The sequence below is a fragment of the Mycobacterium scrofulaceum genome (assembly GCF_002086735.1).
GTDB lineage: Bacteria > Actinomycetota > Actinomycetes > Mycobacteriales > Mycobacteriaceae > Mycobacterium > Mycobacterium scrofulaceum.
Genome location: NZ_MVIJ01000004.1, coordinates 112,533 through 161,430, shown reverse-complemented (window position 1 = coordinate 161,430; position 48,898 = coordinate 112,533). Strand labels below are relative to the sequence as shown.

52 protein-coding genes and 2 pseudogenes (1 of these 54 running past the window's edge) are annotated in these 48,898 nt (G+C 67.5%); 18 read left to right on the top strand and 36 right to left on the bottom strand.

Going from position 1 to position 48,898, the window contains the following annotated elements; genetic code table 11:
• A pseudogene (locus BST44_RS05085) lies at nt 1-217 on the top strand (hypothetical protein); the annotation flags it as partial.
• Between the two features lie 77 nt (nt 218-294).
• Here the strand turns inward: BST44_RS05085 and BST44_RS05080 are convergent.
• The 4 genes from BST44_RS05080 to BST44_RS05065 are packed head-to-tail and all read right to left on the bottom strand — an operon-like array spanning nt 295 to nt 1,935.
• Entirely contained in the window at nt 295-720 is a 426-nt protein-coding gene (locus tag BST44_RS05080; RefSeq protein ID WP_083175390.1) for a molybdenum cofactor biosynthesis protein MoaE, read from the bottom strand.
• Entirely contained in the window at nt 717-1,199 is a 483-nt protein-coding gene (locus tag BST44_RS05075; protein ID WP_083175431.1) for a MogA/MoaB family molybdenum cofactor biosynthesis protein, read from the bottom strand. Before BST44_RS05075 ends, BST44_RS05080 begins: the two co-directional genes overlap by 4 nt.
• A complete protein-coding gene (gene moaC, locus BST44_RS05070; protein ID WP_083175389.1) occupies nt 1,199-1,726 on the bottom strand; it encodes a cyclic pyranopterin monophosphate synthase MoaC in 528 nt (175 codons plus the stop codon). Before moaC ends, BST44_RS05075 begins: the two co-directional genes overlap by 1 nt.
• Before the next feature lie 8 nt (nt 1,727-1,734).
• A complete protein-coding gene (locus tag BST44_RS05065; protein ID WP_208619725.1) occupies nt 1,735-1,935 on the bottom strand; it encodes a hypothetical protein in 201 nt (66 codons plus the stop codon).
• Nucleotides 1,936-2,053: 118 nt separating this feature from the next.
• Here BST44_RS05065 and BST44_RS05060 point away from each other — a divergent pair, with 118 nt between their 5' ends.
• Together BST44_RS05060 and BST44_RS05055 are read left to right on the top strand one after the other, a co-directional pair.
• Nucleotides 2,054-4,312, top strand: a complete 2,259-nt coding sequence (locus BST44_RS05060) for a helicase-associated domain-containing protein (RefSeq protein ID WP_083175386.1) — start codon at nt 2,054-2,056, stop codon at nt 4,310-4,312.
• Nucleotides 4,313-4,359: 47 nt separating this feature from the next.
• Nucleotides 4,360-6,009, top strand: a complete 1,650-nt coding sequence (locus tag BST44_RS05055; protein ID WP_083175384.1) for a DNA repair helicase XPB — start codon at nt 4,360-4,362, stop codon at nt 6,007-6,009.
• A gap of 70 nt (nt 6,010-6,079) precedes the next feature.
• Here the strand turns inward: BST44_RS05055 and BST44_RS05050 are convergent, their stop codons facing one another.
• Nucleotides 6,080-7,225, bottom strand: a complete 1,146-nt coding sequence (locus BST44_RS05050; protein WP_083175383.1) for a thiolase family protein — start codon at nt 7,223-7,225, stop codon at nt 6,080-6,082.
• A 28-nt stretch (nt 7,226-7,253) separates the two neighbouring features.
• Nucleotides 7,254-7,667 carry a Zn-ribbon domain-containing OB-fold protein gene (locus BST44_RS05045; RefSeq protein WP_083175381.1) on the bottom strand — a complete coding sequence of 138 codons (414 nt, stop codon included), beginning with the start codon at nt 7,665-7,667 and terminating at the stop codon, nt 7,254-7,256.
• A 158-nt stretch (nt 7,668-7,825) separates the two neighbouring features.
• Between BST44_RS05045 and BST44_RS05040 the strand changes: the two genes are divergently transcribed.
• Nucleotides 7,826-8,119 carry a putative quinol monooxygenase gene (locus BST44_RS05040; protein ID WP_083175379.1) on the top strand — a complete coding sequence of 98 codons (294 nt, stop codon included), beginning with the start codon at nt 7,826-7,828 and terminating at the stop codon, nt 8,117-8,119.
• A 4-nt stretch (nt 8,120-8,123) separates the two neighbouring features.
• Here BST44_RS05040 and BST44_RS05035 read toward each other — a convergent pair whose 3' ends face one another.
• On the bottom strand, nt 8,124-9,113 hold the full coding sequence (locus BST44_RS05035) for an LLM class F420-dependent oxidoreductase (RefSeq protein ID WP_083175378.1): 990 nt from the start codon (nt 9,111-9,113) through the stop codon (nt 8,124-8,126).
• A gap of 76 nt (nt 9,114-9,189) precedes the next feature.
• Here BST44_RS05035 and BST44_RS05030 point away from each other — a divergent pair, with 76 nt between their 5' ends.
• From BST44_RS05030 to BST44_RS05020, 3 genes are read left to right on the top strand one after another with little or no spacing between them, the layout of a single operon-like run.
• A complete protein-coding gene (locus BST44_RS05030; protein WP_083175376.1) occupies nt 9,190-10,431 on the top strand; it encodes an FAD-dependent monooxygenase in 1,242 nt (413 codons plus the stop codon).
• Entirely contained in the window at nt 10,422-11,288 is an 867-nt protein-coding gene (locus BST44_RS05025) for an LLM class F420-dependent oxidoreductase (RefSeq protein WP_083175375.1), read from the top strand. The genes BST44_RS05030 and BST44_RS05025 overlap by 10 nt, the downstream gene beginning before the upstream one ends.
• Before the next feature lie 15 nt (nt 11,289-11,303).
• Nucleotides 11,304-11,909 carry a class I SAM-dependent methyltransferase gene (locus BST44_RS05020; protein WP_083175373.1) on the top strand — a complete coding sequence of 202 codons (606 nt, stop codon included), beginning with the start codon at nt 11,304-11,306 and terminating at the stop codon, nt 11,907-11,909.
• Between the two features lie 84 nt (nt 11,910-11,993).
• Here BST44_RS05020 and BST44_RS05015 read toward each other — a convergent pair whose 3' ends face one another.
• Nucleotides 11,994-14,138 (bottom strand): 3-hydroxyacyl-CoA dehydrogenase NAD-binding domain-containing protein, encoded by a 2,145-nt coding sequence (locus BST44_RS05015; RefSeq protein WP_083175372.1) that lies wholly within the window; start codon nt 14,136-14,138, stop codon nt 11,994-11,996.
• A 4-nt stretch (nt 14,139-14,142) separates the two neighbouring features.
• Nucleotides 14,143-15,354, bottom strand: coding sequence for an acetyl-CoA C-acetyltransferase (locus BST44_RS05010; RefSeq protein ID WP_083175370.1), 1,212 nt, complete (start codon nt 15,352-15,354; stop codon nt 14,143-14,145).
• Between the two features lie 237 nt (nt 15,355-15,591).
• On the opposite strand from BST44_RS05010, the pseudogene BST44_RS05005 reads away from it, so the two are divergent.
• Nucleotides 15,592-16,864 (top strand): annotated as a pseudogene (locus BST44_RS05005) (pyridoxal phosphate-dependent aminotransferase).
• On the opposite strand, the gene BST44_RS05000 reads toward BST44_RS05005, so the two are convergent.
• The 4 genes from BST44_RS05000 to BST44_RS04985 are packed head-to-tail and all read right to left on the bottom strand — an operon-like array spanning nt 16,779 to nt 19,322.
• On the bottom strand, nt 16,779-17,228 hold the full coding sequence (locus tag BST44_RS05000; protein ID WP_083175367.1) for an SRPBCC family protein: 450 nt from the start codon (nt 17,226-17,228) through the stop codon (nt 16,779-16,781). The pseudogene BST44_RS05005 and the gene BST44_RS05000 sit on opposite strands and share 86 nt — an antisense overlap.
• A gap of 52 nt (nt 17,229-17,280) precedes the next feature.
• Nucleotides 17,281-17,736 (bottom strand): SRPBCC family protein, encoded by a 456-nt coding sequence (locus tag BST44_RS04995; RefSeq protein WP_083175365.1) that lies wholly within the window; start codon nt 17,734-17,736, stop codon nt 17,281-17,283.
• Nucleotides 17,737-17,793: 57 nt separating this feature from the next.
• Nucleotides 17,794-18,873 carry a CaiB/BaiF CoA transferase family protein gene (locus BST44_RS04990; RefSeq protein WP_083175364.1) on the bottom strand — a complete coding sequence of 360 codons (1,080 nt, stop codon included), beginning with the start codon at nt 18,871-18,873 and terminating at the stop codon, nt 17,794-17,796.
• A gap of 5 nt (nt 18,874-18,878) precedes the next feature.
• Nucleotides 18,879-19,322 (bottom strand): SRPBCC family protein, encoded by a 444-nt coding sequence (locus tag BST44_RS04985; protein WP_083175430.1) that lies wholly within the window; start codon nt 19,320-19,322, stop codon nt 18,879-18,881.
• A 64-nt stretch (nt 19,323-19,386) separates the two neighbouring features.
• Between BST44_RS04985 and BST44_RS04980 the strand changes: the two genes are divergently transcribed.
• Nucleotides 19,387-21,072 (top strand): alpha-keto acid decarboxylase family protein, encoded by a 1,686-nt coding sequence (locus BST44_RS04980; RefSeq protein ID WP_083175428.1) that lies wholly within the window; start codon nt 19,387-19,389, stop codon nt 21,070-21,072.
• A gap of 11 nt (nt 21,073-21,083) precedes the next feature.
• Here the strand turns inward: BST44_RS04980 and BST44_RS04975 are convergent, their stop codons facing one another.
• The 5 genes from BST44_RS04975 to BST44_RS04955 form a co-directional block, all read right to left on the bottom strand.
• On the bottom strand, nt 21,084-21,269 hold the full coding sequence (locus BST44_RS04975) for a (2Fe-2S)-binding protein (protein ID WP_083175362.1): 186 nt from the start codon (nt 21,267-21,269) through the stop codon (nt 21,084-21,086).
• A gap of 11 nt (nt 21,270-21,280) precedes the next feature.
• Nucleotides 21,281-21,907, bottom strand: a complete 627-nt coding sequence (locus BST44_RS04970) for a fatty-acid--CoA ligase (protein ID WP_208619724.1) — start codon at nt 21,905-21,907, stop codon at nt 21,281-21,283.
• 393 nt (nt 21,908-22,300) lie between these two features.
• The gene (locus BST44_RS04965; protein ID WP_083175359.1) at nt 22,301-22,693 is read right to left on the bottom strand and encodes an alpha/beta fold hydrolase; all 393 of its coding nucleotides are present in this window, start codon (nt 22,691-22,693) and stop codon (nt 22,301-22,303) included.
• Nucleotides 22,690-23,697: a hypothetical protein gene (locus BST44_RS04960; protein WP_083175357.1), complete on the bottom strand. Its 1,008-nt coding sequence runs from the start codon at nt 23,695-23,697 to the stop codon at nt 22,690-22,692. Before BST44_RS04960 ends, BST44_RS04965 begins: the two co-directional genes overlap by 4 nt.
• 173 nt (nt 23,698-23,870) lie before the next feature.
• Nucleotides 23,871-24,440, bottom strand: a complete 570-nt coding sequence (locus BST44_RS04955) for a carboxymuconolactone decarboxylase family protein (RefSeq protein ID WP_083175356.1) — start codon at nt 24,438-24,440, stop codon at nt 23,871-23,873.
• 126 nt (nt 24,441-24,566) lie between these two features.
• Between BST44_RS04955 and BST44_RS04950 the strand changes: the two genes are divergently transcribed.
• Both BST44_RS04950 and BST44_RS04945 read left to right on the top strand, forming a co-directional pair.
• Entirely contained in the window at nt 24,567-25,160 is a 594-nt protein-coding gene (locus BST44_RS04950; RefSeq protein ID WP_083175354.1) for a TetR/AcrR family transcriptional regulator, read from the top strand.
• Nucleotides 25,161-25,337: 177 nt separating this feature from the next.
• Complete coding sequence (locus BST44_RS04945; RefSeq protein WP_167380152.1) at nt 25,338-26,297, top strand: NADP-dependent oxidoreductase; 960 nt, start codon at nt 25,338-25,340, stop codon at nt 26,295-26,297.
• A gap of 203 nt (nt 26,298-26,500) precedes the next feature.
• Here BST44_RS04945 and BST44_RS04940 read toward each other — a convergent pair whose 3' ends face one another.
• The 3 genes from BST44_RS04940 to BST44_RS04930 all read right to left on the bottom strand — a co-directional run bounded on the left by BST44_RS04940 (nt 26,501) and on the right by BST44_RS04930 (nt 29,635).
• The gene (locus tag BST44_RS04940; RefSeq protein ID WP_083175353.1) at nt 26,501-27,940 is read right to left on the bottom strand and encodes a FadD3 family acyl-CoA ligase; all 1,440 of its coding nucleotides are present in this window, start codon (nt 27,938-27,940) and stop codon (nt 26,501-26,503) included.
• Complete coding sequence (locus BST44_RS04935) at nt 27,937-29,127, bottom strand: amidohydrolase family protein (RefSeq protein ID WP_083175351.1); 1,191 nt, start codon at nt 29,125-29,127, stop codon at nt 27,937-27,939. Before BST44_RS04935 ends, BST44_RS04940 begins: the two co-directional genes overlap by 4 nt.
• 85 nt (nt 29,128-29,212) lie before the next feature.
• Nucleotides 29,213-29,635, bottom strand: coding sequence for a lipoprotein LpqH (locus tag BST44_RS04930; protein ID WP_083175425.1), 423 nt, complete (start codon nt 29,633-29,635; stop codon nt 29,213-29,215).
• 103 nt (nt 29,636-29,738) lie between these two features.
• On the opposite strand from BST44_RS04930, the gene BST44_RS04925 reads away from it, so the two are divergent.
• The gene (locus BST44_RS04925; RefSeq protein WP_083175350.1) at nt 29,739-30,485 is read left to right on the top strand and encodes an enoyl-CoA hydratase/isomerase family protein; all 747 of its coding nucleotides are present in this window, start codon (nt 29,739-29,741) and stop codon (nt 30,483-30,485) included.
• The gene (locus BST44_RS04920; RefSeq protein WP_439330692.1) at nt 30,482-30,904 is read left to right on the top strand and encodes an Rv2576c family protein; all 423 of its coding nucleotides are present in this window, start codon (nt 30,482-30,484) and stop codon (nt 30,902-30,904) included. The genes BST44_RS04925 and BST44_RS04920 overlap by 4 nt, the downstream gene beginning before the upstream one ends.
• On the opposite strand, the gene BST44_RS04915 is transcribed toward BST44_RS04920, so the two are convergent.
• Nucleotides 30,820-31,530 carry a TetR/AcrR family transcriptional regulator gene (locus BST44_RS04915; RefSeq protein ID WP_083175348.1) on the bottom strand — a complete coding sequence of 237 codons (711 nt, stop codon included), beginning with the start codon at nt 31,528-31,530 and terminating at the stop codon, nt 30,820-30,822. The genes BST44_RS04920 and BST44_RS04915 overlap by 85 nt on opposite strands.
• Before the next feature lie 216 nt (nt 31,531-31,746).
• On the opposite strand from BST44_RS04915, the gene BST44_RS04910 reads away from it, so the two are divergent.
• On the top strand, nt 31,747-33,042 hold the full coding sequence (locus BST44_RS04910) for a cytochrome P450 (RefSeq protein ID WP_083175347.1): 1,296 nt from the start codon (nt 31,747-31,749) through the stop codon (nt 33,040-33,042).
• Between the two features lies 1 nt (nt 33,043).
• Here the strand turns inward: BST44_RS04910 and BST44_RS04905 are convergent, their stop codons facing one another.
• From BST44_RS04905 to BST44_RS04890, 4 genes are read right to left on the bottom strand one after another with little or no spacing between them, the layout of a single operon-like run.
• Nucleotides 33,044-33,322, bottom strand: coding sequence for a cytochrome C oxidase subunit IV family protein (locus BST44_RS04905; RefSeq protein ID WP_083175345.1), 279 nt, complete (start codon nt 33,320-33,322; stop codon nt 33,044-33,046).
• Between the two features lie 6 nt (nt 33,323-33,328).
• Nucleotides 33,329-33,925 carry a cytochrome c oxidase subunit 3 gene (locus BST44_RS04900; RefSeq protein WP_083175344.1) on the bottom strand — a complete coding sequence of 199 codons (597 nt, stop codon included), beginning with the start codon at nt 33,923-33,925 and terminating at the stop codon, nt 33,329-33,331.
• Entirely contained in the window at nt 33,922-34,734 is an 813-nt protein-coding gene (locus BST44_RS04895) for a hypothetical protein (protein WP_083175342.1), read from the bottom strand. The genes BST44_RS04900 and BST44_RS04895 overlap by 4 nt, the downstream gene beginning before the upstream one ends.
• A complete protein-coding gene (locus tag BST44_RS04890; protein ID WP_083175422.1) occupies nt 34,731-35,516 on the bottom strand; it encodes a hypothetical protein in 786 nt (261 codons plus the stop codon). Before BST44_RS04890 ends, BST44_RS04895 begins: the two co-directional genes overlap by 4 nt.
• A 101-nt stretch (nt 35,517-35,617) precedes the next feature.
• Here BST44_RS04890 and BST44_RS04885 point away from each other — a divergent pair, with 101 nt between their 5' ends.
• Nucleotides 35,618-36,220, top strand: a complete 603-nt coding sequence (locus tag BST44_RS04885; protein ID WP_083175340.1) for a TetR/AcrR family transcriptional regulator — start codon at nt 35,618-35,620, stop codon at nt 36,218-36,220.
• Between the two features lie 5 nt (nt 36,221-36,225).
• Here the strand turns inward: BST44_RS04885 and BST44_RS04880 are convergent, their stop codons facing one another.
• Nucleotides 36,226-36,609 (bottom strand): hypothetical protein, encoded by a 384-nt coding sequence (locus tag BST44_RS04880; protein ID WP_208619727.1) that lies wholly within the window; start codon nt 36,607-36,609, stop codon nt 36,226-36,228.
• A gap of 217 nt (nt 36,610-36,826) precedes the next feature.
• Here BST44_RS04880 and BST44_RS04875 point away from each other — a divergent pair, with 217 nt between their 5' ends.
• The 3 genes from BST44_RS04875 (at nt 36,827) to BST44_RS04865 (ending at nt 38,874) form a co-directional block, all read left to right on the top strand.
• Nucleotides 36,827-37,603 carry an Rv1363c family protein gene (locus tag BST44_RS04875; RefSeq protein ID WP_083175339.1) on the top strand — a complete coding sequence of 259 codons (777 nt, stop codon included), beginning with the start codon at nt 36,827-36,829 and terminating at the stop codon, nt 37,601-37,603.
• Complete coding sequence (locus BST44_RS04870) at nt 37,600-38,217, top strand: Rv1363c family protein (protein ID WP_083175337.1); 618 nt, start codon at nt 37,600-37,602, stop codon at nt 38,215-38,217. The genes BST44_RS04875 and BST44_RS04870 overlap by 4 nt, the downstream gene beginning before the upstream one ends.
• 135 nt (nt 38,218-38,352) lie before the next feature.
• Complete coding sequence (locus BST44_RS04865) at nt 38,353-38,874, top strand: Rv2253/PknI dimerization domain-containing protein (protein WP_083175419.1); 522 nt, start codon at nt 38,353-38,355, stop codon at nt 38,872-38,874.
• Nucleotides 38,875-38,921: 47 nt separating this feature from the next.
• Here the strand turns inward: BST44_RS04865 and BST44_RS04860 are convergent, their stop codons facing one another.
• The 9 genes from BST44_RS04860 to BST44_RS04820 all read right to left on the bottom strand — a co-directional run.
• Nucleotides 38,922-40,661: an MCE family protein gene (locus tag BST44_RS04860; protein WP_083175336.1), complete on the bottom strand. Its 1,740-nt coding sequence runs from the start codon at nt 40,659-40,661 to the stop codon at nt 38,922-38,924.
• Nucleotides 40,662-41,921, bottom strand: coding sequence for an MCE family protein (locus tag BST44_RS04855; RefSeq protein ID WP_083175334.1), 1,260 nt, complete (start codon nt 41,919-41,921; stop codon nt 40,662-40,664). It lies immediately after the preceding gene.
• The gene (locus BST44_RS04850) at nt 41,918-43,345 is read right to left on the bottom strand and encodes an MCE family protein (protein ID WP_142274352.1); all 1,428 of its coding nucleotides are present in this window, start codon (nt 43,343-43,345) and stop codon (nt 41,918-41,920) included. Before BST44_RS04850 ends, BST44_RS04855 begins: the two co-directional genes overlap by 4 nt.
• Nucleotides 43,342-44,460 (bottom strand): MCE family protein, encoded by a 1,119-nt coding sequence (locus BST44_RS04845; protein WP_083175416.1) that lies wholly within the window; start codon nt 44,458-44,460, stop codon nt 43,342-43,344. Before BST44_RS04845 ends, BST44_RS04850 begins: the two co-directional genes overlap by 4 nt.
• Complete coding sequence (locus BST44_RS04840) at nt 44,460-45,482, bottom strand: MCE family protein (RefSeq protein WP_083175333.1); 1,023 nt, start codon at nt 45,480-45,482, stop codon at nt 44,460-44,462. Before BST44_RS04840 ends, BST44_RS04845 begins: the two co-directional genes overlap by 1 nt.
• Nucleotides 45,479-46,741, bottom strand: a complete 1,263-nt coding sequence (locus BST44_RS04835; protein WP_083175331.1) for an MCE family protein — start codon at nt 46,739-46,741, stop codon at nt 45,479-45,481. Before BST44_RS04835 ends, BST44_RS04840 begins: the two co-directional genes overlap by 4 nt.
• A gap of 21 nt (nt 46,742-46,762) precedes the next feature.
• Nucleotides 46,763-47,608: an ABC transporter permease gene (locus BST44_RS04830; protein ID WP_083175329.1), complete on the bottom strand. Its 846-nt coding sequence runs from the start codon at nt 47,606-47,608 to the stop codon at nt 46,763-46,765.
• A gap of 8 nt (nt 47,609-47,616) precedes the next feature.
• Entirely contained in the window at nt 47,617-48,435 is an 819-nt protein-coding gene (locus BST44_RS04825) for an MlaE family ABC transporter permease (protein WP_083175328.1), read from the bottom strand.
• A gap of 384 nt (nt 48,436-48,819) precedes the next feature.
• On the bottom strand, nt 48,820-48,898 hold the final stretch of the coding sequence (locus BST44_RS04820; protein ID WP_083175326.1) for a CaiB/BaiF CoA transferase family protein. 1,127 nt of this gene lie beyond the right edge of the window; only the last 79 of its 1,206 coding nucleotides appear in the window; its start codon lies off the right edge, out of view; its stop codon occupies nt 48,820-48,822.

Genomic DNA, 48,898 nt, shown 5'->3' with positions numbered 1-48,898 from the left:
GCACGAAGCCGTGGAAGTCGTCGCCGACCTGCCGCCCGCACCCCCCGCGGACGCGCCCGTGGCCGGCGACGACTTCCACGGCTTCGTGCCGGCCAACATGCCGCAGGAGGTTTCCACGGTCGGGTACACCAAACAGCTCTGGGACGCCATCCGGGCTCAGGACATTCAGGGCAACGACGCGCTGGACGCGATCGCCCAGCCGGCCCCGGCCACCTGAGTTCCGCCCGTCAGACTGCCCGGCACGCCTCGAACGTTTCCGCTTCGGGGCGTGCCGGCATTCCAATCGCTACGGCGTCAGGCCGAGCCCACCCATTCTTCGGTTCCGTCGTCGAAGAACTGGTGCTTCCACACCGGTAGCCGCGCCTTGATGGTGTCGACCAGCAGCGCGCAGGTGGTGAACGCGGCTTGACGATGGTCGGCGGCGACCGCCGCCACCAGCGCCGCCTCCCCGATGTGCAGCACCCCGACCCGGTGGCTCGCCGCGACGGCGCGCACCCCGCTCGACTCCTCCGCGATATCGGCGACGACCTCGGCCAAGACCTGCTCAGCCGTCGGATGCGCGGTGTATTCGAGGCGCACCACCCGCCGTCCGCCGTCGTGGTCGCGAATCATGCCGACGAAGCCGACGATCGCCCCGGCCGACTGATGGCCGACGAGTTCCTCGTGCTCGGCCAGGAAGATCGGGTGATCGGTCATGGCCGCGCGGATGACGAGCGTCATCGCTGATGGTCTCCACCGGCGAGCTGGTCGAGCGCGTGATCGAGCACGTCGGCGAGCACCCCCAGGCCGTCGCGCACCCCGCCGGGAGAACCCGGCAGATTGACGATCAAGGTCCGCCCCGCCACCCCGCACACCCCGCGTGACAACACCGACGTCGGCACCTTCGGCAGCCCCGACCGGCGGATGGCGTCGGCCAGCCCCGGGATCATGTAGTCCAGCACCGCCACCGTCTGGTCGGGCGTGCTGTCGCTGGGCGAGATGCCGGTGCCGCCCGAGGTGATGACGACGTCGACTCCGTCGCCGACCGCCTTGCGCAGGGCCTCGCCTACCGGCTCACCGTCGGCGACCACCGCCGGCTCATCGAACGAAAACCCGCGCTCGCCAAGCCATTCGGCGATGATGGGCCCGCACCGGTCCTCGTACACTCCGGCCGAGGCCCGGGTCGAGGCGATGATGACGCGGGCGGTTCGGGCGCCCATCACCGCACCCACGTTCCGGTCTTGCCGCCTTCCTTGCGCAGCACCCGAATGTCATCGAGGCGCGCGGCGGGGTCAACCGCTTTGATCATGTCGTACAGCGTCAGACCGGCCACACTGACCGCGGTCAGCGCCTCCATCTCCACGCCCGTGCGGTCGGTGCTGCGCACCGTCGCGGTGATCTCGATGGCGGCCTCCCCCACGGTGAACTCCACGTCGACCCCGGAGAGTGCCAACTGGTGGCAGAGCGGGATGAGATCGCTGGTGCGCTTGGCGGCCAGAATCCCCGCCACCCGGGCGGTGGCCAGCGCGTCGCCCTTGGGCAGGCCGCCGGCCGAGATGAGCTCCACGACGCGCGGTGACGTACGTAAGGCGCCCGCGGCGACGGCGGTCCGCTTGGTGGCCCCCTTGGCGGTGACGTCGACCATGTGCGCCGCCCCACGGTCGTCCAGGTGCGACAGAGCGGCCGGGGGAGGTTCTCCCGACGCCCACTGCGCCGGGGGCTTGGCGGCCTCAGAGGCCCTGGCCATGCTGGCGCCTACCGGTTAACGACGGTGACCGGGTGCAGGTAGGGCAGCTCAGTGGAGGGCAGCGGGAACACCAGCTCGCCGAAGGGCGACAACGCGCCCGTCCGGTCGGTCGCGAGTTCGCTCACCGCGTGGTCGTCGTGGTCCGTGGTCGGCCACCCGTTGTCGACATACCTGGTTTTGCGGGCCTTGCCCTCAGCAGTGTCAGCCACGCCGTCCATTCTGACAGGTCGCTCCTGCGCGCGTAGTGCAAGACCGTCAGTTCGGCCGACGAGCTGGTGGCAATCGTTGCGCGCTCGGCACCCGCCGACTGTTTTACGCTGGTCAGCAATGACCGACAACACCCCGGACATCCCGCTGGGGTCGTGGCTGGCCGACTTGCCCGACGAGCGGCTGATCCGACTGCTGGAGCTGCGGCCGGACCTCGCCCAGCCGCCGCCCGGCAGCATCGCCGCGCTCGCGGCGCGGGCGCAGGCCCGCCAGTCGGTCAAAGCCGCCACCGACGAGCTCGACTTCCTGCGGTTGGCGGTGCTCGACGCGCTGCTGGTGCTGCAGGCCGATTCCATGCCGGTGCCGACGGCGAAATTGCTGGCTTTGATCGGTGCGCGCGCTCCCGAGGCCGACGTGTTCGGCGCGTTGGACGATCTTCGCGAGCGCGCGCTGGCGTGGGGCGACGCCGCGCTCCGGGTCGCACCCGACGCCGGCACGGCGTTGCCGTGGTACCCGGGCCAAGTGACGCTCGAGGACGCCTCCCGCACCGGCGAGGAGATCGCCGGCCTCATCGACGACCTCAACCAGGCGCAGCTCGACGTGCTGGACAAGCTCCTCGAGGGCTCGCCGATGGGCCGCACCCGAGACGCCGCCCCCGGCGCCCCGGCGGACCGCCCGGTGCCCCAGCTGCTGGCGATGGGCCTGCTGCGACGCGTTGACGCCGAAACCGTGATCCTCCCCCGCCACGTCGGGCAGGTGTTGCGGGGCGAACAGCCGGGGCCCAGGCAACTGACGGCACCGGACCCGGTGGTCTCGACCACCACCACCGACGACGTCGACGCCGCGGCGGCCGGGGCCACCATCGACCTGCTGCGGGAGCTCGACGTCCTGATCGAAACGCTCGCCGCCGCACCGGTTTCCGAGCTGCGCAGCGGCGGACTGGGGATTCGTGACGTCAAGCGGTTGAGCAAAACGACCGGCATCGACGAGTCCCGGCTGGGACTGATCCTCGAGGTGGCGGCCGCGGCGGGCCTGATCGCCAGCGGCATGCCGGACCCGGAACCGGCCACCGGTGACGGACCGTACTGGGCCCCGACGGTGGCCACCGACCGGTACGCGGTGCTGTCGACCGCCGAACGCTGGCGGCTGCTGGCCAGCAGCTGGCTCGACCTGCCCAGCCGGCCGGCCCTGATCGGGACCCGCGGCCCGGACGCCAAACCCTATGGCGCCCTGACCGATGCGCTGTATTCAACCGCCGCGCCGCTGGATCGCCGGCTGCTGCTTGGCATGCTGGCCCAGTTGCCGCCCGGCGCGGGGGTCGACGCCGTCGAGGCGTCGGCGGCGCTCATCTGGCGCCGGCCCCGCTGGGCCAAACGGCTGCAGCCCGGACCGGTCGCCGATCTGCTGGCCGAGAGCCACGCGCTGGGCCTGGTGGGCCGGGGGGCGCTCAGCGGCCCCGGCCGCGCCCTGCTCGACGACGGCGACGACACGCAGGCCGCGATCGACGCCATGGCGCGGGCCCTGCCCAAACCGATCGATCACTTCCTGGTCCAGGCCGACCTGACCGTGGTGGTGCCGGGCCCACTGCAACGCGACCTCGCCGAGCAACTGGCCGCGGTGGCCACAGTCGAATCGGCCGGCACCGCGATGGTGTATCGCGTCAGCGAGCAGACGATCCGGCACGCGCTCGACGTCGGGAAGACCCGCGACTGGATGCATGCCCTATTTGCCAAGCACTCCAAAACACCCGTCCCGCAGGGCCTTACCTACCTCATCGACGATGTCGCGCGCCGGCACGGCCAGCTGCGGATCGGCATGGCGGCGTCGTTCGTACGGTGCGAGGACCCGGCGCTGCTGGCCCAGGCCGTGGCCGCACCCGCGGCCGAAGGGGTGCAACTGCGCGCCCTGGCCCCGACGGTCGCGGTGTCGCCGGCGCCGATCGGCGAAGTGCTGGTCGCGCTGCGCGCGGCGGGCTTCGCGCCGGCGGCCGAGGACTCTACGGGCGCCATCGTCGACGTCCGTCCCCGGGGCGCCCGGGTGCCCACGCCGCAGCAGCGGCGACCCTACCGCCCGATGCCGCGGCCCAACAGCGAGAGCCTGAACGCGGTGGTGGCGGTGCTGCGGAAGGTGACCGCCGCCCCGTTCGGCAACATTCGGGTCGATCCCGCGGTCACCATGTCGTTGCTGCAGCGGGCGGCCAAGGAACAAGACACGCTGGTGATCGGTTATTTGGATGCCGCGGGCGTCGCCACCCAGCGGGTGGTGTCGCCCATCACCGTCCGGGGCGGGCAGCTGACCGCCTTCGACTCGGCGTCCGGGCGGCTGCGCGACTTCGCCATCCATCGCATCACGTCGGTGGTGTCGGCCAACGTCCGATAATGGGTGGCGATGAGCCGCGCGCGACACGAACAGAAGGAGTTGGGCCATTGACTGACGGCCCGTTGATTGTGCAGTCCGATAAGACGGTGCTGCTCGAGGTCGACCACGAGCAGGCCGGCGCGGCGCGTGCCGCGATCGCGCCGTTCGCGGAGCTGGAACGCGCACCCGAGCACGTGCACACCTACCGCATCACGCCGTTGGCGCTGTGGAACGCCCGCGCCGCCGGCCACGACGCCGAGCAGGTCGTCGATGCGCTGGTCAGCCACTCCCGCTACGCGGTGCCCCAGCCGCTGCTGGTCGACATCGTCGACACCATGGCCCGCTACGGCCGGCTGCAGCTGGTCAAACACCCGGCGCACGGCCTGACGCTGGTGAGCCTGGACCGCGCGGTGCTCGAGGAGGTGCTGCGCAACAAGAAGATCGCCCCCATGCTGGGCGCACGGATCGACGACGACACGGTCGTCGTCCACCCCAGCGAGCGCGGTCGGGTCAAGCAGATGCTGCTCAAGATCGGTTGGCCCGCCGAGGATCTGGCGGGCTACGTCGACGGCGAGGCGCACCCGATCAGCCTGGCCCAGGACGGTTGGCACCTGCGCGACTACCAGCAGATGGCCACGGATTCGTTCTGGTCGGGTGGATCCGGGGTGGTGGTCCTTCCCTGTGGGGCCGGCAAGACCCTGGTCGGCGCCGCGGCCATGGCCAAGGCCAGCGCGACGACGTTGATCCTGGTCACCAACGTCGTCGCGGCCCGGCAATGGAAACGTGAGCTGGTCGCGCGCACGTCGCTCACCGAGGACGAGGTCGGTGAATACTCCGGTGAGCGCAAGGAGATCCGGCCCGTCACCATCTCGACGTATCAGATGGTCACCCGGCGGACCAAGGGCGAGTACCGGCACCTGGAGCTCTTCGACAGCCGCGACTGGGGGCTGATCATCTACGACGAGGTCCACCTGTTGCCCGCGCCGGTGTTCCGGATGACCGCCGACCTGCAGTCCAAGCGGCGCCTCGGGCTCACCGCCACGTTGGTCCGCGAGGACGGCCGCGAAGGCGACGTGTTCTCCCTGATCGGCCCCAAACGCTACGACGCGCCATGGAAGGACATCGAGGCCCAGGGCTGGATCGCGCCGGCCGAGTGCGTCGAAGTGCGGGTCACCATGACCGACAACGAGCGCATGATGTACGCGACCGCGGAACCCGAAGAGCGCTACAAGCTCTGCTCGACGGCGCATTCGAAGGTCGCCGTGGTCAAGTCGGTGCTGAGCCGGCACCCCGGCGAGCAGACGCTGGTGATCGGCGCCTACCTCGACCAGCTCGACGAGCTGGGTGCCGAACTGGACGCCCCGGTGATCCAGGGGTCGACCCGGACCAAGGAGCGCGAGGAGCTGTTCGACGCGTTCCGCCGCGGCGAGGTGTCCACGCTGGTGGTGTCCAAGGTCGCCAACTTCTCCATCGACTTGCCGGAAGCCTCGGTGGCGGTTCAGGTTTCGGGGACCTTCGGGTCACGCCAGGAGGAAGCGCAGCGGCTGGGGCGGCTGCTGCGACCCAAGGCCGACGGCGGCGGCGCGATCTTCTACTCGGTGGTGGCGCGCGACAGCCTGGACGCCGAGTACGCGGCGCATCGGCAGCGCTTCCTCGCCGAGCAGGGCTACGGCTACATCATCCGCGACGCGGACGACCTGCTGGGCCCCGCCATCTAACCGCGAGCAGTCGCAAAATCGCACGGAAAGCGCTGTGCTGGCACGACTTTGTGTCTGTTCGCGCCCCTGACTAGAGCGACAGGATGGTCGCGGACGCGGTACCCGGTGCGCCGTACACCTGGGCCAGGCCGACGCGTGGGCTGCCGGGCACCTGACGCTCGCCCGCCTCGCCGCGCAGCTGACGCACCAGTTCGTGCATCTGCCGCAGACCCGACGCGCCGATGGGCTCGCCGTTGGCGATCAACCCGCCGTCGGTGTTGACCGGCAGCGAGCCGTGGATCTCGGTGGCGCCGTCGGCCACCAGCTTCTCCTGCTCCCCGTCGGCGCACAGGCCCGTCTCGGCCATGTGGATGACCTCGTTGCCGGCGTCGGTGTCCTGGAGTTGGGCGACGTCGACGTCCTCGGGACCGATCCCGGCGGCCTCATAGGCCGCCCTGGACGCGTACACCGTCGGGGAAACGTCCTCGTCGAGCGGCGCGAAGGTGGCATGCACCTCGTAGGCACCGTAGCGACGGGTGCGGATTTCGCAGGCGCGCACATACACCGGCTTGTCGGTGTACTTGTGCGCCATGTCCGCGCGGCACATGATCACCGCGGCGGCGCCCTCGTCGGGCGCGCAGAACATGTACTGGGTCAGCGGGTAGTTGAGCACGGCCGAGTTGAGGATTTCGTCCTCGGGAATCGGCTTGCGCCGGAAGGCGTTCGGGTTGAGTGCGCCGTTGCGGAAGTTCTTCGCCGCGACCTTGGCCAGCGTGGCCTGGGAGATGTTGTGATCGTGGAGGTACTTGTTGGCCTTCATGCCGAAGAACTTGGTGGTGACGAACTGCCCGTTCTGCGCATACCACTGCGGCAGCGCCAGCTTGGCCGGGTCGTCGGTGAACGCGCCACGCGGGTGCTTGTCCAGCCCGATGGCGATGCCGATGTCGTACTTGCCCAGCCGGATGGTGTCGGCGGTCTGCTGAATGGCGCTCGCGGCAGTGGCGCAGGCGTTGAACACGTTGGTGAACGTGATCCCGGTGAGCCCCACCAACCGGGTGACCGCGTCTGGGTTGGACACCTCGTGGCTGCCGCCGAAACCGAACTGAATGTCCTTCCACGCCACGCCGGCGTCCTGCAATGCGGCCTGGACGGCCTCGGCGCCCATCTGCATCGCGGTCTTGTCGAACCGGCCGAACGGGTGCAGGCCCACGCCGATGATGGCGACGTCGTTGGTCATCTCGGTCTCCTCCTTCTCGCGATCGCCACTAGACCGGCCGGAACGCGAACGTCATGATTTCGGTGCCCTCGTCGTCGGCGGTGAGCGGGACCATCGTGAGCTCGACCTCCTGACCGAACTGCAGCTTGGCCGGGTCGTTTTCGGTCAACCGGCCCTCGACTCGGATGACGTCGTCGAGTTGGACCAGGCCCACCCCGAACGGGACGAAGTCCTTGCCGGCGGGGCCGGCGTACGGAGCGCCGGGCGGGAAGCCCTGGGTGGTCCACGCGATCAGCGTTCCGCGGCGCGGCAGCAACACGTCGGTCATTTCCCCGAGGCTGCAGCGCGGGCACCACTGCTGCACCGGGAATGTGGTGGCTCCGCAACTGCCGCACCGGCTGCCGATCAGCTGGGGGCTCTCGTCGGGCCAGGTCGAGATCTCGGGGGCGAGTGCCTTCTGCATCGGGGGATCCTCCAAAGCCTTCCGCGGCGCAACAGAACGTGGCTCACTGAACCGTATAACAGCTTTCCGAAAAGTGGAAACCCCATTCTCATACGTGGCGGCGGGCCCGGCTGGCCGCCAGATATCTTGAGAGCGCCGCCGCAACCGAGGAGAAGACCATGCCAGTCACGGTGATACTCGAACTGACGTTCAAGCCCGACGCGGTGCCGCAGGCACGCGACGTCATGGGCCGGGCGTTGCGGGACACCCGGGCCTTCGCCGGGAACCTCCGCACCGACGTGCTCGTCGACGAGGACGACCATGCCCACTGGCTGATCTACGAATTGTGGGACACCGTGGAGCACGACGAGGCCTACCGCGCGTTTCGTGCCGGCGAGGGCAAGCTGACCGAACTGCCGCCGTTGCTGGCCGAGCCGCCCGTCAAGAAGAGGTACGCCACCTCCGACATCTGACAGGCTAGCTGAACGCGGGAATCACCTCGCGCTCGAACAGCTCGATGCCGGAGCGATCGTAGGCGGCCTCCGGGAAATAGCAGATGGCGTACTCGCAGCCGAGGTCGCGGAGCTTCGTGATCCGCTCGATGACCTGTTCCGGCGTTCCCGTCGCCGAATCGGGTCCGCTGCCGGCGGCGAGCATCGCGTCGGCGGCCGACTCGGGCACGTAGCGGACGATACGGTCGCGCACGCGCCGCAACCGGTCCTTGACGTCGCCCTCCGAGGTGCCGACGACGGCGTTGAGGTTGGCCGAACGCACGATGGCGTCGAAGTCCGTCCCCACCTCCCGACAGTGCCGCGCCAGCACCTGCGATTTGTGGGAGAACGCCTCGGGTTCCGGCGTGAAGTTGGTGTACTGCGCGTATTGCGCGGCGATCCGCAAGGTCACCTTCTCCCCACCGCCGGCGATCCACAGCGGAATCCCGTTGTCCTGCAAGGGCTTGGGCGAAACGATGGCGCCCTCGACCTGGTAGTGCTTGCCGTCGAAGCTGACCTTGCCGTCACGCCAGGCGTCGCGCATGATCTGCACGCCCTCGTCCAGCCGGCCCAGCCGCACGCCGGCTGAAGGGAAACCGTAACCGTAAGCGCGCCATTCGTGCTCGTACCAGCCACCGCCGATGCCCATCTGGATGCGCCCGCCGGAGATGACGTCGGCGGTCGCCGCGACCTTCGCCAGGTACACGGGATTGCGGTAGCTCATCGCGGTGCACATCTGACCGAGCTTGATGCGCGACGTGACCGCCCCGTAGGCGGCCATCAGCGACCACGCCTCGTGGGTGGCCTCGCCGGTCGGCATCGGGACGGTGTGGAAGTGGTCGTAGACCCACAGCGAATCCCACGCGCCGTTGTCGGCGTAGCTGGCCAGGTCGCGCATCACCGCCCAGTGCCTTTCCGGTGCGATGTCGACGAGGTCCATTCGCCAGCCTTGCGGGATGAAGAGACCGAAGCGCATAGCACCGGACTCTAGCCCGAACCTGCGGCCCTGCCCCGGCTAGGCTTACCCATCGTCAAGCAACCGGGAGGTCGCCATGCGGGTCCTCGTCTCCGGCGCGAGCATCGCCGGCCCCGTGCTGGCGTACTGGTTGACCCGTCACGGCTTCGACGTCACCGTCGTCGAACGCGCGCCGGCCCTGCGCAAGACGGGCGGCCACGCCGTCGACTTGTTCCGTCCCGCGATGGAGATCTCGGCGCGCATGGGCGTGCTGCCGCAGATCGAAGCGCTCGCCACCGGGACGACCCGCATGACCATGCATCGGGACGGAAGGCCGCGACCCTTCCAGATCGATCTGACCAAGATCTATGCCGCCACGTCGGACCGGCACGTGGAGATCATGCGCGACGACCTCAGCGAGATCTACTACGCCGCCGGCCGCGACGACGTCGAGTACCTCTTCGGCGACTCGATCACGGCCATCGAGCATGACGGCGAGGTGAGTTTCGAGCACGCGCCCGACCGCCGGTTCGACGTCATCGTCGGTGCCGACGGCCTGCACTCCAACGTGCGACGGCTCACCTTCGGCGAGGAAGCCGACCTCACCCGGTTCCTCGGCGGCTATCTGGCGGTGCTGTCGGCGCCCAAGGCACTGGCCGGCCGCGGCGAGATGACCTGCCACGTCGGTGTGGGCCGCCTCGCCGCCATCTACACCGCCGAGCACCTGGACGACGCGCGCGCCGTTTTTTTGTTCCGCACCAAGGGCGAGCTCGACTATGACCATCGGGACACGTTGCGGCAGAAGGACCTTCTGCGCGAAGCGTTCGCGGGCAGTCACGACCAGGTGGATGGCTGGCTTGCCGAGGTCGACGGCACGCCCGCGTTCTACTTCGACTCGATCAGCCAACTGCGGCTCGACAGGTGGTCGCGCAGGCGGGTGACCCTCGTCGGTGACGCGGGATACTGCCCCGGCCCCGCCGTGGGCGGCAGCACCAGCCTCGCGGTCCTCGGCGCGTACGTGCTGGCCGGCGAGCTCGCCCGCGCCGACGGCGACCACCTGCGCGCGTTCGCCGCCTACGAGCTGCAGATGCGTGAACCGGTGCACCGCAGCCGGGCCTTCGCGCGCGGCGCCGCCAGGGGCATCATCCCCGGCTCGCGGCTCGGGGTGTGGGCGTTGACTCGTGGCGCCCGGTTAGTGTCGTCGTTGCCCGGTTCGCTCTCGCGGGCACTGGCGAAACCCAACACGAGGGGCCTGCGCATGCACGACTCGCTGCCGGTGCCCGACTACGGCGCCACCGGTCTGCAAGCCAGTGAAAGGAATGACCGCCCATGGAACTGACCGGCGTCGGCATCTGGAGCAGCCAGCTGCGCTACGGAGATCCATCCGAATCCGCCGACGCGGCAGCGGAATTGGACGAACTGGGTTTCCCGGCGCTGTGGATACCGGACGTCGGGGGGCCGGTGTTCGACGCGGTCGCAAACCTGCTCGCCGCGACCAAGCGCACGGTGATCGCCACCGGGATCCTCAACCTGTGGATGCACGAGCCCGCCGACGTCGCCGACTCCCACGCGACGCTGACCGCCCGGCACGGCGAGCGGTTCCTGCTGGGCATCGGCGTCAGCCACGCACCGCTGATCGACGCCGGCCAACCGGGGCGGTACCGCAAACCGCTGGCGGCGACGGCGTCATTCTTGGACAGCCTGGACGCCGCCCCGCGGCCCGTCCCCACCGGGAGCCGGGTGCTCGCCGCGCTCGGGCCAAAGATGCTGGCGCTGGCCGCGACCCGGGCCCGCGGCGCCCACCCGTACCTGGTCACCCCCGACCACACCGCTTCCGCCCGTGCGACTTTGGGCGACGGCCCCCTGCTGCTGCCGGAGCAGACGGCGATCCTGACCGACAGCGCCGACGAGGCGCGGAGTATCGGAACTGACTGGCTCCGCGCGTATCTGGCGTTACCCAACTACGCCAACAACCTGTTGCGCAGCGGATTCTCCGACGAGGACCTGTCGCAGGTGAGCGATCGGCTCTTCGACGCCATCATCGCGTGGGGCGATGAAGGGGCGATCATGCGCAGGGTCGCCGAGCATCGTGCGGCCGGCGCCGACCACGTGTGCGTCCAGGTTCTCCTGGCCGACCCCAAGGCCTTCCCGCGCGAGCAATGGCGCCGCATCGCCGCCGCGTGCGACGCCCAGTAGGCATACCGTAAGGCCATGGCTTCCAAACAGACGCTGTTCCGGATCGTCTACCGCATCGGCTTCACCCCGTGGGACGGTCACCCGCTCGCGCAGAGCGTGCGGAAGCTCGTCGAGGGCGCCGCCGACACGCCCGCGCTTCCCGCGGGAGCGGCCCTCGAAGTCGGCTGCGGAACCGGTGACTGCTCCATTTATCTCGCCCAACACGGCTGGACGGTCACCGCGGTCGACTTCGTGTCCAAGCCCCTCGAGCGGGCACGCGCCAAGGCCGCCGCCGCGGGCGCGGCGGTGGACTTCGTCCAGGCCGACGTCACGCGGTTGAGCCGAACCGGCATCGGTGCGAACTTCGAGTTGATCGTCGACAACGGCTGCCTGCACAACATGAGCGACGACGACCGCGACGCCTACGTGCGGGAGATCAGCGCCGTGGCCGCACCAGGCGCGCGGCTGCTGATCGTCGCCTTCGTGCCCGGCGGCCGGATCGGGGTGCGAGGCATCGACCACGCCGAGATGGAGCGACGCTTCGCGGCCTCCTGGACGATGCTGTCGGCCGGCGACGAGCGCGAGCTGGATCGCGCGGAGAAGACGCCGGCGCGGTACTACCTGTTCCAGCGCCGCACCTAAACGCGCGAGCAGACGCAAAATCGCGCTGCGGGAACCTTTCCCATGCGATTCTGCGTCTGCTCGCCGAAGGGAGCCGAGCCAGCCTTACGTCAGCGAGTCCGGCGGCAGGAACCTGTCGCCGTACTTGGCGGCCAGGTCGCGCGCCCGGGCCACGAAGGCTTCCTTGCCGATACCGCCCGCGCCCTGGTAGCCGACGATGAACTGCGCGCTTCCGCCGGTGTACGGCGGGAAGCCGATGCCCATGATCGACCCGATGTTGGCGTCGGCGGTCGACGTCAGCACGCCCTCGTCCAGGCACTTCTGCGTCTCCAGCGCCTCGGCGAACAGCATGCGATCGATCATGTCCTGCAACGGAATATCGGCGCTGCCGGACTTGAACGTCTCGCGCAGACCCGGCCACAACCGGGTGCGCTTGCCGTCGACGTACTCGTAGAAGCCCGCACCCTTCAGCCGCGAGGGGCGGCCGATCTCGATCATCTTCTCCACGACCGCCTCCGCCGGGTGCGGTTCGTAGGTGCCGCCGGCGTCCTCGACCCCCTTGCGGGTCGCGGCCGCGATCTTGTGCATCAGCTCGAGGTTGAGCTCGTCGGACAGCTGCAGCGGCGGAGCCGGGTAGCCGGCCTGCGAGCCCGCGTGCTCGATGCTCGCGGGTTCGACGCCCTCACCGAGCATCGCCAGCGCCTCGTTGACGAAGGTGCCGATGACGCGGCTGGTGAAGAAGCCGCGGCTGTCGTTGACCACGATCGGGGTCTTGCCGATGGCCAGCGTGTAGTCGAACACGCGGGCCAGCGCCTCGTCGGAAGTCTTCTCGCCCTTGATGATTTCGACCAGCGGCATCTTGTCGACCGGCGAGAAGAAGTGGATCCCGATGAAGTCCTCCTGCCGCTTCACCCCGGTCGCCAGGCCGGTGATGGGCAGCGTCGAGGTGTTGGACCCGAGCAGCGCGTTGGGTTCGACGATGTCCTCGATCTCCTGGAATACCTTGTGCTTGAGCTCCTGGTTCTCGAACACCGCCTCGATCACGAAGTCGACGCCCTTGAAATCGGCTGGGTCGGCCGACGGCGTGATGCGGTCCAGCAGCGCCTTGCTCTTCTCCTCGGTGGTCTTGCCGCGCTGAAGCGCCTTGGCCTCAAGCTTTTCCGAGTAATTCTTGCCCTTCTCGGCGGCCTCGATGCTGACGTCCTTGAGCACCACGTCGAAGCCGGCCTTCGCGGACACGTAGGCGATGCCGGCGCCCATCATGCCCGCACCCAGCACACCGATCTTGTTGATCTTGACCGGCTCGATGCCGTCGGGGCGTGAGCCGCCACCGTTGATGTGCTGCAGGTCGAAGAAGAACGCCTGGATCATGTTCTTGGCGACCTGGCCGGTGACCAGAGAAGTGAAGTAGCGGCTCTCGATGCGGGTGGCCGTTTCGAAGTCCACCTGCGCGCCCTCGACCGCCGCGTCCAGGATGGCCCGCGGCGCCGGCATCGGCGCACCCTTGAGCTGCTTGCGCAGCAGCGCCGGGAACGACGGCAGGATGCCCGCCAGCCCGGGGCTGGACGGCGTGCCGCCGGGCATCTTGTAACCCTTTTTGTCCCAGGGCTGTTCGTGCGCGTCGGGGTTGGCCTTGATCCACGCCTTGGCGGCCGGGACCAGGTCGTCGACCGAGCCGACGAGCTCGTCGATCAGCCCCATCTCCTTGGCCTTGTCCGGCTTGAAGCGGGTGCCCTGCGACAGGATGTTCATGAACGCGTTCTGGATGCCGAACATCCGCACCGTGCGCGCCACCCCGCCGCCGCCGGGCAACAGGCCCAGTGTCACCTCGGGCAGACCGACGACGAGGCCCTTGACGTCGGCGGCGATGCGGTGATGGCAGGCCAGCGCGATCTCCAGGCCGCCGCCGAGAGCGGCGCCGTTGATGGCGGCCACCACCGGCTTGCCCAGGGTCTCCAGGGTCCGCAGGTCGCGCTTGATGTCCTCGACCTCGGTGAAGACGTCGCCCGCGTTCTCCGGGCCGGCGTTGATCATGCTCTTCAGATCGCCGCCGGCGAAGAACGTCTTCTTCGCGCTGGTGATCACCACGCCGGTGACCGAATCCTTCTCCGCGACAAGGCGTTCGACCGCTTTGTGCATCGACTCCTTGTAGTGCTCGTTCATCACGTTCGCCGACCCGGTGGGGTCGTCGAGCGTCAGCGTGACGATGCCGTCGGCATCCTTGTCCCATGCAATGGTGTTCTCTGCCATGGCCTTAAACCCTCTCGATGATGGTGGCGACACCCATGCCGCCGCCGATGCACAGCGTGATCAGCGCGCGACGCGCGTTGCGGCGCTCGAGCTCGTCGACCATGGTGCCGGTGATCATGGCGCCGGTGGCGCCCAGCGGGTGGCCCATCGCGATGGCGCCACCGTTGACGTTCAGCTTCTCGTCGGGAATGCCCAGGTCCTTCTGGAACTTCAGCACCACCGAAGCGAACGCCTCGTTCAGTTCGAACAGGTCGATGTCGTCGACCGTCAGCCCCGCGCGGTCGAGGACCTTGCGGGTGGCCGGGGTCGGGCCGGTCAGCATGATCACCGGGTCGGAACCACTGGTCGCGGTGGCGACGATGCGGGCGCGCGGGGTCAGGCCCTGCGACGTGCCCGCCTTCTCCGAACCGACCAGCACCAGCGCGGCGCCGTCGACGATGCCCGAGCTGTTACCGCCGGTGTGCACGTGGTTGATCTTTTCGACCCAGTGGTACTTCTGCAGCGCCACGTCGTCGAAGCCGCCCATCTCGCCGATGCCGTCGAACGCGGTCTTCAGCTTGGCCAGGCCCTCCATCGTGGTGTCGGGCCGCATGTGCTCGTCGTGGTCGAGGATGACCAGACCGTTCTGGTCGCGCACCGGCACGACCGACTTGGCGAAGTAGCCGCCCGACCACGCCTCGGCCGCCTTCTGCTGCGACCGCAGCGCGTAGGCGTCGACGTCCTCGCGGGAGAAGCCCTCGATGGTGGCGATCAGGTCGGCGCCGATGCCCTGCGGCACGAAGCCGATCTGGTAATTGGTCTCGGGGTCCAGGGCCCAGGCGCCGCCGTCGGAGCCCATCGGGACGCGGCTCATCGATTCGACACCGCCGGCCAGGACCAGGTCGTCCCAGCCGGAGCGCACCTTCTGGGCGGCGGTGTTGACGGCCTCCAGGCCGGAGGCGCAGAACCGGTTGAGCTGGACGCCGCCCGTGGTCTCGGGCAGCCCCGCGGCCAGCACCGCGGTCCGGGCGATGTCTCCGCCCTGGTCACCGACGGGCGAGACACACCCCAGGATCATGTCGCTGATCAGGTTCTCGTCCAGGTCGGGGTTGCGCCTGCGCAGCTCCTCGACCAGCCCGACGACCAGGTTCAGCGGCTTGACCTCGTTCAGCGAGCCGTTTTTTTGCTTGCCCCGCGGCGTGCGGATGGCCTCGTAAATGAAGGCTTCTTCGGACATGTCGAGTTCCTCTTCGCGAGTGGGTTTCGGATCCGTATTAAAGGTAGGTCCAGATACCGCACCCTAACAAAGGGCCCGTCCAACCTGTTGGTTGGGCCGATCGCCGCGGCCAGGTGGGCCGGGCCGGGGCGCCTCCCCCGCCGAGCTGGGGGTACCCCCGTTTGCGGGGCCCGCGTCGGCGTCGAGCGCCACACTGGCGTGACGCTCGAGGGGCCGCGCCCCCTAAGCTCGACCAGCATGACGGTGTCGCGCCTGCGTCCGTACGCGACCACGGTGTTCGCCGAGATGTCGGCGCTGGCCGCGCGGGTCGGTGCGGTCAACCTCGGGCAGGGCTTCCCCGACGAGGACGGGCCCGCGGCCATGTTGAAGGCCGCCCAGGACGCCATCGCCGAGGGACACAACCAATACCCACCCGGCATCGGGGTGCCGTCGCTGCGGCACGCCATCGCCGCCCAGCGCCAGCGGCGGTTCGGCATCGAGTACGACCCCGACACCGAGGTGCTGGTGACGGTCGGGGCGACCGAGGCCATCGCGTCCGCGGTGCTGGGCCTGGTCGAACCGGGTTCCGAGGTGCTCCTGCTCGAGCCGTTCTACGACTCCTACTCGCCGGTGTTGGCGATGGCCGGCGCGCGCCGGGTGGCCGTGCCCCTGGTGCCCCATGGCCGCGGGTTCGCCCTGGATGCCGACGCCCTCCGCCGCGCGGTGACGCCACGCACCCGCGCGCTGATCGTCAACTCACCGCACAACCCGACCGGTGCGGTGCTCAGCCCGGCCGAGCTGACCGCCATCGCGGAGGTCGCGGTCGCCGCCGACCTGCTGGTGATCACCGACGAGGTCTACGAGCACCTGGTGTTCGACGAACACCGACATCTGCCCCTGGCCGGCTTCGACGGCATGGCCGAGCGGACGATCACCATCTCCAGCGCGGCCAAGATGTTCAACTGCACCGGTTGGAAGATCGGATGGGCGTGTGGGCCGGCCGACCTCATCGCCGGGGTGCGTGCGGCTAAGCAATACCTGAGCTACGTCGGTGGCGCGCCGTTCCAGCCGGCGGTGGCCCTCGCCCTCGACACCGAGGACGCATGGGTCGCCAAGCTGCGCGACTCGTTGCGGGCCCGTCGCGACCGGCTGGCCGCCGGGCTGTCCGACATCGGCTTCGAGGTGCACGACAGCGCAGGCACCTACTTCCTGTGCGCCGACCCGCGGCCCCTCGGCTACGACGACAGCACCGCGTTCTGCGCGGCCCTGCCGGAAAAGGCGGGCGTCGCGGCCATCCCCCTGTCGCCGTTCTGCGATCCGGCGGCCGAGCACGCCTCGGCGCAAGCCCAGGTGTGGAATCACTTGGTGCGCTTCACCTTCTGCAAACGCGAGGACACCCTTGACGAGGCGATCAGGAGGCTGGCTGTCCTGCGCTGACCGGACGGCTACCCGCCCGAACCGAAGCCCTCGACCACGCGCTGGCGCAGACCCTCCAGCGCGGCGTGCAAAATTTTCTTGCGGGCCCGGTTGACCCAGAACTCCGGCAGCGGCGCAAACGGTTCGACCGTGATGGCGAACCGCACCCTGGTCTTGTCGTAACCCTCCCTGGTCAGGGTGTACTCCCCGTGCTGGCCGCGTTGCTGGGCGGTCTTCTGGGCGTCCCACACCATCCAGTCCGGACCCCAGTGGTACTCGAGGAGTTCCGTGTCGTGGATGCCGGTGACCGAGATGGTGACCTTCACGTGGTACGGACGCCCGTCGGGGTGCTTGTCGACGACCTCGACCCGCTTGTGCACCGGCGACCACGAAGGGACGGCGTCCATGTCGGCCAGCGCCTCCATGATCACTTCCGGAGGCGCGTCGATGACGATTTCGGACGACGCTTGAACGGCCACTGCTAATAAGTTAGCAACCGGTCAGGCGGTACCGAAGGCAAAAATGCGCCGACTATTCCGGCTCGGTTGAACCGTTGACGTGCTTTACCAATTCGCACAATCCCTTGACCGCCGAGTCGAGCACGCTCTCGCTGGCCCGCCGGACGATGAAGGCGGGCATCGGCCGGCCCGGTTCGACCGTGACGTCGAAACGCACCCGCGTCTTGTCGAGGCCCTCGGGTTTGAGGTTGTACTCGACATGCTGACCGTGCTGCTGGGAGGTCCCTTTGGCGTCATAGACGACCCAATCGGGACCCCAGTGGTATTCCAGGATCTCCTTGTCGACGAGCCCCAGAATCTTGATCGTGGTTTTGACGTGGTGGGGCCGGCCGTCGGGATGGCGGTCGATCACTTCGATGTTCTTGTGCAGGGGCGACCACGCTGACAGCACGCCGACATCTGTGAGCGCCTCCATGACCACTTCCGGCGGCGCGTCGACGACAAATTCGCGTGATGCTTTTACGGCCACTGAGCTCAACCTAGCAACCGCGGCCCCGCCCCGGAATGGTTCAGCGTAAAAGGCTGACTACCAACCGATTTCGGTCAGGGGCGTGGTGCCCGCCGGCGGCCGCCCGACCGGCGCGGCCGGGGTGCGGGAGAAGCGTGGGCCGGGTGCGGCCTGGTCGACCCCGTGCGCGGTGACCACCGTGGACCGCGCCCTGAGGTGCTCGTCGGCCGCGGCCTCGGTCCACGTCAGCACGGGGGTGACGCACGCGTCGGTGCCGGCGAAGGTGGCCGTCCACTCGTCACGGGTCCGGCTGGCGAACCGTTGCGCGAACACGTCGTACATCCGCGGGTAGGAGCCGACGTCGAGCTGCGCGGGTACGTCCTCGGGCGAGAGGCCGAGCCCGGCCAGCAACGCCGCGAAGAATTGCGGCTCGATGGCGCCGACGGCCAGGTATTTGCCGTCGGCGGTCTCATAACAGCGGTAGAACGGGGCGCCGCCGTCGAGCAGGAACGACTCGCGCCGGTCGCGCAGCGCTCCCGTCGACTTCATGGTCCACATCATCTGGGCGAGCAGGCTGACGCCGTCGACCATCGCCGCGTCGATCACCTGCCCGCTGCCCGAGCGCTCCCGCTCGTAGAGCGCCGCCACGATGCCGAGCAGCACCAGCATCGACCCGCCGCCGAAGTCGGCGACCAGGTTCAGCGGCGGCATCGGCGGCAGGTCGGCATAGCCCAGCGCCGAGAGCGCGCCGGTCTGCGACAGGTAGTTGATGTCGTGGCCCGCCGTCCGGGCCAGCGGTCCGTCCTGCCCCCAGCCGGTGATCCGCGCGAAGATCAGCCGCGGGTTGACCGTCGCGCACTCGTCGGGACCGATGCCGAGCCGCTCGCAGGTGCCGGGCCGGAAACAGTCCAGCAGCACGTCGGCCTTGGCCGCGAGCCCGAGCAGCGCCTGAGGCTGCGTCTTGACGTCCAGGTCGACGATCCGCTTCCCGCGGTGCAACAGGTCGCGGTCCTCGGGCGGCATCACCAAGCCGCCCGGGCGCCGCACCCGCACCACGTCGGCCCCGAGGTCGGCGAGCATCATCCCCGCGTGCGGCCCCGGTCCGATCCCCCCGAGCTCGATCACCCTCACCCCGGCGAGGGGCCCGCCGTCACCCACCGGGATTAGTTGCCCTTCTTGACCGTGAGCACCCGCTCGCGCAGCGCCTTGGTCGCCGAATCGATGGTCCCCTTCACGGCGCGTTTGAGGACGAAGCCGGGCAACGGCACGTTCGGGTCCGCGAGCAGTTCGAACTTGACCAGGGTCGCGTCTCCCTGAGGTACCAGGGTGTACTTCCCGTCCTGCGCCTTCTGCTGCGAAGAGCTCACCAGCTTCCAGCTGACCGAGTCCGCCGCCCAGGTGTAGGCCACCACCTGTTCGTCGGTGATCCCGGCGACCTTCACCTTCATCTTGACTTGTTCGGGCCGGCCGTCGGCCCCGGTCGAGAGGACCTCCGCACTCTGGTGGGGTTCGGACCATTCGGGCATCGCCTCGAAATCGGCGATGACGTCGAGAATCTCCTCCGGGCTGGCTTCGATGACGATGTCGCGGGATTCTTTGAGTGCCATGGCCCGCACGATACGCAAACGGCGTGGCCGCCGGAACGGATTCGACCGAGGTACCGTCGTGCTTGTGACTGACGCAGCGAACGGGCCCGTCTACACCGTCGGTGACTACCTCTTGGACCGCCTCGCCGAACTCGGCGTCACCGAGATCTTCGGCGTTCCCGGCGACTACAACCTGGAATTCCTCGACCACATCGTCGCGCACCCCGCCATCCGCTGGGTGGGCAACGCCAACGAGCTGAACGCCGGCTACGCCGCCGACGGGTACGGCCGGCTGCGCGGAATGGCAGCCGTGGTAACGACTTTCGGGGTGGGCGAGCTGTCGGCGGCCAACGCTATCGCGGGCAGTTACGCCGAGCAGGTGCCCGTCGTGCACATCGTCGGCGGGCCCTCCAAGGACGCGCAGGGCACCCGGCGCGCGCTGCACCACTCGCTGGGCGACGGAGACTTCGAGCACTTCTTCCGGGTCAGCCGCGAGATCACCTGCGCCCAAGCCAACCTCATGCCCGCGACCGCCCGCCGTGAGATCGACCGGGTGCTGTCCGAGGTGCGCGAGCAGAAGCGGCCCGGATACATCCTGCTGTCCACCGACGTGGCCCGCTTCCCCACCGAACAGCCGCGCGACCCACTGCCCCGCTACACCGGCGGCACCAGCCCGCGGGCGCTCTCGCTGTTCGTCGAGGCCGCCGCCCAGCTCATCGCCGACCACCAGCTGACCGTCCTGGCCGACCTGCTGGTGCACCGGCTGCAGGTGGTCAAGGAGCTCGAGGCGCTGTTGGCGGCCGATGTCGTGCCCTACGCGACGCTGATGTGGGGTAAGAGCCTGCTCGACGAGAGCTCACCCAATTACCTGGGGATCTACGCCGGGTCGGCCAGCGCCCCCGCGGTGCGCACCGCGATCGAGGAGGCGCCGGTGCTGGTGACCGCCGGCGTGGTGTTCACCGACATGGTCAGCGGCTTCTTCAGCCAGCGGATCGACCCCGCCCGCACCATCGACGTCGGGCAGTACCAGAGCAGCGTGGCCGGTGAGGTCTTCGCGCCGCTGGAGATGGGCGCCGCCCTGGATGCGCTGGCCGCCATCCTCGCCCGGCGCACGGTCACGTCACCGCCCGTGGTGTCGCCGCCCGCCGACGCCCCGCCCCCGCCGCCGCCGCGCGACCAGCCGCTGACGCAGGGGATGTTGTGGGACCGCCTGTGCACGGCGCTCACCCCGGGCAACGTCGTTCTCGCCGACCAGGGCACCTCCTTCTACGGCATGGCCGACCACCGCCTGCCTCAGGGCGTGACCTTCATCGGCCAACCCCTTTGGGGCTCAATCGGTTACACGCTGCCAGCGGCGCTGGGGGCCGGGGTGGCCCATCCGGACCGCCGGACAGTGTTGCTGATCGGTGACGGCGCCGCGCAACTGACCGTCCAAGAGCTGGGCAACTTTTCGCGGGAAGGGCTGTCCCCGGTCATCGTGGTGGTCAACAACGACGGCTACACCGTCGAACGGGCGATCCACGGGGAAACGGCCCCCTACAACGACATCGTGAACTGGAAGTGGACGGACATCCCCAACGCGCTGGGCGTCGCCGACCATATGGCGTTCCGGGTGCGGACCTACGGCGAGCTCGATGATGCCCTGACCGCGGCGGCTCGGCACCGCGACGACATGGTGCTCGTCGAGGTGGTCTTGCCGCGGCTCGAAATCCCGCCGCTGCTGGTCGAACTCGTCCAACCGATGTCGCCCGACGGCAGCGTTCGCCGCTAAGGCCGACCACGTCAGCAGGGTCGGGCCGCACCGTTCGGGTCCGCTGACCGCAATATCGCCTGGACGGTTCGCCGGCACCGCCCACAGTCGGCGCCCGCTCCGCATGCCCGGGCGACGTCCTTGGTCGTGCAGGCCCCGGCTTCGACCGCCTCGGTCACCGTTTGGCTGGTGACTCCGTTACACAGGCACACGAACACGAGGCAGCCGCTCAGTCCGCCTCGATGCGCATCATGTTGGTGAACCGGCCGACGAATATCGGCGGGTAGGGCCCCACCCCGGCGCCCGACATCCATTCGGCCGCGGCGTCGGGATGCTCGATCCATCGCCGCGCGCTGTCTTCGTCGGGCAACTCGGACATGATCAGCACCTCGTGCTCATCGTCGAAGGCCTGGAAGATCCAGGTCTTGCGGATGCCGGCCGCGACGAATCGGTCCATGGCCGAGCCCACTTCGGCGGCCAGTGCCGACACGTCGTGGACGGAGGCGATGGTGGCGACCACGACGCCGGGCGCGTCGGTCGTTCCCGTGGACGCCGGGACGAACCTGTCGACGATCTCGCCGGCGAAGACGGCGGGGATGTCGTCGACGCCGGCCGCATCGAACCAGTCGAAGAAGATCCGGGAGCGCAGCAACTCCACGATCGGCTCGCGGCTGTGGACGCCGATCATCACCAGCACGCGGCCGTAGTCGTGCGTCGAGGTGTAGACCAGGACGTGGTGGGCCCCGATGTCGGCCAGCGCCGCCTTCCGGCGCTCGAGCAGCGGCCAAACCCGGCTGGGATCGGGAACGCGGTAGTCCGACGCGATCACCATCGAATGAATGTCGTTCGTCATCACCGCCGCCTCACACCGGATTCACCGACGAAGGTACTCGATGATCGCGGCGGCAACGGCGTCGGGCTGTTCGGGAAACAGGACGTGGCCGGCGTCGTCGATGGTGACGGTGCTGACGCGGTCGCCGTAGCGGGCGCGCAGGTCACCCCATTCGGCGCGCGGTGTTGAAAGGGGTCGAGGGCGGCGATGATCTCGAACACCGGCGGTTTCCCGCGGCCCCAGTAGCGCGCGACGTCGGTGTGGTGTCCGCAGTCCACCTGCATTGCAAGGGTTCCCGCATCCAGCCGGTCACCCATATTGAGGCGTCGTGGCCGGGTGCGAAGAAGGTAGTCCGGAGCACGTCCAGTCGGGCATCGTCGGGCAGACCGAGGTCGCCGGCGCGCATCGGCGCTGAATTTATCCGTGGGTCAACGGGTTTCCCGGCTGCAGCCCCAGAATCACCGCCGCGACCTTGTCGGGATGGTGCACGGCGGCAGCGCGCGCGACATAGTTGCCGAAGGCGTGCCCCGGGATCACCGCGGGCCCCTCGGCCAGGTCGTCGATCACCCGCGCCGCATCGTCGGCCGCGTCGGCGAAGGTGACACCGCGCATCGGGCCGCCGGAACCCTCGATGCCGCGCGGCTGTGGGCGGAGCACCCGGTAGCCCGCGGCGACCAGCGGCGTCACCGAGGCGTCGACGTCGCTACCGGCGTCGCGGCCGTACGACGGGACGATCACGGCGGCGGGCCCGTTTCCGTCGATGCAGGTGTCGACCGACGTCTGGGCAGTCGTGACGGCGCGTCGGGTCACGCGTTGGCCCCGGCCGCCGGTGCCGCTGTGGCGTAGTCGAGTTCGACGCGCAACACGGCGGCGCGTCGAACGACCCCGTCCGGAGGCGCGGTGGTGCCGCCGTCGGTGGTGACCCAAGCGACCCGCCCTCGTTCGCCGTCCGCCCTCCCCCAGGCGGCACTCGACGGCCCGACGAGGGCCGCATCGAACGGGTCACCGGCGATATGGCGGACCTCGCTGCCGCGCCGGGGTTGCAACGGCACCCGGTCGATCGTGTTGGCACGGTGCCTGGTGACGTAGGCGAACCCGGCGTCTTCGTCGATGCAGAAGTCGTCGGCGTTGTCGATCGCGGCGACGAATTCGGGCGGCCCGGCGGGATTTAGCGACGACGGGTCGACCGCGACGCGCATGAACACCCTCTGTGCGGTCGAGGTGTAGTACAGGTAGCCGGTGTACCGGCCGTAGCGCACGCCGTTGACCCCCGGTTGGGGCGGTGGCGGCACACCGCTGTCGGCGTCGAAGGCCATCGTGTCGTGAGCCAGCCAGACCTGCGCGGAGGCTTGCCGCGCATCCTGGTCGAGGTCGACTCGCCAGATCATGCCCGCGAAGCAGTCGGCGACCGCAAGCACGCCGGGCGCGAGCAGGCAGCTTCCGTTGAGTCCACGGGCTCGCTCGTCGAAGGTATGGACGAGCTCTGAGGTCACGGGCCGTCCGGGCACCCAGTCGGTGAGATCGATTCTGGCCAGGTGTGATTCACCGGTGGTGTAGGCCAGCGTCAGGTTGACGACGAAAACGTCGGGCGCGACCTCGACGATTCCCGTCACCGGCCACTCGAAGGTGTGCAGCAGGACCGGGTCGACGAGCGCGCCCGTCTGGGGCGGTGGCACCCACCACAGTTCGCGCTGCAGGACCGCAGTGATCAGAAGCGAGCCGTCGGCGCGCACGGCGAGGTTCTCCAGAAAGTATTGCTCGGGGAAGTACGCCACGGGAGTGAGCGTCACGGTGGGCAAAGGCGGAAGAGACATGGTCGTCCTCGATGGTTAGCAAGCATCGGACGCGGGAATCGCGAAGGCATTGAGAATCCCGCGGACGGTGTGATCGATCCCGGTCAGCACCGTGATGCCGAAAGTCCTTGCGGCGCCGAACCGTTGCTTTGCCTCGTGACATACCCCGTCGTCGACACGATGTCCGGCGCGCCTCACTGGTCCAGCCCCTCGGCGTTGGCGGGCACGTCGAAGGCGCCCAGCGTCAGGCACACCATGGTGAACCAGCCCAGCAGGACCGCGACATCGACGATGCCGGCGTCGCCCAGAAGGTCCTTGGCGCGCCGGTAGAGCCCGGTCGGCACCACCCGCGCCCCGACCAACGCCGACGCCAACTCGTAGACCACCTGCTCGCGCGGATCGTCGAATGACGCCGGCAGTCCCGCGATGAGTGCCTGGACCGCGCGTGGGTTCAGGTGGCCGTCGCGTTCGGCGATGATTTCGTGCTCGTAGCCGGCGTACGCGCTGCGCCAGTGTGCGGTGATGAGGACGGTGGCGATTTCGATCTCGGCCTTACTCAACGTGGAGTGTCGCTGAAAATAGGCGCCGGTCGGCACGATGGTCGTCGAAAGGGCCGGGTTGGCCAGCCAGATCTTGTGCGGGCCGGGCACCAGCCCGCGCAACCCCCGGGTGAACTCATATGCCCGTCTCATCGCGGGCTCCATTTCGTCGGCCGGCGTCTCCACAAACCGGCCAAAGGTGCCGAAGTCCGTTGCCTGAGTCATCTGCCGTCATCTCCAACCCGGTCGAAGGGTTCCAATACGCGAACGGGCGTTCACGTTTTATGGTGCGCTCCGCCGTACGATCTGTCAAACGCGAACGATCGTGCTTTTTTATGCTACGCTGAGCCGATGCCGAAAGTCACACCGGAGTACCGCGCGGAGCGGCGGGCACACATCATGGCGGCCGCGCGCCGGTGCTTCATCCGAAACGGGTTCCACGTCACCTCGATGCACGATCTGGTCGAAGAGGCGGGAATGTCCTCCGGCGCGGTGTACCGCTACTTCCCGAGCAAAGACGCGGTCATCGAGGCGATCGCCGCCGAGAACCTCGAGCAGGTCATCGCGGTGATCGGACAATCGATCGACGATGGCGCCACTCCGCAGGCGGCCATCGCGACCGTGCTCGACTTCGTCACCCACCGCCACGGCGAGGACGGCTTCGCCGCCATCGCCGTGCTGGTGTGGTCGGAAGCCCTGCGCAACACGACGCTGGCCGCACACCTGCGCGAGGCCATCAGCACCGCATTTGCCAAACTGAGCGCCGATGCGGCCCGTCGATCCGAAGCGGTACTCGACCCGACGGCCGTGGCCGACCTCTTACTGTGCGTGCTGCCGGGCTATCTCATGCGGTTGGCAGTAGGTGGACCCAAGACCGTCGAGAACATTCCCACCACCCTCGAGAAGGTGCTCGACCTTCCCAAGCGAAAAACGGCGTCAGCGTAAGCGTCTCCGCCCGAACAGCTCGCAATATATTCTTGCCGCTACACGCGGCGTCGGTGCGATCAATCCCCCAATCACCCTATCCCACAGATAAATTCGATGGAGCAAGGGAGCGAAATGCACCGAGAAGACTTCGAAGATGCCGGAATACCGGCCACGCACATCTAGTTGGGGGTAGGTATGAAAGCGATCGGTTTCACTGAGTTCGGTGGCCCAGAAGTGCTGCAAGCCTTGGAGTTACCAGATCCTCATGCCGGACCCGGGCAGGTCCGGGTGCGCGTGCATGCGGCGGCGGTCAATCCCGCCGACACGGCGGCGCGGTCGGGATGGATGAAACGCAACTATCCGCCAGAGACCTTACCGGGAGGCCGCTACCCGGATCCACCGTACGTGACCGGCTGGGACTTCTGCGGCGTTCTCGACGAGGCCCCCGACGGTGGTTCGATCGGCGTTGGCGAACGAGTCATCGGACTCACTCTGAGCCCCATGGGAAAGGTCGGCGCGTACGCCGAATACGTCGTAACCGATTCCAGGTCGGTGGTGCGAGCGCCGGGCGGCGCCACAACCGCTGCGGCGTCCACTCTTGTGATGAATGCCGTGACCGCCTATGCGATGCTTGAAGCGCTCGCCGTTCCGGCCGGCGGCACGGTCGCGGTGACCGGGGCGGCCGGAGCCCTGGGGGGCTACGCGGTAGAACTGGCGAAACATCAAGGGCTGCAGGTGGTTGCCGATGCCGCCGAAGCAGACGAGGAACTCGTCAAGCAATTGGGCGCCGACGTCGTCGTCCGCCGTGGTGACGGACTGGCCGAGCGCATCCGCGAGTCGATACCCCAGGGGGTAGACGGTGTCGTCGATGCAGCGTTATACACCGACGCCGTCGCGCCCGCGGTCCGAGACGGGGGCGCCGTCACTTCCGCCCGCCAACACGTTGGCGCCAGTGAGCGGGCCATCAGCTGGCGCGTGGTGTCCGTCACCGAGCACACGACACGCACCGACGTGCTCAACACCCTGCGGGATCTCGCGGATGCCGGCGCGTTGACCCTGCGCGTCGCAGATTCCCTGCCCGCCGAGCGGGCCGCCGACGCGCATCGGCGACTGGAGGCCGGCGGACTCCGCGGACGCCTTGTGCTCACCTGGTAGCTCCCGCCGCTCGCGGTGGGAGTGACCGCGCTGACCTACACGACCTCGTCCGCACCGGCCTCGTACCGGTTATCGACGACGTCTTCGAACTTCCAGACGCCAGATCGGTGATCGAGCGACCCCGCGGTGGTAAGCAGATCGGCAAACTGGTCATCCGGCTCACCTGATGCGTCATGAGGGCGTCACGTATGGCGCGCCCCGTGTCAACGTAATAGGTCTTTGACCACCTTGCCGGTGGCGTTGAGGGGCAGGGCATCCACAAACTGCACCGACCGCGGCACCTTGAACCCTGCCATCCGGTCGCGACACCAGTCGATCAATTCCTCAGCGCTGACAGCGTCTTCGGCGACGATGAAGGCCTTGCCCACCTGTCCGAGCCGTTCTTCGGGGACGCCGATCACGGCGGCTTGCGCCACCGCCGGATGCTCGAGCAGGTAGCCTTCGATCTCCGCCGGGTATGCGTTGAACCCCCCGACGATGAACATGTCCTTTTTGCGGCCGTCGATCCGCAGCCGGCCGGCCGCATCGAGGCGGCCCAGGTCGCCGGTGTGCAACCAGCCGCCCGTGTCGATCGCCGCCGCGGTGGCCTCCGGGTCGTCGAGGTAGCCCTGCATCACGCCGTAGCCGCGGACCAGCACCTCGCCGTCGTCGGCGATGCGCACCTCGACCCCGTCGCAGGGCAGGCCGGCGGTGGTGGCCACGTCCTCGACCGAATCGCCGGGCCGGGACAGGGTGACGTTGCCGGCCTCGGTCAGGCCGTATCCGGTCATCAGCGTCTGGAACGGCAATTCACTGTGGATGCGACGGACCAGTTCGACGGGGATATCGGCGGCGCCGGTCACGCCCGCCCGCAACGTCGACAGCTTGGCCTTGTCGCGGACCGTCAGCAACGAGTGGTACAGCGTCGGCGGACCGGGCAGCATCGTGACACGTTCGCGCTCAATGAGATCCACCACCTCGTCGACGTCGAACACCGCGACCGGCAGCATCGTCGCGCCGCGCAGAAACGACGTGATGAGTCCCGCCTTCAGGCCGAACGTGTGAAAGTACGGGTTGATCTGCAGGTAGCGGTCGCCCTCGCGCAGGTCCGCGAGCGTCGCCCATTCCTCGTACATCCGCAACGTCTGGCGGTGGTTCATCATCGCGCCCTTCGGGCGGCCGGTGGTGCCCGAGGTGAAGATGACGTCGGCGATGTCGTCACCGCTCACCGCGCGTTCGAACGGGGAGCCGCCGGAAAGGAAGTCGGACTTCAGGTCGATGACCGGCACTCCGGCCGGCGCGGTGTAGTCCTGCCCCAGGAAGCCCTTCTGGACCATGACGGCCCTGGCCTCGCTGCGGGTGATGATGTCGCCCGCTTCGTCGGCCTTGAACCGCGTGTTGACCGGGACGAGTACGCCGCCCGCGGTGAGCAACCCGAAAGCCGCGATGATCCACTCCGCCGAGTTGGGCGCCCAGATCGCGACGCGGTCGCCCGTGTCGACGCCAAGGCCGGCGAATGCGCCCGCCGCGCACCGGATTCGCTCGACCACTTCGGAGAAGGTGAGGCGCAGCGGACCGGCCACGATCGCTTCCGCGTCGCCGAACCGGTCCGCCGCGCTCGAGACCATCTCGGGGATGGTCCGCCAGCTTGGCCGGCCCGTCACACCGTGACGAGCCGACCGAGGTTGCCGCCCATGATCTTTGCCTGGTCGTCGACCGACAGGTGCGACAGCGCGTTGACGTAGAAGGTCGGCTCGGCGAGCCCTTCGGGGTGCGGCCAGTCCGAGCCGTACAACACCCGGTCCACGCCGACGAGGTTGACCAGGTCGTCGATGCCGTCCTCGAAGAACGGGCTGACGTGGATCCGGCTCTTGACCATCTCGACCGGGTCGCTCGGGAAGACTTCCGGGGCCTTCCGGAACACCTCGGCCAGGCCGTCCAGCAGCGGGGTCATCCACTTCGAACCGGCCTCGACGATCGCGACCTTCAGCTTCGGGTGGCGGTAGAGCGCGCCGTGGATCACCCATGAGCCCACCGCGTCCTGGATCGGCCGCCACTCGTTGAGGATGCCCATCGCGTTGGTCTGGAACGGCAGCATCTCCTGCTCGGCGCCGTCCCACTCCGAGGTGTAGCGGGAGTAGCCGCTGTCCGACGAGTGCATGCCGACCAGCACGTCGTGCTCGACGACCCGCTCCCAGAACGGGTCGAACTCGGGCACCGCGAACGACCGGGGGCCACGGAAGCCGGGGACGGGAGCCGGGCGGATCAGGATGCAGCGCGCGCCCCGCTTGACCGCCCACTCCAACTCCTCGATCGCCTTCTCCACGATCGGCAGGGTGATGACCGGGGTGGTGAAGATCCGATTCTGGTAGTTGAAGCCCCAGACCTCGTCGAGCCACTCGTTCAGCGCGTGGATCAGGACGTGGATCGCGACCGGGTCGTCGCGCAGCCGCTCCTCGAGCAGGCTGGCCAGCGTCGGGAACATCAGGGTGCGGTCCAGACCCAGCTCGTTCATCTTCTCCAGCCGCGGGCCGGGCTCGAAGAACGCCGGGATCGCGCGCATCGGCTCACCGAACAGCTCGCGCTTGCTCTTGCCGTCCGGGTTGCCGTACTTGAAGTACTCCTCCCACGCGCCCGGCCGGGCGACGACCTCGAAGGTCGGGTTGGGAATGTAATTGCTGATGTGGCCGCGGATCGCGATCTTGGTGCGCCCATTGATCTGCACGTACTGGACGTAGTCCTTGTATGCCTTGGGCAGGAACTTGGTCAGCGCCTCCGGCGGCTCGTAGAGATGGTTGTCCGCGTCAAAGATCGGAAACGGGACGTCCTCCCGGTGCGACAACTGGCCCATGAAATCCTCCTTCGCAATTTACGAGAATACTATTCTCTGGAGGTCACGGACCGCAACGGGGCCCCCGGATCGCCGGGAGTGCCGGTCAGCAGGCGATGACGATCTTGAAGGTGGCCGTGGCCGGTTCGCCGGGCTTGTCGGTCTTGTAACCGTTGGCGGTGCCGCTGATGGTGAACTTGTCACCGGTCATGCTCATGTCCGCGTTGCCGCCGTCGCCCCGCGAGTACATCCCGGTGAAGCCCCCCACATTCTGGATGTGCACGGACTCGGCTCTGGCCGGCTGCGCGCTCTCGTCGATGACGACCCTGGCCCCGGCAAAATCACCGCCGATGTCGATCATCCGGGTCCACTCCAGCTGGCCGCACTTTACGATGTGGAAATTGCGATCTTTACCGTCGACAGTCACCGATGCCGTGCTGGAAATCTGGCTCGGTGGTCGTGAAGCGCACGCCCCGAGCAACATGACGGCGAGTGCTGCCGCGGCCACGGCCGCGATTCGATCCCGCACGGGCGCTCCCATCCCCGATAGCTCTTCGGCCTGCGACGATGATGTTATTCTCGCAGCCAGAGAATGCCAATATCGTCCGTTCTCGTCCAAGGAGCAATGACGCATGGTGGACCTGGAGATCGATGACGGGTTGGCGGTGCTGACCATCGATCGCCCGCACGCGCGCAACGCCATCGCGCTGGACACCATGCAGCAGCTGGAGAAGGCTCTGGATGCGGCGGCGGGCGCCAAGACCCTCGTCATCAAAGGCGCGGGTGATCGGGCCTTCGTGTCCGGCGGCGACCTGAAGGAGTTGCGCGCGCTGCGCACCGAGGAGGATGCGGCGGCGATGGCCAAGCGGATGCGGGCCATCTGTGATCAGCTCGCCAGCTTCCCGGCCCCGGTGATCGCCGCGCTGAACGGTCACGCCTTCGGCGGTGGCGCCGAGGTCGCCGTCGCCGCCGACATCCGGCTCGCGGCCGACGACGTCAAGATCGCGTTCAATCAGGTCGAGCTGGAGATCATGCCGGCTTGGGGCGGGGCCGAGCGGCTGGCCGACCTCGTCGGAAAGAGCCGCGCGCTGTTGCTGGCCGGAACCGGGACCCCGCTCACCGCAGAAGAGGCCGAGCGAGTCGGCTTGGTGGACCGGGTGTTCCCGCGCGCCTCGTTCGACGAAGGGTGGCAATCCATCGCGAGGTCGCTGGCGCGCCACCCGGCGACCGAGATAAAGCGCGTAATCAGCGGGGTTTCGGCGGACGAGGCGATAGCATCCTTCGCGCGGCTGTGGGTCGCCGACGCACATTGGCGCGCCGCAGAGCGGGTGATGAACCGCACCGCGAGTGCGCGACGGCCGACCGGAGGAGCGAGATGACGGGCAGACGGTTGGGCGCGGCGAGTCTGTCGGCGGTGCTGGTCGGTGGGATCGGTTCACTCGTCAGCTCCGGGCACGCCCAGGCCGACCCGGTCATGCATCACGTCACTTACACGGTCGCCGCGCAGAATCCGATCTACACCGACATCTATTACCTGGACCACCAACCGGAGAGATTCTCCGACTACAGCCACAACCCCTACTCGTTCACCCCACACGTCGATGTCGATATCGCGCCGGGCAAGCCGTGGAGCTTCGATCTGGACATGTCGAACCCGGACGATTACGCGATGGTCGTGGCGAGCACGGGCACCGAGCCCGGCACGCCGGGGCTTCACTGCGACTTGGCGGTGGACGGGGCGGTCGTGGTATCCAAGGACGGCCCCAAAGGCGTGCTCTGCTCGCTACGGAACTGGTGAACTGTCCAGGTCCGCGGCATACCCGCGACGGGGCGCGGCTCACCCTCGAGGCGGCGCAGGTGGCTCTCGACCAGCGCCATCGTCTCGGCGTGGCCGCCGGACATGCCGATCGCCTGCTCGAGCACCAGCATCCGCGACAGGCTGGTCATCAACACGGTCCAGACCACGGGCGGTATGTCGGAGCTGTCCTCGCCGTAGCGTTGTAGTGCCGCTGTCACCGCTTGACGCTGTTCCTCGCGGAAACGTTCGGCGTAGTAAGCGATTTCGGCTCGCATCTCCTTGCGATGATTCGCCAGCGCCATAAATTCCATCGAAATACGGGTGAATGCGGGGTCGGTCCCGAATCTCCACAGCGCCCACAAGGGCTGCGGCGACTGCAGCGCCTCCGCCTGGAACCGCAGGCCTTCTTCGGCACGGCGCCGGAAGACTTCCAGGAACAGGTCCTCCATGGTGCGGAAGTAATAGTGCACCAACTGCGGCTTCAACCCGGCTTTGCCCGCGAGTCGGCGCGAGGTCACCGCGGCGTAGCCCTCTTCGAGCATCAGCTGTTCGGCCGCGTCCAGCAGCAGGCCGCGATTCTTCGCGTCCGGCGCTCCGATCCTGCGGGCCCCGGAAGCAGATGTCATGCCTTCGCTCCGTACTCTCGACGCCTTCCCCGACGTTCCAGTATCGACCATGCCAGATGGTAGCCACGGTCGTGTCGGCACGGGCGTGGTGATCTTGACCATGACATTACCGCCATGCTAAGCAGGTGCTCAGCAGATTTTTCGATCTCGAACTCGGGCGGCGGTACGCGTGCCGCCGAAAACCACCGCGAAGCCCAGCCCATGGAGACGCCACCAATGAGCGACTACGAATCGATCGACTTCTTCACCGATCCGTCTCTGGTTCCCGATCCGCACCCCTACTTCGACTATCTGCGCAGCCAGAATCCGGTGTTGCGCCTGCCCCACTACGGGGTCGTCGCCGTCACCGGTTACGACGAAGCCTGCGAGATCTACAAGGACCCCGAGACTTTCTCCAACATCGTCGCCCTCGGTGGTCCCTTCCCGCCGTTGCCGTTTGCGCCCGAAGGTGACGACATCAGCACCCAGATCGACGAGCACCGCAGCTATTTCCCGATGAACGAGCACATGGTCACGATGGATCCGCCGGACCACACCAAGGCCAGGTCGGTACTCGCCAAGCTGCTCACCCCCAGCCGGCTGAAGCAGAACGAGGAGTTCATGTGGCGCCTCGCCGACCGTCAGCTCGACGAGTTCCTGCACAACGGCGAGTGCGAATTCATCGCCGAGTACTCGAAGCCGTTCGCCACCTTGGTGATCGCCGACCTGCTGGGCGTGCCGGAATCCGACCACAAGGAGTTTCGTAAGGTCCTGGGTGCCGACCGTCCCGAGGCGCGGGTGGGCGCGCTGGACCACGAGTCGGTCGGCATCAACCCGCTGGAGTGGCTCGACGAGAAGTTCTGCAACTACATCGAGGACCGGCGGCGCGAGCCGCGCAACGACGTCCTGACCTCATTGGCGTCCGCGAAATACCCCGACGGCTCGACGCCGTCCGTCATCGAGGTCGTCCGCTCGGCGACGTTCCTCTTCGCCGCCGGCCAGGAGACGACGGCCAAGCTGCTCAGCGCGGCGCTGCAGGTGCTCGGCGACCGGCCGGACATCCAGCAGGAGCTGCGCGAGGACCGCAGCCTCATTCCCGGTTTCATCGAGGAATCGCTGCGGATGGACAGCCCCGTCAAGAGCGACTCGCGGCTGGCCCGCAAGGCCACCACGATCGGGGGCGTCGACATTCCCGCCGGCACCGTCGTGATGGTGCTACCGGGCGCGGCCAATCGGGATCCGCGCCGGTTCGAAAACCCGCACGAGTTCGACCTGCGCCGGCGTAACGTGCGGGAGCACATGGCCTTCGCCCGGGGTGTCCACTCGTGCCCCGGCGGCCCGCTCGCCCGCGTGGAGGGCCGCGTCTCGATCGAGCGCCTGCTGGATCGGATGTCGCGCATCGAGATCGACGAAGCCCATCACGGGCCGGCCGCCGAACGTCGCTACAACTACGAGCCGACGTACATCCTGCGCGGCCTGAGCGAACTCCACCTCGCGTTCACCACCGCGGACGCGGTCGCGGTCGCCGGCTGACTCAAAGGTTCATGCCGACGAAGTAGCAACCGAGCAGGGCGGCGGCCATGATCACCACCCATGCGTCGGTCAGCCGGCACAGCAGGACCGGAGCGTTCCTGACCTCCATGAACTCGCGAAAGATGATGCGCACCTTGACAAGTGCGATCACGATGACGCTCGAGGTGACCACCGCGCTGGATCGCGGCGATCCGCCGGTGGAATGGTCCACCCCCAGGTAGGCGAGCGTCAGCGAGGCCAGGATCAGCCATACCACCAGCAGCCGTCTGTTGAACTTGATTGCCGATCACCTCACCACGTAGAGCAGTGCAAAGATGAGCACCCACAGGAAGTCGACGGTGTGCCAGTAGGTGGCGCACGTTTCGACGAGCACCTGAGATTCTCTTGTTTCGTGGGCTTTTCGTGTCTCTGCGCGCAATTGGTAGACGATGACACCGAGGGCGACGAAGCCGATCAACAGGTGGACGAAATGGATGCCGGTGAGGAAGAAGTAGTAGGTGGAGAAGTCGTTACTTCCCAAGCCGCTTCCGATGCTCACCAACCGGGCCCACTCGAACACCTTGAAGAAGAGAAAAACCGCGGCGAACGCGGCCGTGATGAACACGTCTCGCAGCGCCGCCCGGTAGGCGCCGGCACGGGCCGACTGGACACACCGCGCCACCGACCACGAACTCAGCAGCAGGACAAGGGTGTTGAACACCCCGATGCGCAGGTCGAGCTGTGCCTGCGAGTGCAGGAAAGGGTCGGGGGTGCGAGCGCGGGAGAACAGGTAGAAGCCGAAATATGCGGTGAACACCAGGGTCTCGAACAAGACGAAGGCCCACATGTCCGGTTGACCCGGCACGAACCGGGGCCGTTGATCCTTGTCGGCAACGTCGGTCACGCGACCGCCCCTCTTCGCGGCAGGTCGGGCAGCCGCCCGGTGCCGAAGTCTTCGCGGCGGATCATGTGAAACAGCATGACGATGAAAGTGACTTGGTAGATCCCGAATACGACCATGTCCAGCCACCAGGCGATCTCCCCGTCCCACGCGAACACGCCTCGCCGGAAGATCCAGCACGGCGCCACCACCACCTCGGTCAGCGCGTTGCACAGGTTCAGATAGCCGAACCACTTGGGGAACACGTGGTTCTTGTCGAGCAGGATCGCGACCATCCAGATCAGCGAGCCGATCAGGAACACCCCCATGGTGCCGTCGAAGGACAAGAACGCGAAGTCGTACAGCCAGCCGATCGCTTCGGGGTCGCGCCCGGGTCGCAGCGTGCCGACGATCAGCGCGATGTTGAGCAGCAGCATGCCGGGAACCGCACTGAGCGAGTAGATGATCAGGTACGAATACCCGAAGGCGCGGCTGACCGACATCCGCCGCATCGAGTAGGCGATCAGGGCGTTGTTGACCGCGATCATGCCGCTGATCGCGAAGATGATCCCGAAGCCGACCGGTATCCCCAGATGCCGTTCGGAGAACCAGTGCAGCTGTCTGGCGAGGCCCCAGCCGGGCTCGGGCGGCGGCTGGACCTGCGCCACGATGAAGAACATCGGAAAGAAGATGGTATAGAACGCCATGAGCGTCCCCCACGCGAACCACAGCTCGCGCTTGGGATCGTGCCTGAGGTGCCAGCGTAAACGCTGGCGCAGGGTTGCGGACGGTGGCGGTGCCGGCGGCGCCGGCGGCGTGATCACCGCGCTCACGCGCGGACCAATTCTTCCGGGCGCCCGTGGTTCTCGGCGCGCTCGCGGTAAACCGCCCGCCCCAGGGCGACGCCCATCACGACGATCCAGACGGCGATAGCCACGTTCTTCACCCAGAACGACAGGAAGCCGTCCCACGCCAGCGGTCCGGTCAGCGAGACGCCGACGAACGCCGCGGGCACCAGCGCGGCGGCCACGAGCAGGTTGAAGTACGCCACCCAGCGGCCGAACACCGGGCGCGGCTGATCATCGAAATAGATTGCCAGGGCGAGGATCACGCTTTGCCCGATCAGGAACGGCACCAGGATCGTGAAGGTGATCCAGCCGAAATCGTTGAGCAGCTGCGTCAGCTCGGGGCTGCGTTCCGGACGGAAGGCGGCCAGCAGCCAGCAGACGTTGGCGACGAGGAACAGGGTCGGACCGCCGGCCGCGCAGCCCAGCATCGCGTAGGAGAAGATCGGCGTCCGGTGCGCCATCCTGCGGATCTGCAGCACGATCAAGGCCAGGATCGGCACCAGGCACACCCCGAACCAGTTGAACACGATCATGCTGTACCGGATCTGCGGAAGATGCGCCGGATCGCGGTAGAACGCGGCGACCCGGTCCGCCGGCATCGACGGCGACATCGGCGGGATGAAACCCGGGAAGAGAAGAAACGCGAAAATCCAGAGGATGAGGGCCGCGGGCAGGGTCCACAGCAGGATCAGCTCACCGTCGGTCCGCCGCCGCGCGTCCCGCGTCGGCCCCCGCCCCTGGCCGTCGCCATCGCCGACGTCGGACATCAGCACCCCTCCCCTACGAGATCGGCCACCCACACACGGCTAGTCAGCGAAGCTAGCCGATCGGCTAGTTTGGAGTCAATAGCATCGTCTAGTCTCGGTGCGTGGGAACAGCACGGCAACCGGTCGCCGATGAGCAGTTCTGGCTGATCGAGCACAGCGCGGCCCGGACGCGGGTGCTCGACGCCGCGCTGGAGCTGTTCGCCGCACACGGCGTCAGCGGTACGTCGCTACAGATGATCGCCGACGCCGTCGGTATCACGAAAGCCGCTGTCTACCATCAGTTCCGGACCAAAGAGCAGATCGTCATCGCCGTGACCGAACGCGAACTCGGCCGGCTCGAGCCGGCGCTCGAGGAGGCCGAGGCATACGGCGACGGGCCCCAGGCGCGAGATGCCCTGCTGGTGCGGGTGATCGAGATGGCCGTCCGCGACCGCCGGCTGGTGCGCACGCTGCAATTCGATCCCGTCGTCGTCCGATTGCTGGCCGAGCACAAGCCGTTTCAACTCTTCATGGACCGCCTGTACCAGGTGCTGCTGAGCGATGCGGGCCTGGACGGGCGGATCGAGGCGGCCATGTTCTCCGGCGCGCTCAGCACCGCCGTCATGCATCCGCTGGTTGCCGACATCGACGACGACACACTGCTCGACCGGGTTACCGATCTGAGCCGGCGGTTGCTGGGTCTGCCTCGCCAAGCCCGCGATTGACGCGGCTACGTGTCGGCGCGAACCCAGGTCAAGACACCGTCGTGGGCGAAACAGACCAGGAACAGGCCGTCCGGCGCCTGCGCGACGTAGTTCTGGTAGTTCTGGCAGTTCGCGTTCAACTCCTTGACCCCGGCCATCGGGGGGGACCGGAACCAGCGCGGCTGGTATCGCCTCGGCGAGCCACAGAACATCAGCCGTCCCGGCTGCGAGGCCGGTGGAACGATACTGTCGTCCACACCGAAGGCGTAGTAGGTGGTGTTCCCACACGGCGCGCCCAGGACCTGATGCGGCATGATGCCCGGGGTGCAGGCGGGGAAGTCGCAGACCGTCGGCCCGGCAGACGATGGCGGCGCGGCCAGCACAGCGGCGCCGAGCAACGCGGCGGCCATCGCCACGATGAATCGCACCCGATCACTTTGCCACACCCGAAAAGAAAATTCTCCTACTTGGAGAAGATCACCCGAGCCGCGCGGCCGCCGTCGCCGACCCGCCCTAGCCTACTTTTCCTCGGTATGCGGCCGGCGACCATTTCCCCACGTAAACACCGTGATTGCGGCCGCACGATGACGCCGATGAGGGCGGACCGGAGTGATAAGCTCATTCTCCGTGCACGATCCGGAGGGACCTGACGCTGACCATGGGGCCGATCCCGGCGCCCCAGCGTCCGTCTTGGAAGTGGACACCCAAGACGAAGTTGCCGAGGCTGAAGCGCGCGCCGCCGCGGCTCGGGCACGCGTGGCCAGGCTGCGTGAGGCGGCCGATACCGCGGGCGACGGCGCGGCGCCCCAAGATCCCGGGCATCGCCCCCCCGAGTCGACCCGGGCGCGACCGCGATTGCCGCGCCGTCCCGGGCGACCGCGGTGGGTCCGACGCCCACAGCGGCCGCGCTGGCTTCGCCGCCCACCGCGCAAGACCATAGCCGCGGGCATCGGTGTCGTGCTCGCCTCCGCTTCCCTCGCGGCGAGCGGTTACATCGTGTGGCAGCACCGCATCACCGCGCACAAGCAACACCTCGCGGCGGAATTCACCGCCGTTGCGCGCCAACGGGTCACGGCGCTGATGTCGATCGACGCCAACCACGCCCGGGACGACTACCAGCGCATCATCGACGACTCGACCGGCGAGTTCAAGGCCCAGATGTCAGCGCTTTCGGCGCTGATGGCCAAGCAGACGGAGGAGTCGAAGGTCAGCAGCAAGGCCACCGTCGAAGCCGTCGCGGTCGAGTCGATGAGCGAGAATTCCGCGGTCCTGCTGGTGGCGGCGAGGTCCGACGTCATCAACGCTGACAACACGCACCGGCCCCCGGTCGTGTGGCGGATCAGCGTTGAGCTCACCCGCGAAGGCGGTCAGCTCAAAATGTCGAAAGTCGATTTCCTGCGATGACCGTCGAGCAAGGTCCGTCGCCGGCGGGTGCGGAAACCACGCCATCCGAGGAGATGGGGTCGCCGCCCCCTTCGCCGGGACGGGTTCGCACCGGCGGACCGTCCACTGGCAAGCGCTGGATCCGCCGGTGCGTGGCGAGATGGCGTTCGATAGTCGCGACGGTGTTGGTCCTTACCGCGATGGGCGTCGCTGCCGGTCTGTACTTTGTTGTGTACCAACCGGATCAGCGGGTCTCCGAAGCGGAGGCGCAACGGGCAGTCCGGGCGGCGTCAGACGGCTCCGTGGCGGTCCTGTCGTACGCTCCCGACCACCTGGACCGCGATTTCGCCAGAGCGAAGTCATATCTCACCGGTAATTTCCTCGCCTATTACACCAAATTCACCGAACAGATCGCCGTGCTGGCCCAACAGAAGCAAGTGACGGAGACAGCACAGGTGATTCGGGCCGCCGTTTCGGAGTTGCGCCCCGATTCGGCCGTCGTGCTGGTATTCATCGACCAGACCGCCACCAGCAAGGAGAAGCCGGAGCCGCAGACAACGGCGAACAGCGCCCGAGTGACGTTGACGAAGGTCAAGGGTTCGTGGCTGATCTCGAAGTTGGATCCGCTGTCGTGACCGCTTGCCATTGATTGTTCGATCGCCATTTTGCAGGGGCCGAAGCGGTGTTAACCTCATTGCACGAAAAGCCGCAAGCAAAATGAAAAACCGCGTCACAATGCCGGTTGATTAAAGCGGGTGGAGGAGCGCCTGATGCGTTCAGTTCGAACACTCACCACCGCAACGCTGGTAGTTGCCACGGTATTCGGCGGTTTGGGCACGGCATCCACTGCCCGGGCGACAACCAAAGAGGAAGTGGCCGTTAACGGTACGTTCCGCGCCACGTCCATCGGCGACTGGGCCCAGCGCAACGACCAGTACTTCGGCGAGCCGACGGTTGTCCAAACCTGGACGATCAGTTCGACGTGCGTCACGTTCCAGGAATGCCACGGCACGGTGACCAGCGACCAGGGCTGGAGCGCGCCCCTGTATATGAATGACGGGGAGATGTGGAAGGTCAAACGCGAGGTGCGCGACTGGGAGCGGTGCGAGGACGGTACCGCGTTCGCCGGACAACAGACCTTCTATTTCTACCCGGTCAACGAATACGGCGGATACCAGCTCGGCTCGTCCACCTACGCCGGCAAAGACAAGACGGTCGGCCCCTCCGGTGCCTGCGGGCAAAACCAGTGGCTTGACATCGCGATGCCCCTACGCCTGGACAAAATCGGCTGACCGGGCGTTGCCCGTCACTTGACTCGCCGCATCGCCGCGCCACGTCTTCAGGTGGGAAGCATGTCCTGCCATGTCTTGGGCGCTGTCGGGGCGACGAGATCCGACTGCTGGTACAACTTTCCGTCCGGACCGACGTAACGGCCCGTGCGCGGGTCGTACCGGGCGACGGTGACGGACGGCACCGGCTTCCCGGCCCCGCCGCCGAATGAGCTCGGCGCCGCCTGCGGCCCCTCACCGCCGGCCGCATCGGGGACGACGGCATCGGGAGCGGCGGGCGGCGCGGGTGGTGGCGGGGGAAGTTCCCCGGGTGCGGGAACGTCGAGTGGCGCGATGGGCGGCAGGTCGGCCGACATCCTCGACATCGGCGCCAGCGGGGGCGGTCCCGACGACGGCACGGGCGGGACCGCCGCGCCGACCGTGCCCGGTGGAGGATTCTCTCCCCGCGGTCCCGCCGGTGTGCCGCGCGGCTCCGCCCCCGGCGGCAGCGGCGTTCCCTCGGCAGGGCCAAACATCCTGTCGTTGACGGTAACCCGGTCGTCGGGTGGGACGCCCTGGGCGAGCAGGTTGGGGTCGAGTGGGTAGGGGCCGAGGACGTGTTGTTTCATCGCCAGCGGCATGTACGGCTTGTCGCTGTTGCAGATTTCGACGGTGGGCGCGCGCTTGCCCGGGTGTCCCATGCAGGGATAGTTGCGGGCACCGCGAACCGAAAGCGGTGAATCCTGCGGGAGCTTGCAATACAACCCGTCCGGTGTGTCGATGTCGGTGAGGTCGTCCGGGGATCGCCAGGTGTTGGGTGGCATGAAACCGACCGTGCAGATCGGCGGATCATCGATCGTGAGCGCGAAGTCGCCCCGGGCCGTTCCCTCGGGATGGTTCGGCGCCGCGGCGGCCTGCTCGATCGCGACCGCCGACGGCAGCAACACCAGCAGCTGCTCCAGCGAGGGGTGGTAGGTGACGCCGATCTGACCGATGGTGGTCAGGTTGGCGAGCAACACCGGCAGCGTCGGTTTGACTTGCTCGAGCAGGCGGGACGCTTCGTTCGCGGCTTCTGGACCGTTTTGCAGGATGGTGCGGAAGTGGGAATCGTTGTTGACCAACACGTCCGAGATGCCGGCGAAACTACGCGCCCACGTCCTGATCGAATCGGTGGTGCGCGCTTGGGTGTCCAGCAGCGGCCCGGTGTCTTCGGTGAGGGCCCGGGTGCGGTCGACGACGCCGTTGGCGTCGCGGGACAGCGTCTGTGAGGAATCGATCAGTGACCCCAGGTCGTAACCGGTACCGTTGAAGCCCTGGAAGGACTCGTCGAGCAACTGACCGAGTTTGGTCTTCGGGATGCTTTGGACCAAGGCGTTGAGCGAGTCGAGCATCGGTCCGACCGGCTGCGGAATCGTCGTGTCGCGCGCGGAGATCACCGAACCGTCGTGCAGGTAGGGCGGCGCATCGGTCTTGGGCCGCAAGTCCACGTACTGTTCACCCACCGCGGAGACGCTGAGCACCTCGGCCCTCAGGTCCGCGGGGACCTTCGGCGAAGTGCTAAGCGACAGCGTCGCTTTCGCGCCGGTCGGCGTCAGGCCCACCGCCGTGACCTTACCGAGCTGAACCCCACGGTAGGTCACGTTGGAAAACCGGTACAGCCCGCCGGTGGCGGGCAGCTCGAGCGTCACCGTCATCCGGCCGATGCCCAACAGCGTCGGCGCCTGGACGTAGTAGAGGACCATCGCGATCACGCCAATGGTCCCGGCGATCGCGAAAACCGCGAGCTGGATCCGGACGAAGCGCGTCAGCATCTACTGGCCACCTTCCGTCGGCGCCGTTGCGGGCGGCGGCGTTTGACCCGCGTCGGGCGGCGGTGCCGCGGTTGGCGGGGGCCCGGGCAGCGGGCCCGTGCCCGGCGCAGGACCGGGCAGCGGAGGGAGGCTCGCCGGGTCGACCCACGGTGGCCGCACGGGGTCATGCATCGGATCGTGGGTGTACTGCAGGTAATACGGGTCCCCGGGCGCCGGCACCAACGGCTGGTCCAACTGCCCCCAGTGGGTCCCCAGCATCAGGCCTTGCTTGAGCCGCGGAATCGACAGGTCCAAATCGACGTGCAGGTTGAAGTAGTCACCCCGGATTGCCCGGTCGACGAAGTTCTGGGTGAACGGGAACACGAACGCGGCCGCGATAGCCGTGCCGAGCTCGGGTCCGACGTCGGCGAGCGCGCGGATGGTCGGCTCCAAGTTCTTGAGGTTCTTGACCAGGTCGGCCTGGGAGTCGTTGACCAGCCGGGTGGCCGTGTTGGAAAAGACGCGAAGTTTGTCCAGGGCGGCGGTGAGCCGTGGGCGCTCCTTGATCAGCACGTCGAGAGCGGGCGGGATCTTTTGCAGCGCTTGGGTGAGAACGTCGCGTTGGTCGGCGAATGTGCCGGCAAGCCGGTTCAGCGCCTGGATCGAGTCGACGAGGTTGTCCCGCTGATCGTCGAGCGTTCCGACGAACGTGTCGAGGCGGGTGATCAGGTCGCGCACCGCGCCCTCGCGCCCGGACAGGGCGGCGGAGAAATTGTGGATGATCTCCCCGATCTGTCCCAGGCCCCCGCCATTGACGACCGCTCCCAGCGACGACAGCGTCTGCTCCGTCGACGGGTACGCCGACGATCGGCTGAGCGGGATGGTGGCGCCCGGCTGCAGCCGACCACTGCCCTGCTGGCCCAGCGGCGTGTTGAGCTCCACGTGCATCGACCCCAGCAGGCTGGTCTGGCCGACGGTGGCCACCACGTTGGCCGGCACGACCACGTCGCGCTTGACCGAGATCTCGACGTCGGCGTGCCAGCCCCGCACCCTCATCGCGCCGACACTGCCGACGACGACGTCGTCGATCATCACCGGTGAATTCGATTCCATCGTGCCGACGTTCGGAAGCTCGACATGGTAGATGTTGGCCCCCGGCCCACGTCCGACCGCGCCGGGCAGGGGCAGCGAATTCAGGCCGTGGAACGCGCAGCCCGTCGCCGTCACCGCCACGCAACAGCCGATGGCGAACACGCGCCGAGCCGCTACCCGGGCGATCATTGTTGTGGTCCATCGGTCGGGAGCAGCATGTCCGACGTGCTCTGCGCCGGGGGCGGTGGGGGCGGCATCGGTGTCGACGGCGGCGGCGGCAGCGGCATCGCCGCGCCCGGTATCCGTTCGGGCGGCACCGCCCCCGGCGGTCCAACCGGGTCGCCGGGCAGGCCGGTGTAGGCCGACACCGCGGGCGGGATCTCGGGCGGTCCGGGCTTCGGGCCCTCGCCGCCGGGCGCCAGGCGTGGTTCGGTGTAGAGGATGTTGGACGGATCCACCGATTTCGCCAGGAAGATGTTGATGGGGATCGGCAGGTTGTTGAAGTTCAGGACCCGCAATCCCGGGCCGAGGAACAGGGAGCACAGCTTGCCCGATTCCACGGCGGTGACGTTCTCGATGGCGCCGAGTGCGGTGCAGCCGGGCACGGGCAGGGGAACCATCAGACCCGAGAACGTGGGGTTCGCGAAGTTCATGATCCCGAACCCGCCGATGATGGTTCCGGTGTCGGCGTTGTAGTCGTTGAAGAAGTTGCCGAGCGCGTTCGGCGCCGCGTGCAAGATGTTCTCCAGATCCATGTGTTGATCGACCAGTACCTGTGTGACGTCGGCCAACCGGGCGATCTGCTCGCTGGTCTGGTTGCGCGTCCCGGCGATGAAGCGCTGCACCTCGCCGACCGCCGTCGACAGATCGGTCAGCGCCGCGTCCAGCTCGGATTTGCTGTCGTTGACCACGCTGGTCAGCGTGGCCAGGCGGTCGTTGAACTGGACGATCTGGACGTTGCTGTCGCGCAGCGCGCCGACGAAGGTCTGCAAGTTCTTGATGATGTCGACGATGTTGCCGCTGCCGTTGGCCAGGATCCGGCCCACCCCGGACAGCTGACCGAGCGTCTGCCGTAGCTTGTCGCCGTTGCCGTCCAGCGCATTGGCGGCACTGTCGATGAACCGGCCCACCGACGTGCCCGAAACACCACTCTTTGGTCCCAAATCCGTTGCCAGCCGCATCAACTGGGTCTTGACCTCGTCCCACTCGACGGGCACGGCGGTCCGTTCCACCGGGATGACGGCAGCGTCGGGCATGACCGGGCCGCTGTCCCGATAGGCCGGCGTGAGTTGAACGTAGCGGGCGGACACCAGGTTCGACGCGACGATCACCGCCTTCGCGCCCGCCGGAATGGGCACGTCGCGGTCGACCTCGAGGGTCATCTTGGCCTGCGTCCCCACCGGCTCAATGGATTTGATGTTGCCGACCTTGACACCCGATACCCGCACCTCGTCGTGGGGATAGATCGCGGTGGCGGTGGTGAAGTACGCGGTGATGGTCTTCGGGCCGAAAACCGTATTGCGCACGAGCACGGCGGCGCCGGCGACGATGAGCCCGGCCAGGACCACCGCCGTCACGGCCGTCAGGCCCTTGCGGGGGAACCCGGCGATCACTGTGATCCTCCGACCCGCCCGCCCAGCGTGCAGCCGGGGCACACCGGAATGGCGTTGAACGGCCAGGGAGTCAAGGACCGGGGCAGCGGCGACGGGTGGCCGGGACCCTTCGAGGTGTCGAAGGTCCGGAATCCCCAGAGGTAGTCGATGATCGGCTGGAAGAGTTGCGGGGCAAGGAAGTTCGGGACGAACGCTGAGTAGGCGTACATGCTGGAGATGCCCTCACCGACGGTGATCTGGAATTTCTTCAGGCCCGGCAGCGCCTTGCTGATGTTGTCACGGTTCTTCTGCAGCATCGCGGTCACCGAGTTCAGCCTCTCCAGCGTCGGCGCCAATTTGCTTTCGTTGTCGTGCACCAATGCCGTCAGCTGTTTGGCCACCGCCGACGTGTTGGCCAGGAGGTCCACGATCTCTTGGCGCCTCGCCACCAGCACCTCGAGCAGGGAGTCGGAGTTGAGGATGAGTTTGTTGACCTGCTGGCTGCGTTCGGAGAGCACCCCCGTGACGTCACCGGCGCTCTTGAACAGCTCGCCCAGGTTCTTGTTGCGGCTGTTGAGGGTGCGGGACAGCCGCGTGAGCGCGTCGAAGGCCGGCCCCATTTGCGGCGCGATCTGGTCGAGCGTCGCCGCCAGCGTGTCCAGCGATTGGTTCAGCGCCGTGGTGTTCGTTCCGGCCGTGTCGGTCGTCAGGTCGCTGACCGCTTCGGTCAGCGAGTACGGCGAGGACGTGCGCGAGACGGGGATGAGAGCCATCGGATGCAACGTGCCGGTGCCGGCGGACTCCAGCGTCAGCGTCCGTTCGCCCAACAGCGTTCCCGTACGGATGTGCGCGGAAGTCTCCGACCCGAGCAGGACGTCGCCCTTCATCGCGAACGTCACCAGTGCGTCGCCGTGCCGCAGCTTCACGTCCGACACCGTGCCGACCTTCACGCCCGACACCAGCACCGGGTTGCCCGTCGCAAGCCCGCCGGCCTCGGTGAACAGCGCCTGGTACCTGACCATCGTCGCCCACGAGATGAACCGGTCGGGTGACAGGCCCACGAGGATGACCATCACCGCCAGAACGACGCCGATGAGTCCGGCCTTGACGAGCCCAGCTCCGCGATACTTGAGCATCAGGGTTCCGTGCACCTTCCAGCGTCCGACCTGAATATGGGGGCTTTCACGGTCCTGCCCTGGAGATCCGTGCCGCGAATCTCCAACTGGCAGAGGTAGTACGGGATGGTGGCGCCGTCCACGCCGAGCCGGACCAGCTTGCGGTAGTTCTTCGGCGCCTTGCCCAAGGCGGCGTCGAGGCGGTCCTTGTCGTTATCGAGAATCGGTGCCAGCCGGTTCAACTGATCGATGGTGCCCGACAGCGGTGGCCGCGCGGCGCTCAGCAGGTCCGCCAGCGAGGCGGTTCCCCTGTCCAGGGCGTCGATGGCGGAGCTGATGGTGTTGCGGTCGTCCGACAGCCCGCTGACAAGCCGCTCGAGGCGATCGATCGCGCCGGAGAACTTGGTGCCGTCCTTGGAGATCGTGCCGATCACGATGTTGAGGTTGTCGATCAATTGCTGCACGGTTTGATCGTTGTCGGCCAACGCATTTGAGAACGACGTCGTTTTGGAGAACAGTGACTCGAGCGTGCCGCCCTGCCCCTGGAAGACCTGCAGCAATCCTGCGGTCAGGGCGTTGACGTCGCGCGCATTCAGGCCCTGGGTAACCGGTTTCAGCCCGCCCAGCAACAGGTCGAGGTCGAGCGCCGGCGCCGTGCGGCTGACGGGAATCTGACCGCCGGCCGGCAGGTGCCTGGTCGAGCCGGGACCATCGGCGAGCTCGAGGTAGCGGTCGCCCACCAGGTTCAGGTAGCGGACCGCCGCCCTCGTGCCCTCGGTCAGGACGACGCTCCGGTCGGCGTCGAACCCCACCACGACCTTCTTGTCCGGCTGCAGCGAGACGCTGTTGACGGTGCCGACCCGGATACCGGCGACCCGCACCGACTGCCCGGGTTTGAGGCGCGAGACGTCGGTGAACACCGCCGAATACCCGGTCGTCGCGCCCGTCCGGTACTGGCCGAAGATGAAGAACAGGAAGGCGGTCAGGATCGCCATCACGATCGCGAAGATCGTGAACTTGACCAGCGTTGCGCGCGTTCTCATCCGGGCATCCCCACCTGGGCGGAGTTGCGTGGGGGGCCGGCGATCGGTCCGTACAAGAGCTGCTTGAGCAGATCGGAGTTGATCAGCAGCTGCGGGTTTCCGTAGCCGACCGGGTCGGCGCCGATATCGGTGATGAGTTGCTTCGGTTTGGTGTTGAACGGCAGGTTCGGCAGGCCCATGCACTGCGGGCCGCCCGTCGCCGCGACCTTGGGCAGGTTGGTCGGATACCGGTAGCGTTCCCCGCCCCACACGATGCTCGACGAGATGTTGATGCTGGGTTCGGACAACGGCGGACCGTGCGCGATGTTGATCATCCCGCCGAAACCGCAGGTGAACACCTCGTGGTACTCGTTGGTGAGATCGGTGGTCGGCACCAGCAGATGCATCACATTCGTCAGCGGTTGGCGGTTGGTCGACAAGACGTCGTTGCCGATGTCGGCCAGGCCGATGGCGCTGATCAGCAACGCGTCCAGGTTGCGCTGCTCGTCGACGAGCGTCTTGCTGATCCGCGTCGCGTTGGCCGCGGTTTTCACCAGGTTCGGTGCCGCGTCGGCGTAGGCGTTGGACACGACCGGCAAGACCGACAGGTCATGCCGGAACGCGGGAAGGCTCGGCTCCAGTCTGGCCAGAAACGAATCCAGGTCGCTCAGCGCCTGGCCAAGCTGCGGGCCCCGCCCGCTGAACGCTTGCGCGAGCGCACCCAGTGACTCGTTCAGCTTGGGCGGGTCGATGTGCGACAGGACGGACACCAACTGCTGGAACACCGTGTTGATTTCGACCATCACGTGCTGGCCCTGCAGCGTCTGCCCACCGTGGAGCCGCTGGGCAGAGGGTTGGGCGGGTTCGACCAATTGGACGGACTTCGCGCCGAACACCGTTGACGACGCGATGTCGACGAGCACATTGCTGGGAATGAAGCGCAATTGCGACGGGTCCATCGCCAAGTGGATGGCCGCTTGGCCGTTGGGCAGCGATTCCACCGAGGCGACCTTGCCCACCTGCACGCCGCGCATCTTGACCTTGGCGTCGGGGTTCATCACCAGGCCGGCGCGTTGCGAAACCACGGTCACCGGCACGGTTTCGGTGAAGGAGCCCTGAAACAGACCCACCGCCACGGCGAAAATCAAGCCGATGATGAGAACAGTGGCGAGCCCGAGCAGGGGTGGCAGGTAAGTCCGTCCGGCCGGCGGCCGCGCATGGCCGGCGCGCGGGGGTCGGCCGGCGGGCGCGCCGCGACCCGCGGGCACACTCTGCGTCACTGCCGTTCCACCTCCTTCAAGCTAACCGGACAGGTTGAAGTTGCCGTTCGTACCGTAGATAGAGAGCGAGACCAACAGCGTTACCGACACCACGACGATGAGCGAGGTGCGCACCGCGTTCCCGGTCGCGTTGCCGACACCGGCCGGTCCGCCCGAAGCGAAATAGCCGTAGTACGTGTGGATCAGCAGGATGGTGAGCGCCATCAGGATGGCCTGCAGGAACGACCACAACAGGTCGATGGGGTTCAGGAACGTGTCGAAGTAGTGCTGGTACAGGCCCTGGGACTGTCCGAGCAGGAATGTTGTGGTGAACTGGCTGGCCACGAACGACAGGATGACGGCGATGCTGTACAACGGCGTGATGGCCAGCATTCCCGCCAGGATCCGGGTGCTCACCAGGTAGGCAACCGGCCGAATGGCCATGCTCTCCAAGGCATCGACTTCTTCGTTGATCCGCATCGCACCCAACTGTGCGGTCACCCCGGCGCCGAAGGTGGCGGCCAGACCGATGCCGGCGACCACCGGCGCCGCGATGCGCACGTTGATGAACGCGGCCAAAAAGCCTGTCAGCGCCTCGATGCCGATATTGCCCAGCGAGGTGTACCCCTGAATCGCCAGGGTGCCGCCCGCCGCCAGCGTCAGGAAGCCGACGATCACCACGGTTCCGCCGATCATCGCCAAGGTGCCCGCGCCCATGCTGATCTCGGCAACCAGCCGAACGACTTCGCGGGTGTAGCGGGTAGCGGCGAAGGGGATGCCGGCGAGCGCTTTTCCGTAGAACAACGTGTGGTCGCCGATCCGGCCCAACAGGGCGACCGGCCTCTCGAATTCGCGAACCAGTCGCGGATATGTGGCCCTCAGCGCCATTGGCAGCCCTACTTCGCCGTCATCTTGATGCCGATCGCGGTGACGACCACGTTGACGACAAACAGGGACATGAAGGCATACACCACGGTTTCGTTCACCGCGTTCCCCACGGCCTTGGCGCCCCCGCCACTGATCGACAGGCCCCGATAGCAGGCCACCAAGCCGGCGATGAGGCCGAAGAGTGCTGCCTTGACGCACGAAATGATGACCTCGGGCACGCCGGTGAGCAAGGTGATGCCCGCGGCGAACGCGCCCGGGTTCACGTCTTGCACGAACACCGAGAAGACGTAGCCGCCAAGGACGCCGATGATGACGACGAGGCTGTTGAGCAGGAAGGCGACCAATCCCGAGGCCAGCATGCGCGGCGTGACCAACCGTTGCACCGGGTTGATGCCCAGCACCTCCATCGCGTCGATCTCTTCACGAATCGTTCGCGCGCCCAGGTCCGCACACATCGCCGTGGCGCCCGCGCCCGCCACGATCAAAACCGTCACCAGCGGTCCGAGCTGGGTGACCGCACCGAACGCGGCACCCGCACCGGAGAGGTCCGCGGCGCCCAGTTCGCGCAAGAGGATGTTGAGCGTGAAGCTGACGAGGACGGTGAACGGAATCGCCACCAACAACGTGGGAGCCAGCGACACACGCGCGACGAACCACGATTGCTCCAAGAACTCCCGCCACTGGAACGGCCGGCGGAACGCGAACTTGACGGCATCGGCCGACATTGCGAACAGGGCCCCGACGGCCTGCATGGGCCCGGAGATGTCCCATTTCAGTTTCAGCTGGGGCAATCCCGCGGACCAGCGGTCCGCTCCTCTGGTCGCCATCGGCCTCAAACCCCTTCCTGAGTTATGAGACCGGCAGTCTTGTTCCGGTGTGCTGACTGCTGTAGATTAGGCTGGACCGGCGGCCACGACGGCGTGCTGGAAACGACGAAACGCCTTGCGGGTGGCCGGAATCCGGCATCTGTCCCGGGCATGACAGCGCTTCCCAACCCCACGCCAGGACCTCCGTTCTGTCGCGTGAGTAGGCGCTTCAAAACGTGGTGCCCCAAGTCTTGAAGCGTCCGGCGATTATGACTCATAGCGAGTCCGAGTGGAGCGGAAAATGCATAACCGTTATCCGACAAGCAATCAGCACTCCGCTTAGCAGGGGCGAATGAGTCGCCACGGCCGCTACGGTCGGCTCAGACATCGAGGACACCTCCGGTCCTAGGTGACGGCGCCGGCCGTCTTGAGTTCGATGATGCGGTCCCAGTCGAGTCCGAGCTCCATCAAGATCTCGTCAGTC

What these genes read in the sequence shown, in the direction of transcription:
- BST44_RS05080 (WP_083175390.1), bottom strand. Translation starts at nt 720, where the DNA reads ATGACGCTCGTCATCCGCGCGGCCATGACCGATCACCCGATCTTCCTG.
- BST44_RS05075 (WP_083175431.1), bottom strand. Translation starts at nt 1,199, where the DNA reads ATGGGCGCCCGAACCGCCCGCGTCATCATCGCCTCGACCCGGGCCTCG.
- moaC (WP_083175389.1), bottom strand. Translation starts at nt 1,726, where the DNA reads ATGGCCAGGGCCTCTGAGGCCGCCAAGCCCCCGGCGCAGTGGGCGTCG.
- BST44_RS05060 (WP_083175386.1), top strand. Translation starts at nt 2,054, where the DNA reads ATGACCGACAACACCCCGGACATCCCGCTGGGGTCGTGGCTGGCCGAC.
- BST44_RS05050 (WP_083175383.1), bottom strand. Translation starts at nt 7,225, where the DNA reads ATGACCAACGACGTCGCCATCATCGGCGTGGGCCTGCACCCGTTCGGC.
- BST44_RS05045 (WP_083175381.1), bottom strand. Translation starts at nt 7,667, where the DNA reads ATGCAGAAGGCACTCGCCCCCGAGATCTCGACCTGGCCCGACGAGAGC.
- BST44_RS05040 (WP_083175379.1), top strand. Translation starts at nt 7,826, where the DNA reads ATGCCAGTCACGGTGATACTCGAACTGACGTTCAAGCCCGACGCGGTG.
- BST44_RS05035 (WP_083175378.1), bottom strand. Translation starts at nt 9,113, where the DNA reads ATGCGCTTCGGTCTCTTCATCCCGCAAGGCTGGCGAATGGACCTCGTC.
- BST44_RS05030 (WP_083175376.1), top strand. Translation starts at nt 9,190, where the DNA reads ATGCGGGTCCTCGTCTCCGGCGCGAGCATCGCCGGCCCCGTGCTGGCG.
- BST44_RS05025 (WP_083175375.1), top strand. Translation starts at nt 10,422, where the DNA reads ATGGAACTGACCGGCGTCGGCATCTGGAGCAGCCAGCTGCGCTACGGA.
- BST44_RS05020 (WP_083175373.1), top strand. Translation starts at nt 11,304, where the DNA reads ATGGCTTCCAAACAGACGCTGTTCCGGATCGTCTACCGCATCGGCTTC.
- BST44_RS05015 (WP_083175372.1), bottom strand. Translation starts at nt 14,138, where the DNA reads ATGGCAGAGAACACCATTGCATGGGACAAGGATGCCGACGGCATCGTC.
- BST44_RS05010 (WP_083175370.1), bottom strand. Translation starts at nt 15,354, where the DNA reads ATGTCCGAAGAAGCCTTCATTTACGAGGCCATCCGCACGCCGCGGGGC.
- BST44_RS04985 (WP_083175430.1), bottom strand. Translation starts at nt 19,322, where the DNA reads ATGGCACTCAAAGAATCCCGCGACATCGTCATCGAAGCCAGCCCGGAG.
- BST44_RS04960 (WP_083175357.1), bottom strand. Translation starts at nt 23,697, where the DNA reads ATGTCTCTTCCGCCTTTGCCCACCGTGACGCTCACTCCCGTGGCGTAC.
- BST44_RS04955 (WP_083175356.1), bottom strand. Translation starts at nt 24,440, where the DNA reads ATGACTCAGGCAACGGACTTCGGCACCTTTGGCCGGTTTGTGGAGACG.
- BST44_RS04950 (WP_083175354.1), top strand. Translation starts at nt 24,567, where the DNA reads ATGCCGAAAGTCACACCGGAGTACCGCGCGGAGCGGCGGGCACACATC.
- BST44_RS04945 (WP_167380152.1), top strand. Translation starts at nt 25,338, where the DNA reads ATGAAAGCGATCGGTTTCACTGAGTTCGGTGGCCCAGAAGTGCTGCAA.
- BST44_RS04935 (WP_083175351.1), bottom strand. Translation starts at nt 29,127, where the DNA reads ATGGGCCAGTTGTCGCACCGGGAGGACGTCCCGTTTCCGATCTTTGAC.
- BST44_RS04925 (WP_083175350.1), top strand. Translation starts at nt 29,739, where the DNA reads ATGGTGGACCTGGAGATCGATGACGGGTTGGCGGTGCTGACCATCGAT.
- BST44_RS04920 (WP_439330692.1), top strand. Translation starts at nt 30,482, where the DNA reads ATGACGGGCAGACGGTTGGGCGCGGCGAGTCTGTCGGCGGTGCTGGTC.
- BST44_RS04915 (WP_083175348.1), bottom strand. Translation starts at nt 31,530, where the DNA reads ATGACATCTGCTTCCGGGGCCCGCAGGATCGGAGCGCCGGACGCGAAG.
- BST44_RS04910 (WP_083175347.1), top strand. Translation starts at nt 31,747, where the DNA reads ATGAGCGACTACGAATCGATCGACTTCTTCACCGATCCGTCTCTGGTT.
- BST44_RS04890 (WP_083175422.1), bottom strand. Translation starts at nt 35,516, where the DNA reads ATGTCCGACGTCGGCGATGGCGACGGCCAGGGGCGGGGGCCGACGCGG.
- BST44_RS04880 (WP_208619727.1), bottom strand. Translation starts at nt 36,609, where the DNA reads ATGGCCGCCGCGTTGCTCGGCGCCGCTGTGCTGGCCGCGCCGCCATCG.
- BST44_RS04870 (WP_083175337.1), top strand. Translation starts at nt 37,600, where the DNA reads ATGACCGTCGAGCAAGGTCCGTCGCCGGCGGGTGCGGAAACCACGCCA.
- BST44_RS04865 (WP_083175419.1), top strand. Translation starts at nt 38,353, where the DNA reads ATGCGTTCAGTTCGAACACTCACCACCGCAACGCTGGTAGTTGCCACG.
- BST44_RS04860 (WP_083175336.1), bottom strand. Translation starts at nt 40,661, where the DNA reads ATGCTGACGCGCTTCGTCCGGATCCAGCTCGCGGTTTTCGCGATCGCC.
- BST44_RS04855 (WP_083175334.1), bottom strand. Translation starts at nt 41,921, where the DNA reads ATGATCGCCCGGGTAGCGGCTCGGCGCGTGTTCGCCATCGGCTGTTGC.
- BST44_RS04845 (WP_083175416.1), bottom strand. Translation starts at nt 44,460, where the DNA reads ATGCTCAAGTATCGCGGAGCTGGGCTCGTCAAGGCCGGACTCATCGGC.
- BST44_RS04840 (WP_083175333.1), bottom strand. Translation starts at nt 45,482, where the DNA reads ATGAGAACGCGCGCAACGCTGGTCAAGTTCACGATCTTCGCGATCGTG.
- BST44_RS04830 (WP_083175329.1), bottom strand. Translation starts at nt 47,608, where the DNA reads ATGGCGCTGAGGGCCACATATCCGCGACTGGTTCGCGAATTCGAGAGG.
- BST44_RS04825 (WP_083175328.1), bottom strand. Translation starts at nt 48,435, where the DNA reads ATGGCGACCAGAGGAGCGGACCGCTGGTCCGCGGGATTGCCCCAGCTG.